Origin of the sequence: Paraburkholderia pallida, from assembly GCF_004524855.1 — a bacterium.
Lineage (GTDB): Bacteria > Pseudomonadota > Gammaproteobacteria > Burkholderiales > Burkholderiaceae > Paraburkholderia > Paraburkholderia oxyphila.
In genome coordinates, this window is sequence record NZ_CP038150.1 from 532,844 (window position 1) to 589,472 (window position 56,629).

The following is a 56,629-nucleotide window of genomic DNA, read 5'->3' on the forward strand; positions in this document are numbered from 1 at the left end:
AGCCTTCGACGTCTTGCAGGCCATGAACACGGGCCACGACGGCTCGATGACGACGATCCACGCGAACAGCCCGCGCGACGCGATCTCGCGCCTCGAAAGCATGGTGATGATGGCCAACGGCAACCTGCCGCTCGTCTCGATCCGCCGGCAGATCGCGAGCGCCGTTCACATGATCGTGCAGGTGGAGCGCATGCGCGACGGCGTGCGGCGCGTGACGCGCATCTCGGAGATCGCGGGCATGGAAGGCGACGTCATCACCACCCAGGACCTGTTCGTGTTCCGCTACGACACGACGACCTACAACGACGAGGTCAAGGGCGTGTTCGAGTGTTTGTCGATCCGCCCGGTCTGCGCAGGCCGCGCGGCCTACTACGGGCTCGAGGAAGCCCTCATGGAAGCGATCCGCCAATGACACCCGCGGATATCGTCACGGCGGGCGCGTTTCTCGGCGCCCTCATTGTCGGCATGATCGTGTCGACGCTGCGCGACGCGCGTCGCGCCCAGCCCGAGGTGCGCATTCGCGCGCGCCTGCGCGAATGGCAGGCGCGCCAGCTGGCGCAAAGGCCGGATGACACCACGGCCGCCGAGCTGTTTCGCCTGGGTTCGCCCGAGGGCCGGCTCGATACGCAATACCGGCGCTACCGGCAACGTCTGAACACGGTGGGCGGCAAGCACGCGACGACGTGGCTCGCGCTCGCGGCGCTCGGGGGCTTCGTGTTCAGCCTCGTGCTCGCGCGGCTGCCGTGGGTCAACGGCGCGCTCGTGCCGTGCGCCTTCGTGGCGTTGCCGGCGCTGGGCGTCGTGATGGCGTACCGCACGCTGAACCGGCGCTTTCGCCAGCGCTTTCTCAAGGCCTTCCCCGATACACTCGACATGGTCCTTCGCGCCGTGCGCGCGGGCGTGCCCGTCACGCATGCGATCGCGAATGCGGCCGAGCAGGCCGACGAGCCGGTGCGCGCCGAATTCCGCATCATGGGCGACGCGCTCAAGCTGGGCATCGACGTCGTGGAGGTGCTGGAGGCCGCGAACGCGCGCATCGAGATCCCCGACTTCGCCTTCTTCTCCGTGTGCCTGCGTCTGCAGCGCGAAACCGGTGGCCAGCTCGGCGAGACGCTCGAGAACCTCGCGATCATCATCCGCGCGCGCCGCGACGTGCAAATGAAGACCCGGGCGCTCACCGCCGAAGGCCGCATGAGCAGCCAGCTCATCGCAGCGGTGCCGTTCTTTATCGCGGCTTCGCTCTACATGCTGAATCCGGCGTACATCGAGACGCTTTTCACGACGGAGCTCGGTCACAAGATGCTCGCCGTCGCCGCTGTGCTGCTGACGTTCGGCCTCACGATCGTGAACCGCATGGCGAGACTGGAGACCAGCCGATGAGCCCGATGTCGGTTGCATCCGGCAATCTCGTGCTGCTCGTGCTGCTGCTCGTGGGCGTCTATGTCTACCTGCGCGCGAGCAACAGTGTGCGCGCCCGCGTGGCCGAGCGCGCACGCGAGCGCGCCGCGTGGGTGCCCAACGCTGCCGCAGGCACGGACGAAGTCACGGCGAAAAGCCTGCGCGGACACATGGGCCGTGCAAGCCGCGTGCTCGCGCTCGTCGGCGAGCATCTGCCGCTCTTCGACGCGAAGCAACGCGCCAAGCTCTCGCTCGTCTGCCGGCGCGCCGGATTCTATGGTCCGCGCGCCGTTTCGGCGCTAGTTGGCGTGAAGTTCACGAGCGGCATCGGCGCGGGCGTCTGCGCCGTGCTGTTCGGCTCGAAGCTGCCGCTGCTCGGCCAGTTTCTGGTGCTGCGCGCCGTGCTCATGCTCGCGGCGTTCATCGTCGGCATGATCCTGCCGGAGTACGCGCTCGCTTTCCGGGCGCGCCGCCGGCAGCGCCAGATCGCGGCCGTGCTGCCCGATGCGCTCGACCTGCTCGTGATCTGCACGAACGCGGGCCATAGTCTCGCGGTTGGCATCCAGCGCGTGTCGAGGGAAATCCGCATGATCTCGGTGCCGCTCGCGGTCGAGCTCGAGATGACCGCATCCGAGCTCCATTTGAGCGGCGACGCCTCGGTCGCGCTGCGCAACCTCGGCGAGCGCGTGGATCTGCCTTCGGTGCGCAGCCTCGTCTCGACGCTGATCCAGTCGCAGCAATACGGTACGCCAATCACGACAGCGCTCAAGACCCTCTCGAAGAGCAGCCGCACGCAGGCGATGCTCGAGCTCGAGGAAAAGGCGGCGAAGCTCGCCCCGAAGATGGTGCTGCCCATGATGCTTTTCATTCTGCCGACCGTGGCGATCATCGCCGCCGGCCCCGCTGTGTTGCGCCTGATGACGATATTCGGAAAATGAACGAAATCCCTACGATGAAGCACCGCGCTCACACGCTGCTCGCGACACTGCTGCTCCCGCTCGGCCTGATCGCGGGCTGCTCGAGCGCGCCGCACTATGCGTCGACGCCCGCGCCCAAACCCCTCACGCGTACGCTCGGGAGTGCAGACGACTTGCGCATCGCCGCCGGGGCGCTCGAATCGGGCGACGTGCAGCTCGCGGGCTCGCTCTATGAAAAAGCGCTCAAGGCGGATCCCAATTCGGTCGAGGCGTACCTCGGTCTCGGTGATTGCCTGTTCCAGACCGGCGACATGGAGCGCGCGCGTCTCGCGTACCAGCGCGCAGCGGCGCTCACGCCCGACGCGCTCGCCCCCAAGCTCGCGCTCGCGCGCGTGGCGCTCAAGCAGCGGCGCTTCGAGCAAGCCTCGCAGCTCTATCGCGAGTTGCTCGCGCGCACGCCCGACGATCCCGCCGCCTCCGCGGGCCTCGGCACCACTCTGGACCTCACCGGCCATCACGACGAGGCGCAGGCCATCTATCGCAGCGCCCTCGCGCATCATCCGGAGAGCCAGGCATTGCGCATCGACCTCGGGCTCTCGCTCACGCTCGCCGGCAGGCCGCGTGAAGGCGTGAACGTGCTGCTGGACGTGGCGAGCATTGGCGATGCGCCGCCGCAAGCGCGCCAGGATCTCGCACTCGCCTATGGCCTGCTCGGCAACGACGCGGCGGCGGAGAAAATCCTGCTCGCCGACCTGCCGAAGAACTCCGTGCAGGACAATCTGCGCTACTACGCGAGCGTGCGTGCCGCCATGAACAGCAAGGCCGCGATAGCGCGATCCACGCAGTCCGCCGAACCGGTTGCTAGCACAACCATATCCACTATACCGCCGGAGCAGGCTCGCGTCGTCGCGGTCGTGCCGGCCGCGCCCGCACCCAAAACCCCGCCGGTAGAGGCATTGGGCAGCAACTTCGCCAGCCAGTCGCGCCTCATCGAGGCGTCGGACAAGTAAGCCGTCACGCAACAGATCGACGTGAAGATGCCAGAACAAAACCAGACGAAAAGCGTGCGGCCACGTGCAACGAAGCTTCTGCCGCGCGAACGCGGTGCGACGACGCTCGAATTCGTGCTGATCCTGCCGTTCTTTCTGTTCGTCGTGTTCATGATCATCGAGTTCGGTCTCGTGTTCGTCGCCCAGGAGCTGCTCGACAACGCCGCACGCGACGGCGCGCGCCAATTGCGCATCGGCACGCTCTCGGGCAGCAGCTATTCGACGGCACTGACCACAGCGGTCTGCAACGACCTGACATTCACGACTTTCTCGTTGCTCCCCTCGTGCACGACGACGATCCAGATTTACGTAGCGGCGGCGCCATCGGGCTCGCCCGCCGGCACCGGCTTCCTTTCGCTCAAGACCGCGGCGGTAACGGGTACGAGCATGGTGCAAACCAAGGCGGCAGTCTCGGCAAACTACGACGTCCTGATGCAGATAGCCTACCCGTATCCGTGGCAGGTGCCGGGACTTTCGCTACTCACCGGCACGACCTTGCTGACATCGACGATCGCCTTCCAGACGGAGCCCTACTGATGCGCGCGCTGCGTTCCCTGCTCGTGAACGATCGCGGCCTTGCATCGCTCGAATTCGCGATCGTCTTGCCCATCATGCTCTCGCTGCTGTTCGCGACCTACGAGCTCTCCCAGCTCGTGCGCGCTCAACTCAAGGTGGACACCGCGACGCAGTCGATCGCCGACATGGTCGCGCAGCAGGCTGCCGGCGTCACGAGCGGGACCTCGGGCTCGCTCGGCAACTTCTGCGCCGCGGCCAAGCTGATGATGACGCCCTTCGCGGCGGGCACCGGCAGCAGCACGTTCGCTGTGTCGATTGCGAGCGTGACGAACTACAGCTCGGGCGGCGTCACGCTCGACTGGGAAAGCGACGCCTCGTGCAGCACGACCGCAACGGCGCTCGGCGCGACGGCAAAGACGCTCGCGACCTCGCCCACCAACCTGGTCCCGACGGCCGGCACGCCCGGCGACAGCGTGATCGTGGCGACAGTGACGTACGCCTACAATTCGCCGCTTCAATACTTCTTACCGGGTCTGCTGAGCCTCACACATACGGCGTTCGCGCGGCCGCGCAGCAACAACGTGGTGGCTTGCGGATCGCCCTGCAAGTGAGGAACGAACCCGTGAAAACTCCGTTGCCGCGCCCAGGCGCTCGCTTCACATCGCGTTCGGGTTGGCGCAAGCCTGCCTCGCGTAAGCGTCAGCGCGGCGTGTCGAGCCTCATGCTGCTGGTGCTGCTGATTCCGCTGCTGCTCGCCGTGGGCGTGGCGGTCGATCTCGCGCGCATGGTGCAGTTCCGCTCCGATCTGCAAAACGCCGTAGACGAGGCGGCGCTCGCGGGCGCCGCCGTGTTCGTCGATCCCACGCAATCGGCGCAGGCCGTCACCGCCGCGACGAACTACTTCAACCGCGCCATCCTGCCCGTCAACCTTTCCGTTTCCGCGCCAACGGTCACGCCCAATGCGAACGGCACGATCAATCCGGCGCTCGGCAGCGCGCTCGCGTATACCATCACGGTGAGCGCCACCGCCACGGTGCCGACGACCTTGATGGCAATCGTCGCGCCCTCGATGGCGACCATCAGTGCGACGGCCACGGCGGCCGATCCGGTTGTCTCGGCGACACCCCAATTTACGAAGCAAGTCTGGACCGCCTGCGACGGCAATACGCTCTACTACTACAAGGTGCCGAAGAACGCGAGCAATACCGGCTACGACTATTCGAGCGTGCCCGCCTTCAACACCCAGAATTACTTCTGGATCTTTTCGACCTATCCGTCCACCTCCGCATACGGCAAGGCGCCTGCGCAGACGGTGCCGACCTTCTCGGCGAATCAGCCGATCGGCATCATGCTGCGCAACGACACGAACGGCAACGTCGGCAATTCGAACTGCCCCGGGACGATAACGGGTGCGAACTCGTACGGTGCGCCAAACGGCGCATCGCAGTCGTTCTATTCGTCGCTGATCATGAACGGGCAGTCGCCGAGCGAGCTCTCGAACTACACGTATACGGCGAGCGTCACCACCACCGGCAGTTCGGTCGCTTCGACCACCACCACCACGGTCACCACCGGCTCGGGAACCAACGCCACGTCGAACACCACCCAAAGCACGAGCAACAGCACCACGAGCAACGGCGTCAGCAACTGGACGATTTCATTGCCGCCCAATGCGCAGAATCCGAACAACCAGACCTTGACGGGCACGGGCCCGTCGGGCTCCAACCAGCTTGCGGAGCTATTCGGCGTCAACGCGCCGGGGACGGCGAATTCGGCGTGTACGACACTCAATACGCAGACGACGAGTGGTAGTCCGGTCACGTCGAACGGCAATCCCGTCACGCAGAAGAACGGCTCGACCAGGACAACCACGCAGACCACGACGGTAACGACACCCACCACGACCGTCACACAGTACAGCTGCAAGACCCAGTACCGCACGAGCCAGCAGGGACAAGGCAATTGCCTGCTCTATGTGCAGACCGGATCGGCCGTGACCTCCGCGTACGTGAAAGGCCTCGTGCCCGGCTCGACACCACCTACCAATTACAACTGCTTCAATGCGACTTCCGGCGGCGCACAGTACTCGGCGCCGAGTTGCGCACAACTCTCGGCGCTCGCGAGCGGATCGGGCACGAGCGCCGTGCAGCCGGCTGCCGTGTTCTGGTGGGACGACGGAGGCGGCGTCGGGCCGAACGAACAGAACTACGGCACGAAAACGCATTGCGCGCCGATGGCGGGCAACCCGGCGCTTCCCGGCTACGGTGAGGACTGCAAATACGGGAACATGATCCTGGCCTTGCAGTGCACGCCCACCGGCGGGAGCGGAACCGGATATACCTCGGTCGTGTTGACGCAATAGCGCAAAGCGTCCGGCACCGGTTGCATGAACCCGAATTTCGTCGCGCCACGCTGCGGGCTGACGAACCTCGATCCTTGAGCTGCCCGCAAGAGTGATTTTCCGAATTCGCGCTGGTGCACGGGCTTGCGTTGGCCGAAGATAGGCCATCGCCATTCAGGAGCGTGCCATGAGATTCGTGCAATTCGGATACGCAATCGGCGTTGCCGCTGCGTTATGGAGTACTTGCAGCATTGCGGCCGAACCGGGTTCGGCCTACCAGACACCGGTCCAGCTATCGAGCGGGAAGAACCTGCTTTGCGGCGTGAATGAGGCGCCGCCCGCCGGCGCAACAGCGGTGCTGACGCGACGCGAGCAGGTGCAGGCTGACGTATTGGCGACGCAACGCCTGCGCCTGGTCAGCGGCCCGACCTCGCCGTACCCGTCGGATTACACGGCGCCGACCGTGGCGTGCGTGAGTGCGGGCTGAAGTCTGCTGAAGCTTGCGCCGCCAATGATGTGAAGAAATAGGGATCCCTCTTCCCCAGACCGATCACACTATCGACCGCCGTTCATCTGGCCGATAGCTGGCCAACACTCCGGTCCCGGCATGGTTCATGCGTTTGCGCCATGACGCCTGCGGGACCGGAGCCTGCAGCACAAAAAGCGCGTCAACTCAGAAGCGCGTGCGTACGCCCGTGGTCACTTCGACCTGGTTGGTCGCGCCATACGTCGTACCGACTGTATAGCCGCCATGCAGCTTCATGTAGTCGCCGGCCAGATACACCTCGGTGCGCTTCGAGAGGTGATAGAAGATCGAGCCGTAGAGCGTTTCCTTGAAGCCGTTGTGCAGGCCGCTGGTCGGATCGTAATCGCCGATGTTGGCGTTCGGAATGTCGCCATCGGCGTTGTACGCGGCATTATGCGTGCGCATCTGCTGATAGCCGATTTCGTAGTCGAGCGCGCCCTTCGGCGCGAGCTTGAGCGACACCGTCCACGCGTTGTCCTGACGCTGGCCCAGCGCCCCCTGGTTGCCCCAGTAGCGGAAATAGCCCGCATTGGCGCGCACGATACCGATCGTATAATTGCCGCCCACCGAGAACGCCTGGTTCGTGTTGCCCTCGCGGTTCACGTGGTTATAGAACGTCGAGGCCGTCCAGGTTGGCGCGTTGTACCCGAGCGCGAACTGGTAGTTCGCGTTGTTGCCGAAGCTCGTGGAGTTGCCGAAGGCATAGCCCGCAGCCGCGAAGATGCCGTTGTCGAACACCTTCTTCCACGCGAGACCGTTGTCATAACGGGTGCCCGTCGCGCTCGCGGCGTAGAAGATCATCTGCTTGAAGTTGTTGGCGTTGGTCCAGCCGCCCTCTTCGGTCGTCAGCTTCGCGTTGCCATAGGGGTCGCCGTAGATCGCCGACGCATCGCGCGCGATGGTGTTCTGGAAGCCGGCCGTGAGCTTGCCGAAGCGGTCGTCTTCCACCCCTACCCATGCGTCGCGGTCGAAGATCTGGCCCGGGTCTTCCATCTGGCCGTCGCTCACGCGGTATTCGCTTTCGAGGCGGAAGATCACCTTGGTGCCGCCGCCGATGTCTTCCGCGCCCTTCAAGCCCCAGCGGCTGCCGCTGAACCACGGCTCGCCGCCAATGCCCATCCCGATCACGTGGTCGCCTTTGGCGTCCGCATGCGATTGATACGTGGGAACGCTCAGGTCGATGAGCCCGTAGAGCTGGACGCTCGACTGCGCATGCGCGCCACTCGCTGCCAGTGTGCCGGCCGCCACGGTGAATGCGAGATGCCTTTTCTTCAAGATTGTCTCCTCAGATAACTGCATTGAAGTTCTGATTGGTCCGTTGCCAACGCCTTTCCGGGTTTGCTCCAACGACTCCCGGCCTGCATGACAATCAACGGATGAGACGAATCGTAGTGGCCTCAATCCTTCGCGCTCCTTTCGCGAATGGTTCGTATCACTAAGTGGAATCACCAATGTTTAAACGGCGCTTTGCTGGCACCGCGCCGCGTCCTTCGCACGCAGGATGTAGCCGAGCCCACGCAGCGTCATGATCTGCGCGCTAGAGTCCGCAAGATGCTTGCGCAACCGGTGGATATAGATGTCGATGGCGTCCGCGCTCGGCTCGTCGTCGAGGCTGTAGACGCGCTCCATGAGCGTGTGCTTCGAGACGGTCTTGCCCTGCTGCAGCATCAGCGCCTCGAGAATCGCATGCTCGCGCCGGCGCAGCGCGAGCGGATCTTCGTTGTGGCGGAACTCGCGCGTGTCGGAGAGGTAATGCAGATCGCCGCAAGTCAGCCAGCCCGACTTGTCGCCCACCTGCCGGCGTATCAGCGCCTTGATACGCGCGACCAGCTCGCGGCTGTCGAAGGGCTTCACCACGTAGTCGTCGGCGCCCGCGCTGAAGCAGGCCACCTTGTCCTCGATCGAGCCGTGCGCCGTGAGCATGAGCACCGGCACGTTGTCGCGCCGCCGTCTCAGGCGGTTCAGCACATCCTTGCCGCTCATGCGCGGCAGGCGCATGTCGAGCAGCACGACGTCGTAGCTCTGCGTCATCAGCACCGAATCCGCGGCCTCGCCGTCGCTCACGCAATCCACCGTGAAATTCTCGGCGCGCAACAGGTTGACGATCCAGTGCGCCAGCTCGGCGTTGTCTTCCACGAGCATCAGCTTCATTGTCTTTCCTTATTCAAGCCATCGATTCATGCAGCTCCTTCAAGCCACCGCTTCGTGCCATCGCCACCTCGCGCCAGACCGGCAAGCGCACGGTCACGACGAGCCCGACACGCCCATCACCGGGCGCCATGCTCACAGAGCCGCCATGCGAGCGCGCCACCTGATGCACGATGGCAAGCCCGAGGCCCGTTCCTTCGGTGTCCGTTGCAATGCGGTAGAAGCGCTCGAACACGTGCTTGCGCGCCTCGGCGGGAATGCCTGGGCCGTTGTCTACCACCTGCAGCACGACCTCGTCGCCCACGCGGCGGCAGAGGGCCGTCACGTTGCCGCCCGGCTGCGTGTAGCGGATCGCGTTGTCGACCAGGTTGGAGGCGAGCGAAGCCAGCAGGCCGGCGTTGCCCGCTGCTTCCACGCCATCGGCCAGATCGGCGCCCAGATCGATCTCGCGTTGCTGCGCCGCCTGGATCAGCTCTTCGAGCACCGAAGACACGACCGCCGCGAGATCCACACGCGTGCCCTTGCGCGCGGGCGCCATCGATTCGGCTTGCGCCAGCAGCAAGAGCTGGTTGGTGAGCTCCGCCATCTTGTGGCTGGTGCGGCGCACCCCGCGCAGCGCGTCGAACAGCGCCGGGTCGTGCGCCTCGCACTGGCTCGCGAACTGGATCTGCGTGGCCAGCAGCGTGAGCGGCGTGCGCAATTGATGGGCCGCGTCGGCGATGAACTGGCGCTGCGTCGACGCATGCACCTTGAGGCGCGCGATGCACTGATTGATCGCATCGACGATCGGTCTTAGTTCGGATGGCAAATGATCCGGACGGATCGGTTCGAGCTGCGTCGGCTCGCGGTCCGCCACGTCGTCCTTGAGCTTCATGAGCGGGCGCAGCTCCAGCGTGAGCCCGAGCGGCACGAGCAGCACGGCGAGCGCGAGCATCAGCCACTGGCGGATCAGTTGCGGCCGCCAGAGCCCGTCGATCATCGCCTGACGCGAAGCCACGGTCTTGCCGACGATCACGGTGACGCGCTCGGCATGGCCCGAGTCGTAGAGCATGCGCTCGTAGGCCACGGCACGAATGGGCGCGCCATCGTAGGTGGTGTCGTAGAACGCCGGCAAGGGCGCGCCGGCGGGCGGCGGCGCGAGATCCGGTGCGCCGCCCAGCAGCCGGCCGTCGCCGACGAGCACCTTGTAGAACACCTGATCCTGGTACGGCGACTCGAAGATCTCCAGCGCGGCCGGTGGAATGTTCGCCGTGAGCGCGCCGTTGTCCCAGTCGACGTCTTCGATGATCGTGCGCGCCGAAGCCAGCAGCGCGTTGTCCTGCAACAGATCGGCCGTCTGCCGCGCGGCGTCGTAAGACATGCCGCCCGAGACGACCACGAACGCCGCCAGCGGCAGCAACAGCCACAACAGCAGGCGCGCACGCAGGCTATGTACCATTTCAAGCACTCCAGTACAAAGCCGTCCCGCGAGGCGGGACGGCGTTCGAACGCTTCGGACCTTTCCCACAGGAAAGGTCACCGGCATGCGACTTCAACGCTCAGAACGCGGCGGGCCGCCATTTGAGCAGGCGCTTTTCCAGCGCGCTCAGCAGGTAGTCGGTTGAGAGCGCAACCACCGCCAGCACGATCATCGCCGCGAACACGCCGCTCGCGTTGAACGCGCCCTGCGCCGTCGAGATCAACAGACCGATGCCCTGCTTCGAGCCGAGGAATTCACCCACCACGGCACCCACCAGCGCAAAGCCAAAGCTCACGTGCAGGCTCGCGAGAATCCACGAGAGCGCAGAGGGAATCACCACCGAGGTCGTCACCTGGCGGCGCGACGCACCGAGAATCTGCGCATTGGCGATCATGTAGCGGTCGGCTTCGCGCACGCCCTGGAAGGCATTGCCGAACACCACGAAGAACACCATCACCACGGCGAGCGCGACCTTCGAGGCCATGCCGAGCCCCAGCGCGATCACGAACACCGAGCCCAGCACCACGCGCGGGATCGAGTTGGCAATCTTGATGTAGAGGCTGAACACGTCGGAGAGCAGCTTGTTGCGGCCGAGCAGCACGCCGCACACCACGCCGCCCACGGCGCCGATCAGGAAGCCCAGCACCGTCTCCTCGAGCGTGACCCATACCTGCAGCAGCAGCGGCCCCTGAGACGTGCCGTTCACGAACCAGTCGACGATCTGCTGAAAGATCAGCGAGGGCATCGAGAAGAAGAACGGGTCGATCCACTTGTTGCGTCCCGCGAGTTCCCAGCCGCCCAGCACGACGACGAGCACGAGCACGCGCAGGCCGATCACGAGGGCGTGGCGCTGCCGGATGCGGCGCTGCGCCATGCGCTCGACCTGGGCGAGCGCGTCGCGGTCGAGAGCGGCCGCGTTCGAAGCAGTGGCAGATGCGGGAGCAGTCATGGGCGGTTTCCGGAGTTCGAGCGTGTCAGGCAATTTGCACCTCCTCGCGCAGGTCATGCCAGATGTCGCGGGAGATTTCGATAAAGCGCGGTTCGTAGCGGATTTCCGAGGTGATGCGCGGGCGCGGCAGATCGATCTCGTAGACCTTCTTGAGCGTCGCGGGCCGGGCCGTGAGCACGAACACGCGGTCGGCGAGCGCGATGGCTTCCTCGAGGTCGTGCGTGACGAACACGACCGAGCCCGTGCCGCCCCACAACTGCAGCAGCTCGTCCTGCATCAGCGTGCGCGTCTGCATGTCGAGCGCCGAGAACGGCTCGTCCATCAGCAGGATCTCGGGCTTGTTGATAAAGGTCTGCGCAAGCGCGACGCGCTTGCGCATGCCCCCGGAGAGCTGATGCGGATAATGCTTGCCGAACTTGTCGAGGCCGACACGGCGCAGCCATTCATTCGCCTCGGCGTAGGCCACGTCTTTCGAGCGGCCGCGAAACAGCGGGCCGGCCGCCACGTTGTCGAGCACCGAGCGCCATGGAAACACCGCATCGGCCTGAAACACGAAGCCGATGCGCGGGTCGATGCCGTTCACGGGCGCACCCATCACGCGCACCTCGCCGGTGGTGGGCTTGAGCAGGCCCGTGATCATGCTGAGCGTAGTGGACTTGCCGCAGCCGGTGGGGCCGACGATGGCGACGAATTCGCCCTGCGCGACGGCCATGCTGAAATCGCGCAGCGCCACGGTCGCCTTGCCGTCCGGCGCGATAAAGCGGCACGAGACAGAACGAAACTCGATGGCCGGTGTAGCGGCTTGCGCAGGGGTTCGCGCAGTTGCTTGAACTGGAGCTTGCTTCATCAAGGACATCTCACGATTGTTCCGGCGCCGCCAAAGAAAAGCCGGCGCCGAAGCCTCAAAACACAAGGAAGCGGCGGCGGGCCCGCGAGGGCCGCCCTGCCGCTACGGCGTCATTTCGCGGTAACGAAGTCGTTCGTATAGGTCCGCGCCAGATCGACGTGCTTGCCCTTGACCGACGGATTGAACGCCGAGAGCACCTTCAGCACGGTGGCGGGGCCATCGGCCGGCATCTTGCCGTCCGCCGTGTACATGGGCAGCGACGCCTTGAGCGCCGTCACGTAGAGCGCCTTGTCCTTCTGATAGTCGTCCGGCATCTTCGCGGCGATTTCCTCGGCGCTATGCGTGTGGATGAACTGCATCGTGCGCGCGAACGCATGCGCGAGCTTGGCCGCCTCGGCCTTGTGCGAGGCCGCCCAGGCGTCCTGCACGTAGAGGCTCGCCGCGGGATAGGTGCCGCCGAGCGCGGCGCGCGTGCCGTCCACGGTGCGCATATCCACCAGCACCTTGGCGTCGCCGGTCTGCAGCAGGCGCGAAACAGTAGGCTCGGTGGTCATGCCCGCGTCGATGCGGTTCTGCTTGACCGCTGCGATGAAGCTCGCGTCGGCGCCGACCGGCAGCATCGTGTACTCGGTCGATGCAATGCCGTGCTGGCCCGCGAGATATTGCGTGAGAAAGCTCGTGGAAGAGCCGAGGCCCGTCACGCCGAGCGTCTTGCCCTTGACGTCGCCCATGGACTTGAGCGTCTCGGCGGACTTCGAGGACACCATCTCCACTTCACCCGGCACCTGGCCGAACACGGCGATCGCCTTGACGTCCTTGCCCTTCGTCTGCAGGTCGATGGTGTGGTCGTAGAAGCCCACCACGCCCTGCACGGCGCCGGCCAGCAGCTCGTTTTCGGCATCTACGCCAGCGGGCTGCGAGAGCAGCTCCACGTCGAGGCCTTCGTCCTTGAAGTAGCCGAGCTGCTCCGTGAGCTTCGCGGGCAGATAGATGAGCTTCGTGATCCCGCCCACCATGATGGTGATCTTGCCGGGCTCGTCGGCGGCGTGCGCGCTTTGAAGCGACGCGCCGAACAGCAGGCCGCAAGCGATCGCCACGGCGGGCACACGACGGCGCAATGCGCGAGAAGTGGGTTGCATCGACTGTCTCCATTATTTTCGGCCGGCGGCACGATACCGCTTGCCTCGATGAATGGCGGCATTCTAGCTAGTGGAACCCTTCTCGATGCTTTCACGCCGGGCGGCGAAATATGCGGGATTTCCATGAAACGCGAGCGCGACAGGTCGTTGTTTTTCAACAAGAATCACTTTTATTCAATGATTCATCGCGCCGCGTTCTGCAACGGACACTGGAGCTATCGCTCCAAATGGAATAATTTAGTAACTTTTTTAACCCCCCCTGGAATATGCGAAGCGCACACTGGCGTCATTCGTATCCATAGGCGCGAAGGGCTGCTTCATTGTCTGCCCAGCCACTTTTCACCTTGACGAATGTCTCCAGATACACGGGACCGTCAAACAGTTTTTCCATGTCGATCCGCGCGTCGGTATTGATCTGTTTGAGTTTCGATCCATCCTTGCCGATCACCATGCCCTTTTGCGAATCGCGCTCGACAAGGATCGTCGCGAAGATGCGCTTGAGGCGCCCCTCTTCCTCGAACTTGTCGATGAGCACCGTGCTCGTGTACGGCAGTTCGTCCCCGGTCCAGCGGAACACCTTCTCACGCAGAATCTCTGCGGCAAGGAACCGCGAACTCCGGTCGGTCAGGTCGTCTTCGTCATAGATGGGTTTGCCTTCCGGCAGATACGGCTTGATCGTCTCCAGCAGACGTTCGACGTCTTTCGGATGTGTAGCGGAAAGCGGCACCAACTCGACAAATTCTCGCAGCTGGCTCATCTGCTGCATGAACGGGAACAGTGTCTCCTTGTCCTTTACGCGGTCGAGTTTGTTCGCGATAAGCAGCGTGGGCATGCCACGCGGAATCAAGTCCAGCACCTTCTGGTCATCCGGACCGAACCGTCCAGCCTCGATCACGAACAGGATCACATCGACGGAAGTGAGCGTCGACGTGACCGCCCGATTCAGTGACCGGTTCAGCGCGGCGTCGTGGCGGGTCTGAAAGCCAGGCGTGTCGACGAAGATGAACTGCGCGTCTTTCGTCGTATTGATGCCGGTGATGCGGTGACGAGTGGTCTGCGCTTTGCTTGAAGTGATGCTGATTTTCTGGCCAACCAGCGCGTTCATCAGCGTCGACTTGCCGACGTTCGGACGGCCGACGATAGCAATCAGGCCGCAACGGTAACCCGGGAGAGAAATGTCAACGGCAGGCTCGTTCATGGTCCATACCTCAGTGACGACAGCGAGTTAGAAAGACGGCGCCGAACGCGGATAGTGGTTCAGTTAATTATAGCGAAGCGAATCTCCACAGATAGCATTCGATATGTCGAGTTGATTATCAAAATGACCGATACTTAGTATCGTTTAATTGACTGCATACTGCTTTCTTTGGCGTCGATGCCCCGATATGAAAAATCGGAATAAATTGGTCGCCATGACGCATACGCAGAGATCGAAAGATGTATCCTGTGTAATGTGCCAGTCTGCAAACGCAGCATTGGCATTGATCGAGGATAGCGTTCGGCACAACGCCTTCAGGAGCGAAAATGAGCAACGCAACATGGATTGTGGTAGCTGGGGAAGGTCGCGCACGTATCTTCGCATCAGAAGAGGGTTCGTTCGCATTGCAGCAAGTCGAAGACGTCTCCAACGCGCATCACGCTGCGACAATGCTCACGGAAAAGCAGGCGGCTTCGTATTCCGAGAGTGAACGCAAAGAGAAAGAGAGAGACAAATTTGCGTCCCAAATTGCAAGTTATATTGAAGATGCCAGATTGCATGGACGGTTTGAGCAGATCCGGCTCATTGCAGAACCAAAATTTCTTGGCATGCTGCTTGACTATCTAAATGAACAGACCAAAAAAACCGTGGTCGACAAGGTTAGTAAAGACTATTCGAGTTTAAGCACGAAGGATATTGAGCAAATTTTGCTGGGTGGCCGAACGCGTTCTGAATAAATAAAGTCTGAGCTAACGAGTGTTGAGTGACGCACGCGAGACACCGTGAACCTCGCTGTGCTGAAGGTTTTTGCCAACCTTCTCCGTCTCGCGCGCGCTCACCCTCGCCTCATATTCCTCGTCGCACAGCGCGGGACCCGGCTGCCTGCCGGTCTTGACGAGCGCGGTCGAGAACGTGCCGGTGCCGGCCCATGTCCAGTCGTCCCCTTCCATCGTCAGGCTCTGGTAGTTCACGAACGCGTTCGACGCCGTGCCGCTGCCCTGCAGCCGCACGATATTGGTGCCGCCGCCGCCAACCGCCGTGCCCACAATCTGCGATCCCGTTTGCAGGATCAGCGTGGCATTGCCGTTGCCGTTCTTGATGGCCGTACCGCCGCCGCCCTGGATCAGGCCCGCGTTCGTGATCGTCGTGTTGCCGTTGATCGAGCGCACGCCTATGCCGTTGTTGCTGATGATCTTGCCCCCGGCCGCGTTCGTGATCGTCGCCGTGAACGAGCTGCCGAGCGTGTTCGATACGACCGCGTCCACGCTGCCGCTGCTCGAGGCCGTGCCGGTGGTCTGAATCGTGCCGCTATTGATGAGCGTATCGTTGTTGCCCTGCATTTAGACGGCCGGACTGTCGCGGCCTCCCGCCGTCAGCGTGCCGCTGTTTTCGACCGTGCCGTTGCCGCCCAGAATCGAGGCCGCGCGCGCATTGCTGCCCGATGTCGATACCGTGCCCGTGTTGACGAGCAGGTTGCCCGACGCGCCAAGATTGCTTTGCCCCCACGCCGCGGTCATGCCATAAGAATTCGCACCCGTCGTCGTGATCTTGCCGTTATTGACGAGCGTATTGTTGTTGCCATTCGCGGCGAGGCCGTCGTTGTACGCGCCCGTGGTCGAAATAATGCCGGTCGTGCCGTTGGTGATCGTGCTGCCGTTGTTCACGCCGAGCAGCATCGCGCCGCGATTCGCGACGCCCGTGCCGTTGCCCGACAAGGCGAGGCTGCCGTTATTGGTGATCGCGCTCGAGGTATCGACGGAAAACGGCGTAGGTGTGCTCGCAAGTGCATAGCTGCCCGTTGCGGTGCTGTCGAGATTGATCGTGACGTTGCTGCTGCCCGCCACCGCCACGACCGATGGAACGCCGGTGCCGCTGCAGGTGACCGTGGTATTGCTCGCGGGCGCGGTGGCCGAACAGGCGGCATACACGCCCGATGGCACGGCGCCGGCGAGTATGACCACACCTCCAAGACTCAAATTCCACGCATTTATTTTCATTGTTCTCATCCACGTAATTGAACGTTACGGCGGCAATCTGGGCGTGATCCGGTTTATAGCACCGGCTCTTCAATTATCGCAAGACGGAGTTAAATGATATTGTCGATATGAGTCGACGAATTAAAGGCGATGTTTCTGACAATGCGATTGGGGAATTTAAAGGAAATTTTGACCGGATTATTGGCGGATAATCGGACAAAACTGCCGGCTGGCGTCCGGCATGGATGTCAAGGCGGACGGGCCGATCATTCAGCCAGTCCGCACCCGACCTTATGATCGGGTTATTGGGTAAAAAGTTTGCAAACCATCGTTACGCGCGTCACGTTCAGCCGGCGCTGATTTCATTCGTCAGCGCTTGCCCCGTCTCGAACTCCGTGATGCTTCGCAAAGTCGTTTCACAAATCGTCGACACGGCCTCACGCGTCAAAAACGCCTGATGCCCGGTCACGATCACGTTCGGAAAAGTCATCAGTCGCTGCAACACATCGTCGTTGACGATCGTGCCGGATAAATCGCGGAAAAAAACGTCCGCCTCCTGTTCGTAGACGTCGATTGCCAGCCCGCCCAGTTGGCCGCTCTTGAGCGCCTCGATCGCCGCTTCCGTATCCACCAGTCCGCCGCGGCTCGTGTTGATCAACAGCGCGCCGCGCTTCGCGCGTGCCAGCATGTCGGTGCCGATGATGTGGTAGGTTTGCGGCGTCAAGGGGCAATGCAGCGAGACGATGTCCGCGTTCGCACCGACTTCCTCCACCGGCGCGTAGCGGCCTCCCAGCGCCTCGAACTCCGCTGACGGGTACGCGTCGTAGCCGATCACATTGCAGCCGAAGCCCGCCATGATGCGCGCGAACACCCGGCCGATCTTGCCCGTGCCGATCACGGCAACGGTCTTGCCGCACAGATCGAAACCCATCAAGCCGTCGAGCGCGAAATTGAAATCGCGCGTGCGGTTATAGGCCCGGTGCACCTTGCGATTGATGGCCATCAGCAAGGCGACCGCATGCTCGGCGACGGAATTGGGCGAGTAGTCGACCACGCGCACGACCTTGATGCCGCGCGCCGCGGCGGCCTTCAGATCGACGTTGTTGTAGCCCGTGCAGCGCAACGCAATCAATTGCGTGCCGCCGCGCGCCAGCACGTCGAGCACCGCCTCGTTGGCCTCGTCGTTGACGAAGATGCACACGCCGCGATGCCCCGCGGCGAGCCCCGCGGTATCCGTGTTGAGCGGGTCATCCAGATACCGGATCCGATGGCCATGATCCGCGTTCGCCGCGTCGAGAAACTGACGATCGTAGGGCTTTGCGCTGAATACGACGATGTCCATCAAGACTCTCCGGGACGTAGGTTCGCACAGCGGCGGCAGTGGGACCGCGCTGGGCCCGTTGCCGCTTATCCGCCGATCAATACGACGGCGATCTGCACGAACAGAATTTTCACAATGGTCATTGAGGGGAAGATCATCGCATAACCGACGTCCGGACGATCCGTCGGTGCGAGGCGATTGGCAAACGCGAGTATCGCCGGGTTGCCGGTCGCTCCGCTGATCACGCCCACTGCCAGGTCGAACGGCATGCGGAAAATCCACAGGCAGAACGCTGCCGTGATGATCAGCAACGCGAGGGCGATCACCACCCCATAGAGCAAAAAGGATGCACCCGTCACGCCCACCGTCGCGAAGAATTTCGGCCCGGAGGCAATGCCCACCTGCGCGAGAAAAATCGTCAGGCCGAAATTGCGCAACACCAGATTCGCGGTGAGCGGCATGGTCCAGACGAACGGCCCGAAGCGGCGCACCCGGCCGAGGCAAAGCGCGACCAGCAGTAGCGCGGCCAGCCCGAACGTCATTTTGCCGACACCGGGAATCGCGATCGGAATCGCACCGACGAGTAACCCCAGCGCCGCGCCCACGCCTATCGAAATGAAGCTCAGCTCAGCGGTACCCTTGATCGAGTCGCCGAAGAACGCACGCATCGTCTTGTGGTGGGCACCGTTGACCAGAAGCCCGACCCGGTCGCCGAATTCCAGGATCAGATCCTGGCTGGGCATCATGTCGGCATCGCCGCGGCGCACATGCGCGATCGAGCAGTCGACCCCGTCGGGAAAACGCAGGTCGCGCAGCGCGTGCCCGACCACGAGCTTGCTCGACGCGAAGACGCGCAGATAGTCGAGGTCCTCTCGATGGCTTGTCATACGCCCCGGCTGCAACTCGCCGAACATCGACGTCGTTTCGCGCAGCAAGGCCGGATCGGTCGCGGTCGCGAGCAGCACGTCGTCCGGCTCCAGCACGAGATCGTGAGCGGGCTGCTGGTTGTGGTGGGCGCGGCGCACGGCGGCGATAGCGACCTCATCGGGCAGACGCTTGATGAGATCGGACAGCTTCAGGCCGATCAGCGCCGGGTTGCGCAGCGCGATCTCCGCGGTTTCCATCACCTTTTGCGGCGGCCGCTCGATCTTCGGCTTGATCAGCGCGCTGAGCGCATACAGAAAGAGAATGGGCCCGGCCACTCCGAATGGATAGGAGACGCTATAGCCGACCGTCGCCCCATCGCCTTTCAACATGGCCATCGCCGCTTGCAGGCTCGCGGTGCTGGTGCCGGAGCCGGCGAACATGCCCAGCGCTTGATCGAGCCCCACGCCGAACAGATGAACGAGCGCGACCGAAACGAAGCCCGCACCGATCACCCCCAATGCCGCCGCGATATTCGCCTTCAGTCCTTCGGCACTGCTCAAGCCCTTGAAGAACTGCTCGCCATACTGAATGCCGATTCCATAGAGAAACAGCAGCAAGCCGAGCGTGCCGAGCAATGCGGGCGGCGCGGACTTGGGCGCCCACCCGCCTATCGCGAGGCCGACGAACAACACCGCGCCCGACCCGAGCGACACGCCCTTGATATTGATTTCGCCAACCACATAGCCCAGCGCCACCGTGACAAAGAGCGTGAGCAACGGCTGGGTTTCAAGCAACGTCTTGAGCATGTCCATGCCAGTAGTCCCTTTTTACCAGCCTGATTCAGTTCACCTGCTTGCGTGCGCCTGGTTGTGGCCAGGCGGGCCGCGTCGCCGTCGTTCATACCATCTGAAAATATCAAATTCACTGATTCCGTGCGTTATTCGTGCACCATTCAACGACTCTCCACTCGGCGCTCTATGGCCAGCAAGCCCGGCGGTATTGGCTCATGATAAACAGGATTGCTAACATCATGAAAGGTGATATGGCACGGCGATGCTGCGAGCCATGTTAGGGTCATAGCGACTATCGGCCACTTTCTGCCATTGCATTTGTGCAATACGATTGATTCGATTACCTCAGAAAGTGAAGCATCGTTGCCTGATTGGCAAAGGAGAAATTGGCAAATGAACGAATCGATGGTTGAAGCTTTTCTTTGTATGCGCGATGAAGATGAAGACCGCCAATACATGATTGACGCTGCCTATTGCCTTGACGCCAACGCCGCCCTGCCCGCTGGATCGACCATAAAAGAGCAGCAGCCCCGCAGCCTCATCGAACGCGGACAGCCTCACTGGTACACGACTACGAGCGCGGCCACGCGCCATTGAAAACGAATCGCGGCTGAAGCGTCCCAACTTCCCCGGCTCCCGTGCAATGCGTCGAGCCGTCATGCTGTGCCACCGTAACGCGAAGTGCGACCCAGGCGGCCTCTAACGCCGCGTTGTCTCCTCGCCGGCGCGCCACTTCGATTTCATGCATCGAACACGAGCGGCCCTGGCCCGCTCGATCATCCGCGCATTCCCGCATGCCGGCACTGCACGAACGCGCGCCCGCACGCGTTAAAATGTCGGCGTTACCGTCAACCGCCCATCACGATGTCCAGCTACAAAGAATTGATCGCCCAGCGCGAACAGCTCGAAGCGCAGCTTCAGGAAGCGTTCAAGGAAGAACGCATGACCGTGCTCGACGAGATCGCCCGGAAAATGAAGCTGCACCGGATCACGCTCGATGAAATCCGCGGCCCCGCGCCGGCGGTTAAGGCCAGCAAGGTGCCGCCCAAGTATCGCGACCCGGCGACGGGCAGCGAATGGTCGGGGCGGGGCAAGCCGCCGAACTGGATCAAGGACGAGCCGGACCGCAGCAAGTTTCTGATCGGCGACTGAGCTGCATTGACCTGAGTTGACGTGCAGCCGGCGCGCGCGCCCGCGTGCGATGACCGCTGCGCGCGCGGAGCCCGGCGCGCACGCCGTTTCGGCACCCGCCCGGAACCGTGCCCCGCGCCGTACTCAGGGCCGCAGCCAGCCGAGTCGGATGGGGGCCGCGAGCAGCGCGCGGTACAGTGTGACGGCGAACCGCGTAAGCGCCGAGCCGCACGCCTTCCAGACCGGCGCGGCCACGGCGTAGACGAGGCAAGACACCCCCACTGCGCCGATCATGTCGAGCGGATAGTGCACGCCCAGGAAGATTCGGGCCCACGCGACCGCGACGCCCACGGCGAGCGCAAGCAAGCCGGTCCGCAGCATCCCGCCCAGCAGCAGCGTCAGCACGAACGTCGAGAACACGGTCCCGTGATCGCTCGGAAACGACGGGTCGGGCGCATGCTCGAGGAACGTGTGCCCGAGCCCGATCACGAATGGGCGTGGATGCGGATAGACGTAGCCGATCGCCTGATTGACGCCCAGCGTCAGCAGCGTGACCGCGCACACCCGAATGGCGGTGGCGCGCTGCCGGGCATCGCCGGAAAGCCACATCAGCACCAGCGTGAGCGGCACCAGCAAGATCAGGTAGTTCGCGATGAAGAGCGCCGTATCGATGAGCCAGGGCGGCGTGGCCGGCGTGGCGTTGATCGAGAGAAAGAGCGAACGGTTCAATGCTTCGAGTGTTTCCATTGCAAAGTCGGATAAGTCAGGTTGAAGTACCGCCGCCCGGCCCTACGCCTGGGCGCGCGAGCGGCTCTCGTGCCGGAAAGCGCACGCGGACCGTCAAGCCGCGGCCGTCGGGCCCGGTGTCGAGCGTGACGCTCGCCTGATGCTGCTCGGCAATGCGCCGCACGATCGACAGCCCCAGCCCACTGCCTGAAGCGGCGTGGCCGCTGCCGCGATAGAAGCGCTCCCACACGCGCACGCGATCGGCCTCGGGAATCCCCGGGCCCGTGTCGCTGACTTCGAGCACCGCGCACGCCCCTTCTTGCCGCACGACGACGTCGACGCGCGCGTGCGCGCCGGCATAGCGGATCGCGTTGTCGACGAGGTTGTTGAGCAGAACGCGCAGATTCTCCCCGTAACCGCCAACGCTGACCGCAGGCTTGCCCGCCAGCCCGAGGTCGATCTGGCTCGCCTCGGCAAGCCGCACACGGTCGGCAACCACGGAGCGCGCGAGCGCGCTCAGGTCCACCTCCTGCCTCGCTTCGCGGCCGGTATCGGGATCGAGCCGGGCCAGCGTGAGCAACTGGGCGGCGAGATGCGCGAGCCGCTGCGTGCCCGAGCGGATCTGCATGACGATCTCGTCGTGCTCCTGCGCGCTCTCCGCCTTCGGCAATAGTTCGGCCTGCAAACCAAGCCCCATGATCGGCGTGCGCAGTTCATGCGCGGCGTCCGCGATGAAATGCTTCTGCAGCGTAAAGGCGTGATCGAGGCGCACCAGCAGGTCGTTGAGGGCATCGACGAGCGGCTTGACTTCGTTGGGCAGTTGGGACGTCTCGATCGTCTGCATGTTGTTCGCGTCGCGGCGCTTGAGCCCCGAGGCGACCTGGCGTAGCGGCCTCAAGCCGTAGCCGATCCCGAACCACAGCAGGAGCGCGACCACCGGCACGAGCGAGAGCACCGGCCAGAACAGGTGCATCGAGACCTCGGCCAGCGCCTCCCAGCGCGCGTAGCGCGCCTGGGCGACGCGCACCAGCGTGGCGCCGCTCGTGTTCGCGTAGGTGTGCCAGACCTGGCCGTCGACGTTGACATCGGCGTAGCCCGGACCCTGCGGCGGCGGCAATGCCGCGTCCGGGTCGCTGCTGAACACGAGCTTGCGGTTCTCCCACACCTGCAGCAGCACGCCGTGCGATTTCCGGCCGGAGAGCCGGCCCCTGGCGTCCGTGCCCGTGAGCGAGAGCCGGCCGTCGGCGTCCACCACGACATGGCGCGCAATTGTCTTCATCTGGTCGTTGAGGATCTCGTCGATCTCAGCGAGCGTGCCCCACCAGGTTGCCGCGCTCGCCAGCACGCCGGCGAGCAGCGTGGCCGGCAGCAGCCACAGCAGCAGGCGTCGGCGCAGCGACGACATGAACCAGCGCGCGGACCGCGAGCGCAGCGTACTCATTCGATGGTTCCGATCCCGTAGCCCACGCCGCGCACGTTGCGGATGGCCTCGGCGCCGAGCTTGCGGCGCAGGTTGTAGACGTGCACCTGGATGGCGTTGCTCTCGATTTCCTCGTTCCAGCCATAGAGGCGCTCTTCGAGCTGCTCGCGCGTCACGATGGCGCCCGGGTCGCGCATCAGTTCCTCGAGCAGCGCGAATTCGCGCGCCGTGATGGGGATCTCGGTGTCGTGCACCCAGCAGCGATGCCGGGCCGGGTCCAGCCGCAACGCACCTGCCGTCAGCATCGCCTGGACACGCCCCGCCTGGCGGCGGTTCACGACGCGAATACGCGCGAGCAGTTCTTCGAGTGCGAACGGCTTGACGAGATAGTCGTCGGCGCCGCCGTCGAGACCGGCGACCCGGTCCGGCACACTGTCGCGCGCGGTGATGACGATCACAGGCGTGGCATCGTCGCGCCGGCGCAATGCGGCGAGCAGCGTCATGCCGTCCTGGTTCGGCAAGCCCAGATCGAGCAGCACGAGCCCGTAGGCCGTGGTGCGCAGCGCCAGCGCGCCGGCGTTGCCGTCCTGCACCCAGTCCACGGCAAAGCCTTCCCGGCGCAGCCCGAGCCGCAGCCCATTGCCGATTAGTGGATCGTCCTCAACCAGCAGTATTCGCATCCCGTTGTCATCTCCTGTTCTGGCCGGTTCCCCCGACAAGGCGCCACGAGCTTACCTTCGCGCAGGTTAACGCAGCATTAACGCGACGGCCCGCGTTCCCGCCCCGGCTTCACGCAGGCTTCAGCCTCGTCTCCATAAACTGCTTCCTGTCGCGGCCACCGGGCCGCACGATTGCACAAGGAAAATCGATGAAAAAGCTCATTATCGCCGGCCTGATCGCCACCTTCGCCGCCGCTGCGCATGCCGACTACACGGGCCCGGGCGCGCAACCCGCGGCCACGACGGTCCAGCAGTTGACCAGTGCGGGCAAAGACGATCAGCGCGTCGTGCTGCGCGGGCACGTGTTGAAGGCGATGGGCGACGAAAAATACACGTTCAGCGACGGCACCGGCGAGATCGCGGTCAAGATCGACTCCAGGCGCTGGCCGGCGGGACAACCGGTGAGCGAGACGACGACGGTCGAGCTAACGGGCAAATACGACAAGGAATTCTTCGGCATGCCCAAGGTCAAGGTCCACGAGGTGCGGGTCGTGCAGTGAAGGGGCGTGGCGCGCTGCATGCGCGTTGAGGCGCGCGCGTGTTTCCGGGTGTTCCCGGAGGATGCCGTCATTGCGCATTTCATCAGGATTGCAGATTGATCGGGATGGATCGCACGATCGCCTGTCGTGCCCGGGGCACCGGCTTCAGCGTCTCTCTGCAATGAACCAGGCTGGGGCCACGCTCCTGCCTTGAACAACGGGCCAGACACGGCCAAGGTGGGCGAAGCCGCGCGCCTTCATTGGCGTGCGGCTTCGGCCGTGCATCGTGATCAGACCTCGTGGCCGAGGGCCAGGTGTTCGCCGTGCTCACCGTGCCTGGCGTGCTCATGCCCGGCGTGCTTGTTGGGATGCGATACCGCGTGCATGCTCGCACGATCGCTGGCGCGCTCATGGCCCTTGTCGCGGTCCGCCGCGTGGTGGCCATTCGTGTTGGTCATGCCCATGCTGCTCATATGGCCGCCCGACATGCCGCCCGCGTGGCCGTTACCCATGCCGCCGCCCACGCCGCCATTGCCGCCGCCCATGCCACCACCCGCGCCGCCATTACCTCCACCGCCGCCGTGCGCGAATGCCGGCGCACTGGCGCAAGCCACCAGAAACGCGGACACCGCAACGATCGATCGTATTTTTGCCATCGTCTTCTCCACGAGAACCTGTTCGATGGCTGGATTGTATGAGCGCCGTTATCGCCCGGATGCGTCAGAGATGTAATCGTCTGTAAAACCTGTTTCGAGTCGGCTTGCGTGCCTGCGCAAGCACAGCGCGATCAGCTTCGCCGCGCGCGGGAACGGGCTTGCTGACCGTGGCGTGCGCCGTCTTGTCCGCCGTCTTGTCCATGCTGCGCGCCGGTCGCGTCGAGCAAATGGCGCCGGCCCTCATCGAGTATTTCGTCGGCCAGCGCCGGGGCCACGTCCACCACGGCGCGTGACAGCACCAGCGTGCCCACCAACTGGCTGAGCAGCGCGATCGCTTCCCCGCGGTTGCCTTCGCCTCGCGCTGCCGCATGGGTCGCTGCCTGAGTCCCCGACTGGCTACCTTCGCGCTCTTCGATCACCGCGGCGAGCCGCTCGAGATAGATCGCGAGACCCTGGGCGTAGGCGGCGCGCGCCTCGTCGTCGAGCCGGCGCGCGTCGCCCGCGAAACCGGACAAAGGGCAACCCGCCTCGATATCGGCGCGATGCTCGGGGGACAGATACGTGCGTATGTGCTGCTCGATCGCGTCGGCGCCGGCCTGCCTCGCGTGATCGATGACGCCGGCAATCGTTTCGCGGCCCTCTTCCAGCGCCTTGTCCATCACAGCGGCCACCAGCGCGTCCTTCGATTTGAAGTGGTTGTAGAAACCGCCCTGCGTAAAGCCCGCCGCCTTCATCAGTTCGGCGAGCCCGACCGCATCCACGCCGCGCTCGCGAAACAGCTTTTCCGCGGCCGCCACGATCGCGCGCCGGTTCTCTGCCGCCTGTTCCCTCGAAACACCCATATCGCCCTCTTTTCGGCCTGCCCCGGCCCAATCTATGTCATCGAAAAATACAATGTTGATCACCATTGACATCGCCAAAGCAGACGACCACAATGCCCTGCAATGACGATGTCAACCACCATTGTCTTGAGTATAGCCGGCTTTTGCCCCTGTGGTCAGGCAAAAGCCGGTTCGGTCACCATCGGACGCGCGTGCGCGCCCTTGCGAAAACCTTTCAAGAGAGATTGAAGATGACGAAAACCACGGCGGAACAAAACAAGGCACTCGTGCTGGAGGCCTTCGATACGTTGTTCAACAAGCGCGACTACGCCGCCGCGCAGCGCTTCTGGTCCGATCGCTACATTCAGCACAGCGCGCATATCGCACCGGGACGCGACGGCCTGTTCGATCTGGTCCGCACGCTGCCCGCCAGCTTGCGCTACGAGAACCAGTTGATCCTGGCCGAGGGCGATTACGTGATCGCGCATGGCCGCTTCTCGGGGCACGGCCGGCCCGCCGCGTGGATCGCCGCCGACGTCGTGCGCTTCGAAAACGGCAAGCTCGCCGAGCATTGGGACGTGCTCCAGGACGAGGCGACGCAGGCCGAATCGGCGAGCGGCTTGCCGATGTTCGGCGAAAGCTTCCCCGCTTGATCTCCGCTTGATTGAACCACCCGCATCCCTACCATTTATTCAGGAGTACGATCATGAAACTCAGCGGCAACACGATCTTCATCACGGGCGGCACCTCGGGCATCGGCCGCGCACTCGCCGAAGCGCTCCACCAGCGCGGCAACAAGGTCATCATCGGCGGACGCCGGCGCAGCCATCTCGACGAGGTGGTGGCCGCCAATCCCGGCATGGCCGCCGTCGAGCTCGACATCACCGATCCGGCCAGCATCGAGCGCGTCGCGGCGCAACTGATCGCGGCCCACCCCGATCTGAACGTGCTGATCAACAACGCGGGCGTGATGCAGCCCGACGACGCGGCCGGCCACATCGACGACGCGCTGCTGGTCTCCACCATCGACACCAATCTGCTTGGGCCGATCCGCATGACGTCGGCGCTGATCGACCATCTCAAGACGCGCAACGACGCCGTCGTGGCCTATACGAGCTCGGTGCTGGCCTTCGTCCCGCTGGCCCTGACGGCGGTGTATTCGTCGACCAAGGCGGCCGTGCATTCGTACGTGCTCTCGCAGCGCTTCATGCTGCGCGACACGGGCGTGCGCGTGCTGGAGATCGCGCCGCCCTGGGTCCGCACGGACCTCATGAACAGCCGCGAGGCCGAGCAGGCCATGCCGCTCGACGCGTTCATCGAAGAAACGATGGCGGTGCTCGGCACGGATACGGACGAGGTGCTGGTCGAAGCAGCGAAGGCGTTCCGCGCGAATCCGGGTCCGGGCGAGCATGACTTCGTCAACGGCTTCAACGCGGGAGCCATGGAGATATTTGGCCGGTAAGCGAAAAGGAGTCCGGCATCGTCCTTCAACCCGCCGCCGGGCCGCACCATCCAGGGCGAGAGCGTCTCGCCCGGCGGCGTGAACGTCAACGCGAATGATGCGCTGCCGAACACGCGCGGCACGTTCAAGGCCGCCGGACTCCCGAACGCCGACACCGGACCGCTGCGCGGCGGATTCACAGGCGCAAGCCTCGAAGCCGGTAAGGTCCGGGCGGGTCGCGGCAATTCGCGCGCGCCCCGTGGCTAACCCGTGCGAGCGCCTTTCCTGATCCCACGACGGCGATTTGCCCCGTGTATGCCGGCCTTGCCACGGCGCCGGACGGCACCTGCAACGTCGACTTCCCCCTCAGCAGCCCCTCCCACCGACCCGAATCCGGGCAAAGACCGGGATTCGTTCGACATGAGCGAGCGATCGCATTGCCCCTTCGGGCAATATCGTTGCCTCATTCCCTAATGGCGTTCGCGCTGGAACCAGGCAAAGCTTTAAGAGGTGCAACGTGGCAACGGGTCCGATCGAGCATTGCATCTGCTCGCCGCCACCGGACGAGCCCCACCTCGACCCAAAGCTTTCAATCAACAAACTGTGACATTCAGCGTTTCCTTGCAATTCTGGTAACTAGCCCGCGGACGATTACATAGGGAACAAGAGCAAGAATTAGCGCAACCAGCACGACTCCACCTGGGTAAATCCTGTGAAATGCAAAGATCTGAAATACAAGATCGAGCACCATCGCGAGAATGAAGATCTTGCCCACATTTCGCCAGCCGCTGCGAATCAGTTCGGCCTCACTGCGCGCGCCCGTGACAATCGCCTCGAAATAGGGTGTCCTGTGAAGTTTTGCATCGCGAAGGCCCGAACGAATGGCGAAAAAAGTTGCCATCGCGGGCTGAAAGATGACTCTCAGATGAAGCGGTCCGGTGACGCGATCCTGCATGTTGGAAACGACCCGCATCAAAAATTCGCTCACTCCCTTCTCCTTTCCACGGATATGCAAGGCGGCACCCAACCGAGTACGGATATCGCGCGGCTACATGATCCGTTCAACGACGCTGACAAAGAGAAAGGCTCCCGAAACCGCAAGAATCAACGCAATGACAAACGTCGGACGCCAGACGCTCCCGGCCCGGTAATCGCGCAGATCCGCAAGGGTACGCCAATATTCGATCGCACCCAGCACGAGCGAGCCGGTGCCCATGCCAATGAGAAAAAGACCCACGGTGCGGGCGCTATGCGGGTGAGAAAGCTGCCCGCCAGCCGCTTCGAAGCTCTGCAATACCTTGTAAATCGTGAAGCCGAAACTGATCATGGAAAGCGCAGTGCGCACCCATGCCATGAGTGTCCGGTCAGCGGCCATCAAGGTCCGTTTGGCCGCAAGGTCGGTGCGGTCGACTGCCAGTTCATTCGTCGAGCGCGGTGTGCCATTTTCCGTCACGTCATGCTCCTCATGTGTCGTCCCGCATTTGAATCGCGATTCAATGTGCATGCAGATCTGTTCATGTGCACCCCGGGAAAGATACCGGTGTTGGTGAAAAATTCAATATCCGATTCACAAAAATTTTTCGACGAAAGATATCGTTATTGCATTAAAAAATGACAGCAACCTTTCCAATTGAAATGAATGTCGAATCAGGAACGTATTGAGTGTTGCGAATACCCGCATCGTGATAGCCTTGCATCGCACACGGTGCAGGGGCAGCGAATTCACCAGTCGTACAGGCGTGGGGAGAGTGTCTTGAAGGATTCCAAAGCATTGCACGGTATCGCAGAGCAAAACAGCGCCGGTTTCATGCCCGCTGCTGTCCCAGCCGATAACGCACCTCCGGGATTTCATCTGCTGGCCAAGCCGAGTGGCTCGACCTGCAATATCGATTGCCAGTATTGCTTCTTCCTCTCCAAGGAAGCGCTCTATCCGAACGACCGTCACCGGATGTCCGAGGCGACGCTCGACGCCTATATCCGCCAGCTCCTCGAATCCCATCGCACCCCGCAGGTCACGGTCGCGTGGCAAGGCGGCGAGCCGACGCTGATGCGGGTGGACTTCTTTCGCCAGGCCGTCGCGCTCGTGGAAAAGTACCGCAAACCCGGCCAGATTGTGAAGCACACGTTTCAGACCAATGGGCTGCTGCTCGACGACGAATGGTGCGCCTTTTTCAAGGAGCACGATTTTCTCGTCGGACTGAGCGTCGACGGGCCCCGCGAGCTGCACGACACCTATCGCGTCGACCGGCAGGGCAACGGCACGTTCGATCTCGTGATGCGAGGCTGGCGGCTATTGCGCGAGCACGGCGTCGAATTCAATATTCTGTGCACCGTCAACGCGGCGAACCAGGCCCACGGCCGCGCCGTCTATCAATTCTTCCGCGACGAGCTGGGCGCGCGCTGGATCCAGTTCATTCCCATCATCGAGCGGGCCACGGAGCAGACGATACAACTCGCCAACCTCGGCTGGCGGGAACGTCCCGGGCACCAGCGCGTGCTCTACACGCAGTCCGGCAATATCGTGACGCAACGCTCGGTCGGGCCGCGCCAGTACGGCCAGTTCCTCGTCGATATCTTCGAGGAATGGGTGCGCCACGACGTCGGCAGCGTTTATGTGCAGCTATTCGACGTGACGCTGGAAGCCATGTTCGGCCGTCATCTGCTGTGCATTCACGCGCCTGTCTGCGGCCAGGGCCCGGCGCTCGAATACAACGGCGACCTCTATTCATGCGATCACTTTGTCGAGCCCGGCTACAAGCTCGGCAACATTCATGAAACGCACATGAGCACCCTGATGGCCTTGCCCGCACAGCGTGAGTTCGGCGAAGCCAAGCGCGATTCGCTCACGCAGCAGTGCCAGCGCTGCGAGGTCAGGCCGCTATGCAATGGTGGCTGCCCCAAGGACCGCTTTGCGCTCTCGCGCGAGGGCGAACCCGGGCAAAACTATCTTTGCGCCGGGCTCGAACTGTTCTTCACCCACACGCGCCCCGCCATGCAGAAGATGGCCCGGCTATTCAGTGCGGGCCGGCCGCCTGCCGACGTCATGCCGCTGATGAAAGCCGACGACAAGCGCCGCGACCCGTACAGCCCCTGTTCGTGCGGCAGCGGCCGCAAGTTCCGCTTCTGCCATGGCAGCACGGTTCGCGGGGCGGCCGCCGTGGCCGGTTGAAATCGGCTGAAAGCGATGGCGCAAGTCCTGATGCAGCGCTTCGAGCCACGGGCGTTACGCCAAAACGCATTTGAGTAGCAGCGGGGCCGCTTTGGAAGTCGTCTGTACGTATCGGCCAGTTTGTCGGGAATCCTCCCGATCAATGAAACAGTACCGAGCGAAGGAGAAATAGCATGGCCAGCAAGTTGCCGAATATCCTGATCCTGTGGGGTGACGATATCGGGTGGTGGAACATCAGTTACAACAGCCGTGGACAGATGGGCTACCGCACACCCAATATCGATCGCATTGCTAACGAAGGCGCGGCGTTCACCGACTACTACGCGCAACAGAGCTGCACGGCGGGCCGCGCAGCCTTCATCACCGGCCAGAATCCGATCCGCACGGGTCTCACGAAGGTCGGCATGCCGGGCGCCGACATTGGCCTGATGGCCGAAGATCCCACCATCGCGGAGTTGCTCAAACCGCTCGGTTACGCCACCGGGCAGTTCGGCAAGAACCACCTCGGAGACAAGGACGAGTTCCTGCCGACGATGCACGGCTTCGACGAGTTCTTCGGCAATCTTTATCACCTGAACGCCGAGGAGGAACCAGAAGATCCGGACTACCCGAAGAACCCCGAGTTCAAGAAGCGCTTCGGGCCGCGGGGCGTGCTGCACTGCTGGGCCGACGGCAAGGGCGGGCAGAAGGTCACGGACACCGGTCCGCTCACGAAAAAACGCATGGAGACGATCGACGAGGAGACCACCGCTCACGCGCTCACGTTCATCGACAAGGCGCACAGCGAGGACAAGCCGTTCTTCATGTGGTACAACACCACGGCCATGCACTTCCGGACGCACTGCGCCGAGAAGCACAAGGGCAAGAGCGGCCAGGGCGACTATAACGACGTGATGGTCGCGCACGACGAGAACATCGGCAAAATGCTGGCGAAACTCGACGAGCTGGGCATTGCCGACAACACCTTCGTCATGTACTCGACCGACAATGGTCCGCACTACAACAGCTGGCCCGACGCGGGCATCACGCCGTTCCGTTCCGAGAAGAACACCAACTGGGAAGGCGGCTGGCGCGTGCCCGCCTTCGTGCGCTGGCCCGGCAAGATCAAGGCGGGCTCGGTGTTCAACGGCATCGTTGCGCACCAGGACTGGCTGCCCACGATACTGGCCGTGGCCGGGGTGCCCGACATCAAGGAGAAGCTGGTCCAGGGCTATCAGGCCGGCGAGAAGACGTTCAAGGTGCATATTGACGGCCACAACCTCGCGCCTTATCTGAGCGGGCAGACCGACAAGAGTCCGCGCGAGAGCTTCTTCTACATCAGCGACGACGGCGACATACTTGGCATCCGCATGAAGGACTGGAAGATGGTCCTGCGAGAGCAGCGCGCAACACGGCTTCAGTGCTGGTCGGAGCCGTTCATCCCGCTGCGCATACCCAAGATGTTCAATCTGCGCCGGGACCCGTTCGAGCGTGCGGATGAAAACTCCAACACGTACTATGACTGGATGATTTCCCACGCCTATCTGATCTACGCCATGCAGGCCGTTGTGGCGAGCGAAATCGACGAGTTCAAGCACTTCCCGCCTCGCCACAAGGCGGCGTCGTTCAACCTCGATGCCGTCATGCGGCAACTGGAAGACGTCGGCGGTAGCGCAGGCCACTGATTCTCCTGCGAAGCCGCAGCGATGCCGCGCATTTCCGGCGCGGCATCGCGCCTTGGTGTCTGCTCATCGAACCTGTTTCGTCACGATGCAATCTATCGCCCCTTCCCTGCTCCACCGCTTGCGCGCACGCCTGTGCGTATCGCCATCGCTGTGGCGCGCTTTGGTCCGCGCGGCACGATCGACCGCGTTGTGGGGACCCGGCATCCTCGTGATGCTCGCCGACTGCGATGCGGGCAACGTCGTCACGGCGGCGCAAAGCGGTGCGCGCTGGGGCGTGCGCCTCATGCCGCTGCTGCTCGCGCTAATTCCGCTGCTCTACATGATTCAGGACCTCAGCGTGCGGCTGGGGATCTTTACCGGCGAGGGACACGGCGAACTGATCCGCAAGCGCCTTGGGCCCGTGTGGGCATGGCTCGCCGCGTTCGGGCTGCTGGTGGCCGTGCTCGGCTCGCTCGTCACCGAGTTCACCGGCGTCGCCGGTGTCGGCGAGATGTATGGGGTCTCGCGCAATCTCACGCTGCCCCTCGCCGTGTGCGTTCTGCTCGGCGTCGTGCTCACGGGGTCGCACAAGCGCGTCGACCGCATCGCGATGCTGATCGGCGCACTCGAGCTCTCGTTTTTCGCGGTGGCCTGGCATGCTCACCCCGATGCCAGCACGCTCACACAGCAGTTACGCGACTTGCCGCTCACGCACCCGGAGTTTCTCTGGCTCGCGGCAGCGCTGATTGGCGCGACCTTCAACCCCTGGATGGTGTTCTATCAGCAGGCCGCCGTGGCGGACCGAAAGCTGAGCGCGCGCGACTATCCGGCTGCCAGGCTCGAAACGGCCGTGGGCGCGGTGCTAACGCAATTGCTGACCGCCGCCATCCTCGTGGCGGCGGCCGCCACGCTTGGGCATCAGGCCGGTACGCAAGGCGTGCAAAGCGTGGGCGACATCAGCACGGCGCTGTCCGCCGCGTTCGGCTCGCGACTCGGACGGCTGCTGTTTGGCGCCGGCGTGCTGGGCGCGTCGCTGGTCGCCGCCATCGTCTGCTCGCTGGCGCTCGCGTGGGGACTCGGCGAGGTCGCGGGCTACAAGCGCTCGCTCGAGCAGCGCCCGGCCAGCGCACCGTGGTTCTACGGCATCTACGCAGCCGCGGTGGCAAGCAGCGCTTTCATCGTCTGGCTGGCACCGAACCTCGTTTCGCTGAACGTCGGGGTGCAGGTCGTCAACGCGGTGATGCTGCCGCTCGTGGCCGGCCTGCTGGTCGCGCTCTCGTTCGTGGCGCTGCCTGATGCGCATCGGCCGAGCAACGCCTATCTGTGGCTCGTGTGCGCCTGCGTGGCCGTCGTGAGCATCGCGGGACTGGCGGGAGCCGTGGCGGGCATCTAGCCGTGCCACAACGGCGGCGCCTGCAAGCCGACCCGCCACGCGAGGTTCTCTCTCGCGCGCGCTTCGCAGCGCGCATAAAAATAATCGGTCTGATAGATGCGCGGCCGCGCAAGCCAGCCGCCCAGAATCCGCCGTTCCTGCTGGTCGTACGCGAGATCGTCGAGATCCGGGCGCTCGGCACGCAAGCGCGCGCCGTTCTCGCGGAACCGGCTGCGCGGCGCCCCCAGCGTCGCAAGGTCGATGTCGCACGCGTAGCGCTCGTCTAGCTCGTCCGGCACGCCGGTATGGCGGGTCGTGAGGATGATCGCGCCAATGCGCTCGCGCGCCGCGATCCCGTCGCCGGCCCAGTGCCGGAACCAGTCCGCGCTGCGTTGCTCGTTGTCCCGCGCGCCCGGCACGTAAATGACATCGTGGCACCACAGCGCAAGCTCCACGACATCGGGATGGGGAATCGCGTCGCGCGCCAGATCGAAATCGCGCAGGCAGCGGCGTACGTGACGCAACGTGTGATAGTGGCGTACCGGCTCGCCATAGCATTGCGCAAGATCCGCATAGACCGCCTCGGCGCGCGTGCCGCCGTTGCGCGACCACAGCGAGACGAAACGTGCCTGCGTCCCGTTCATCCCTGCTCCTTTCCGCGCGGGCCGGCCACGAGGGCCGCCACCGCCGCGATGCTCAGAGAAACTCCCTGCGGATGTCGATGCTCGAACGCTGGCCGATATTCGCGTAGTGCTGCATCAGCCACGCATCGGCTTCGCGCCGCCCGTTGTCACGCAGTTCGCAAAGGAAGCTCCAGTCGGCGTTGTACTTGCTCGACACGCTGAGCGCGCACATCGCGGCGTCCGAGCGGATCGAGTGAATCAGCATCTCCTTCATCTCGTCGCGGTCGACCTTGCCTTGCTGGATCAACTCGGTGACGAACGCGATCGCGCGCATTTCGCGCATCAGCGAGGAATTGAAACTGATCTCGCTGATGCGGTTGAGAATCTCGGCGGCCGTGACCGGCACGCCGCGGCGCACGAGCGGGTTGATATGGACGATGATCACATCGCGCGTCGTGCCATGGTAAATCAGCGGATAGATAGCGGGATTGCCCATGTAGCCGCCGTCCCAGTAGTGCTCGCCGTCGATCATGACCGCCTGGAACAGCGTCGGCACGCATGCGGACGCAAGCACGGCGTCGGCGCAGACATCCTCGCCCGTGAACAGCCGGATCTTGCCGGTCTCCACGTTGGTCGCGCACACGTAGAGCGGGATCGGGCACGCCTTGCGCAGCGCGGCAAAGTCGACCTGGCTTTCGAGCACTTCGCGCAAGGGATTGAGGTTGTGCGGATTGAACTGGTACGGCGAGAACACGCGCAGCATCATGTCCGCGAACGCATAGAGCGGCGAATGGTCGAGCCCGAAGCTGTGCGTGCCCTTGAGCCAGGGCACCCAGCGCAGCGGGTTATAGCGCTCGGCCGACTGCGAGATCGCGTGCCAGAAGTCGTGCAGCGCCTGCCGCGCGCCCTCCTCGCCGCCCTTGAGCAGCCCGTACGCGAGCACGGCGCCGTTCATGGCCCCGGCGCTGGTCGCACTGACGCCCTGGATCGAGAGCCTGCCGTCTTCGAGCAGCCGGTCGAGCACGCCCCACGTGAACGCGCCGTGCATCCCGCCGCCCTGCAAAGCCAGCGCGATCGGCTTGGGCGCCGCCTGCTCGTGGCTTCTTGTTTGCTTCGTCGCCATATGCCCTCTCCTCGGCCCGTGCGGATCGGCGCACTACCCCGCGTCGAGGCGCTCCCTCGCCTCGCGCAAGCGGACTGAAAAGAAAGCGGTGGCCGCCAGCGCTTCGGTGAGCAAAGCCCTGTGCCATTATGCGCTGCATTTCGCGATCGGCCGACGACTCGCGCCACGCTTTCGCTCAGCCGGCCGCGGGCCGTTGCGCGGCGGCCCGCTGGGCCGCCGCCGCACTCGCGCTCGCGCGCGGCCAGTACGGATGAACCGGCGCGTCCGTGGCGCGCCACGCGTAGAGGCGCAACAGCTCGCGGTAGCCGCCACGAATCACGAAATGTCCACTTTTGACCGCATAGGCGTCGCGGCGCAGCCGGTACGCGCCGGGCAGGCAATACCAGGCGAGCGAGGGCAAGTCGTGGTGCACGAGGTGATAGTTGTTGTTGAGGAACAGGAGCCGCATGACGAAGCCCGCCTCGTTGATGACGATGCGCGCCTTCGGATCGGGCGCCGCGCGATGCTCGTAGAGCGAGCGGATGGTCGCGAGCGACAGCGCGGGCCAGCTCACGGCGAGCAGGTAGTACCACCACGGCACGCCGGCCCACCGGTCGAGCGCCGCGAGCAATGCGGCAACGCACAGCAGATGCGCCAGCCACATCGGCGCGTAGCGGCGGTCGCGCTCGCGCAGCGCGCGCCACGCCGCCGCGAGCACGGCGGCGGCGCTCATGGGCGGCCCCACCACCATCCTGCCGACGAAGCGCTTGCGCGCGTGCCACAAGGCGCGGCGCCATGCGGGCCAGCGGCGCCAGCGCGCGGCGGGCACGTAGTTGCTCTCCGGATCGAGCCCGGGCAGCGTGAGCGCCTCGTCGCGATGATGTTCGAGATGGGTGTCGCGATAGAGCGTGTAGGGGAACCAGATGGCCAGCGGCGGGTAGCCCAGCAATTTATTCAGGGCTGCGAAGCGCGTGGGATGGCCATGCAGCAGCTCGTGCTGCATCGACATGTGCAAGGTGCACAGCACGACGAGGAGCGGCGTGGCGGCACCCAGCGAGAGCGTATGGGCGCGCACGAGCAGCACGGTGGCGGCCCAGCCGCCATAGACGGCGGCGATCAGCAGCCAGGTCGGCCATTCGGTGCGAGCGGTCAGGCTCGCCTCGAGCGCGGCGACCTCCCGCGCATGCTCCGCGTCGAAATATTCAGCCATGGTTTGCCTGATTCAATTCATTAGCCGGCACAGTGGCCCGCAATTGCCTACACTTGCACGATGAGCCACTGGATCGCCGCCCTGCCGATGTACAACGTGACGCCGCACCACGGCGCGCTCTGGCGCGCCCTGCTGCAGGACGCCCTCGAAATCTTTGCGCAGGCCGGCGGCCCGCGCGACGTGGCCGTGCTCGATGCGCCCGGCGACGACCTGCTCGCGCTTTGGCGCCGCCCCGATCTGCTGCTCTCGCAGACTTGCGGCTTCCCGTATCGCGTGCTCGGCCTCGCGGACGCCGTGCAACTGCTCGCGACGCCGGCCTTCGACGCCGAAGGCTGCGAAGGCGCGCATTACCGCAGCACGCTCGTGGTCTCGGCGCACGCCGCATCGCAGGGCGCCGTCACGCTCGCCGACTGCCGCGGCTTGCGCGCCGCCTGTAACGGCCGCGATTCGCACAGCGGCATGAATGCGCTGCGCCACGCCGTGGCGCCGTATGCGCGCGAGGGCCGCTTCTTCTCCTCGGTCGCGTGGGTGGGCTCGCATCTGAACGCCTTGCGCGCGCTCGGCGCGGGCGAGGCCGACGTGGCCGCGATCGACTGCGTGACGCTCGCCTACGTGCGCGACGCCCTGCCCGAGCTGCTGCGCGACGTGCGCATGATCGGCGCAACGGCGCTCGCGCCCGGCCTGCCCTTCGTCGCTTCGCGTGCGCTGCCCGCCGGGGACGCAACACGCCTGCGCGACGCGCTCGACCTTGCCTGCGCCGCCGATGCGGCGCGCGCGAAGGCGCTGCGCCTGCGCGGCTTCGTGCGCCTTGCGAGCGCCGATTACGCCGCCATCCAGCTATGCGCCGACGAGGCCCGCGCGCTCGGCTATCCGGAGCTCGCATGAGCGCGACTCAGCCTGCAATCTAACAACGAACGCCACGCAGGCAAAACGAGCGTTTGACACATCGATATTCCCCGGCGTGGCAAACCGGCATGCGAGCCCCGAATGTGTCGAAATGAGCGAATTTCACGCGATTTTCGCGATTTCCAGTCGCTCAAAACAGCATCGGGGAATATCCGTAAAGACAAGGCGCCACTGAGGCAGTGCACTATGCAAAGGGAATGCGCGCATTCGGCATGGCACGGGAGAGCGAAACGGAATGGTGGATACAGAGAAAAGAGCACACGCGCAGGGCGATCCGATGAAGCTGGTCACGCCCAAGGGCGCGCGCGTGGATAGCGTGCGTTACCCCGATATCGCGGACCTGATGTCGCGGCTGCGTTTTTCGCCCGGTGACGGACGCATCTGGCTCGACGACCAGCGCATGGTGCTGCTGCACACGGAGTCGATCGGCACGCTGCGGCGTGAGCTGATTGAAAGCCTCGGCATCGACACCGCGCGGGGCCTGCTCACGCGCATGGGCTACAACTCCGGCGCGCGCGACGCGGAGCTCGCGCGACGCGTGCGCCCCGACAACAGCATCATGGACATGTTCTCGGTGGGCCCGCAGCTGCACATGCTCGAGGGACTCACGGCGGTCGAGCCCGTGCATGTCGAAATCGACGTGGAAAAAGGCCTCTATCACGGCGAGTTCATCTGGAAGAACTGCTCCGAGGACGAAGAGCACGTGCGCATTTACGGCATCGGCGTGGAGCCGGTCTGCTGGACGCAGATCGGCTACGCGTGCGGCTACACGAGCGTCTTCATGGGGCGGCCGATTCTCTACCGCGAGGTCGAGTGCCGGGGCCTCGGGCAGCCGCACTGCCGCATCATCGGCAAGCCGATCGAGGAATGGGGCGACGAAGCTGCCAACGACCTGCGCTTCCTGCAGGCACAGTCGTTCACCCAGGGGCTTTCCGCCGGCAGCGCGCGGCGCGGCGGCGTGGCCGATCTCGGCCAGCGCCCGACGCCCACGGCGTTCGGCGACAGCAACATGGTGGGCGCGTCGCCCGGCTTCAACGCGGTCTGCCACATGATCCGCCGCGTGGCCGACACCAAGGCCACGGTGCTCTTTCTCGGCGAGAGCGGCGTGGGCAAGGAAGTGTGCGCACGCACACTGCACCGGATCAGCCGCCGCAACGATGGGCCTTTCGTGGCCGTGAACTGTGCGGCGATACCCGAGGCGTTGGTCGAGTCGGAGCTGTTCGGCGTGGAGAAAGGCGGCTTCACGGACGCCACGCAGAGCCGCCCGGGCCGCTTCGAGCGGGCGCATGGCGGCACGCTCTTTCTCGACGAGATCGGCATCCTGAGCCCGACCGCCCAGGGCAAGCTGCTGCGCGCGCTACAGGAAGGCGAGATCGAGCGCGTGGGCGACACGCAAACGCGCCGTGTCGACGTGCGCGTGGTGGCCGCGACCAATCTCGATCTCAAGGACGAAATACGCGCCGGGCGCTTTCGCGAAGACCTCTATTTCCGCCTCAATGTGTTCCCGATTCGCGTGCCTTCGCTGCGCGAGCGGCGCGAGGATCTGCCCGTCCTGCTCAATCACATGCTGCACAAGTACCGCGAATTGCACGGACGGCCCGTCACGGGCTTCACGAGCCGCGCGATCGATGCGCTGCTGAGCTACGGCTGGCCGGGCAATATTCGCGAGATGGAGAACATCGTCGAGCGGGGCGTGATCCTCGCGCCCGAAGGCGGCGCGATCGACGTCGGGCATCTGTTCATTAGCGGGGAGACCCTCGAGTCCTCGCTGTTCGGCCTCGATACGAGCGGTGCGCTCTCGCCTTCCGGCTCGCTGCTCGCGCAGATGGAAAGCCAGGCCGGCACCGAGGTGGACCGCGTGAGCCGCAAGGTCAACAGCCTGCTCATGGGGCTCGGCGGCGACGTGGAGCCGACTTCGCTCGACGACATCGAGTCCGCGCTGCTCAAGAGCGCCGTGCGTCAGGCCGACGGCAATCTCTCCGCGGCGGCTCGCACGCTGGGGATCACGCGCGCCCAGCTCGTGTACCGGTTGAAGAGCCGCGGATTGCGGGTTTGAATGCGGCGATGCACATGGGTGCGGGGCGAAACCCGGCGGCGCCGGGATCAGGCCGCCTCGCCAAAAATCCGCACTACAGGGCTCACGTCGCTCGGCGGGAAGATGTACCACGCGCCGTCGTCATGGCGAAAGAAGAAGAGCCCCACCTCGCTCGCCATGCCAAGGGCGCGAATATAGACGCAGCGCCGCTTGTTTCCGCGCCCATTCGCGTGTTCACCTTGGCGCCCATGCGCGTAGCGCGTCACCTCGACCAGCGTGTCCGGCCGCAGGGCGAGCCATTTGTCGGCTATGGCCCGCAGCGACTGCCTTGTCCCGTCCATCTTCGTCTCCTTCGCGCCTGCCACAGTGCTTGATGATTTGCACTGAACCTCGCCGGCACACCCCATGACGCAATCACCGTGCCAATTGCGGCCCGCTAGCGGCAACGGCCGGACAGCGCCGTGCGATCCGCGCCAGACGCCCGCCCGGCAAGGCGCTGCGCAAGCTTGCGCTCAAGTCAGACGAAATCCCGCCGGCGTCACGTCGCTGACGCAATGGCTCAAATGAGCAACACCCTGCCTCGGCGATGCGCCGCGAATGGATCAATTCGTCACGTGCAGCGGCATCCGCGCGCGCTGCGTCGTGCTCGAGCGTCCGGGTTATTCCCGATGCTCGTTTGATCGACAGAATTGCTCCCTGCTTCCGCCGGTTTTGATCACTTGATCGAATCGCGAATCGCGGCTCGCTCACGCGTCGCATTGGCGTTCGCGCGCCTGCTCGCGCCAGAGCCTTGAAGCAAAAGCGTTTTTCAGAGATCGCGCGACTCCGCGCGGCACTCGCGCAGCGCGCTGGCCCGCACATTGCGTATAGAGAGCCACACGCGGCCCGCCAGACGAAAAGATGCAGCGCAGCCACACACCCACTCAAGGAGACAAGCCGTGAGCGAAACGCAAACACCACTGGGGCGGCCGTTCGACGTCTCGCAGCGCTACGTGCGCTTGCGGGAGCACCGTGCGGATGGCTTCGTGGCGTTCGACTTTTCGATCGGCGACCCGCGCATCTGCGTGGAGCTCGTCATGCGCGAAGCCGACTATCGCGCTTTCTGCCACACACACGAAGTGGAACATCTGAGCGGAGAAGACGGCGTCGCGCTCGATGCGGAAGAACTCAAGTGGCGCTACGGACTGCCTGGCATTTCACAGTGAGCGCAATGAGCGCACCGGTCAGACGCTGAGCCCGATACCCAACTACACGGAGGAGCACACGATGCAAATCGATATCAAGACCACGGCGGTGCAGCCGATACGCCAGACGTTCTCGCACGTCGCGCGCCGCCTGGGCGCCGACAAGCCCGCGTCGCGCTATCAGGAGGCCACGCTGGATCTGCAGCCCGAGGCGAACTTCCACTATCGTCCGCTCTGGCAGCCCGAGTACGAGCTCTACGACACGCGCCGCACGGCAATCCGCATGAGCGACTGGTACGCGTTCAAGGACCCGCGCCAGTACTACTATGGCGCCTACACGATCGCGCGCTCGCGCCAGCAGGAGATGATGGAGAAGAACATCGAGTTCGTCACGCGCCGCGCGTTGCTGAGCGGATTGCCCGACGAACAGAAACAGGCGATTGCCGCGCTGATGGTGCCGCTGCGCCATGTCGAGTGGGCTGCGAACACGAACAACTGCTATGTCACGGCCTACGGCTGGGGCACGGCCATCACCCAGGCCACCATGTATCACAGCATGGACCGTCTCGGCCTCGCGCAATACCTCTCGCGCGTGGGCCTGCTGCTCGACGGCAACCAGGGCACCTCGCTGGAGCAAGGCAAGGCAAGCTGGCTAAACGATCCGGTGTGGCAGCCGCTGCGCCGGCTCGTGGAGGACCTCATGGTCGTGCGGGACTGGTTCGAGACCTTCGTTGCACAAAACGCCGTGCTTGACGGCTTGCTCTATCCGCTCGTCTACCGTCACGCCGACGCGCATCTCTCGGCGCAATGCGGCGCCGGCCTCGGCATGCTCAACGAGTTCGCCATCGGCTGGTTCGACGAAACGCTCCGCTGGGTGGACGCCACGCTCAAGACCGCCGCCGCGGAGTCGCCCGACAACGCCCAGCGACTCGCGCAATGGGTCGTGCGCTGGCGCGAGCGCACGCTCGAAGCGTTGCGGCCGATTGCGCGCGAAACACTGGGGGCTACACAAGGCGATGCGGCTCTCGCCGAAGTCGATGCCGCTTTCGCGGCGCGCATGACGAAGCTCGGCATCGACACCGCGGCTCAGGCCGACACGGCCCGCACCGAAGCCCTTGCCAAGGAGGCCAGCCATGTCTGATACCGTCTTTATCGCCTTCCAGACCAACGACGATTCGCGCCCGATCATCGAGGCCATCGCCGAAGACAACCCGCATGCCGTCGTGAACGCCATGCCCGCCATGGTGAAGATCGATGCGCAAGGACGGCTCGTGATCCGGCGCGAGTCCATCGAGGCGCGCATCGGCCGCGCGTTCGACCTGCGCGAGCTGCAGCTGAACCTGATCTCGCTCTCCGGCAACATCGACGAAACCGACGACGAATTCATCCTCGCGTGGAATAACTGAGAGAAGGAAAGAGGAGCACGAACATGACTAACGCCACCAATACAGTAAGCATGCCTAAGAAGCTCAGCATCAAGGAAAACTATGCGCTGCTCACGCGCGGCCTTGCCTGGGAAACCACCTATCAGCCCATGGACGCGATCTTCCCCTACGACCGCTTCGAAGGCATCAAGGTGCACGACTGGGACCGCTGGGAAGACCCGTTCCGCCTCACGATGGACGCCTACTGGAAGTATCAGGGCGAAAAGGAGCGCAAGCTCTACGCGATCATCGACGCGTTCCAGCAGAACAACGGCCAGTTCAACGTGACTGACGCGCGCTATATCAACGCGCTCAAGCTGTTCCTGACGGGCGTGAGCCCGCTCGAGTACGCGGCGCACCGTGGCTTCGCCCTGGCGGGCCGCAACTTCCGAGGCGCGGGCGCGCGCATTGCCTGCCAGATGCAGGCGATCGACGAGCTGCGCCACGCGCAGACCCAGGTGCACACCATCAGCCAGTACAACAAGTACTTCAACGGCTTTCACGACTTCAAGCACATGCACGACCGCGTGTGGTACCTCTCGGTGCCGAAGTCGTACTTCGAAGACGCCATGAGCGCCGGGCCGTTCGAGTTCGTCACCGCCATCTCGTTCTCTTTCGAATATGTGCTCACCAATCTGCTCTTCATGCCGTTCATGTCGGGGGCGGCGTTCAATGGCGACATGGCGACGGTCACGTTTGGCTTCTCGGCGCAATCGGACGAATCGCGGCACATGACGCTCGGCCTCGAAGTGGTGAAGTTCCTGCTCGAACAGGACCCCGGCAATGTGCCCATCATCCAGAAGTGGATCGACAAGTGGTTCTGGCGCGGCTATCGCCTGCTCACGCTCGTGGCGATGATGATGGACTATATGCTGCCCAAGCGCATCATGTCCTGGCAGGAGGCGTGGGAAACCTATTTCGAGCAGAACGGCGGCGCGCTGTTTCATGACCTCGAACGCTACGGCATCCGCCTGCCGAAGTATCACGACGTGGCCGCCAAGGAGAAGGACCGCCTCTCGCACCAGGCGTGGGGCATCTTCTACAACTACACGCACGCAGCGGCCATCCATACGTGGATTCCCTCCGACGACGAAATGGACTGGCTCGCCCAGAAGTATCCGCGCACGTTCAACCAGCTTTACCGGCCGCGTTACGAACACTGGCGCCGCGAGCAGCAGGAAGGCAGGCGCTTCTACAACAACTCGCTGCCGATGCTGTGCCAGATCTGCCAGATTCCGATGGCCTTCACCGAGCCCGACGATCCGACGAAGACCTGCTACCGCGAGAGCGACTACCTGGGCAACAAGTTCCACTTCTGCTCGGACGGCTGCAAGGACATCTTCGACAACGAGCCGCAGAAGTACGTGCAGGCGTGGCTGCCCGTGCACCAGATCCACCAGGGCAACTGCTTCGAGCCCGACGTGGACCCCACGGCCAGCGACTTCGACCCGATGCGCGAAGTGCTGCGCTACTACCACATCACCCCGGGCGCGGACGGTCACGAGTTCGACGACTCGCCCGACTGCGCGAACTGGCGGCGCTGGACCGGCAAGCCCGCACACGGCGGCGAGACCGCGACGGACGAGGCCACGCCATCCGCACGGGCTGCCTGAAGGCATTCAAAGTCAGTCCAAGCCGCATCGAGCCGCGCAAAAGCGGCGACTATCGAAGGAGACAGATCATGGCCGTAATCGCATTGCACGAAGACTACGCGGGGCCCATGCGCGACCGCGTCGAGAATTTCCACGGCAACCAATTGCTGTATGTGGGCTGGGACGATCACCTGGTGTTCTGCGCGCCGCACTGCATCGCCGTGCAGCCGTCGATGACCTTCGACGCGCTCGCGCGCGACGTCATTCCCGCGATGTATAGCGCGCATCCCGACTGGCCCTCGGTGCGCGCCGAGTCGATCGAGTGGTATCGCGGCAGCGAGCGTTTCGCGCCGGACTTCGACGCGAGCCTTGCTGAGAACGGGCTCGGCCACAAGGCCGTGCTGCGCCTGCGCACGCCGGGCCTCACGGGCATCGGCGGCTCGTGCAGCTAGCCGCCGGCCAAGCAGAAGGAGCTGAGCATCATGAGCTATCAATTGACCATCGAGCCCATCGGCCAGACTATCGAGATCGAAGAGGATCAGACGATGCTCGACGCCTGCCTGCGAGCGGGCGTCTGGCTGCCGCACGCGTGCTGCCACGGTCTGTGCGCGACCTGCAAAGTCCAGGTCGTGGACGGCGATGTGGAGCACGGCGAGGCCTCGCCGTTCGCGCTGATGGACTTCGAGCGCGACGAGGGCAAGTGCCTCGCGTGCTGCGCGCGCGTGCAGTCCGATGTAACGATCGAGGCCGACATCGACGAGGACCCCGACGCGCGCCACTTCCCGGTGCGCGACCACGTGGGGCGCGTTGCTGAAGTGGTCGATCTCACCCCGACCATCAAGGGCATCTTCGTGGAGCTCGAAGGCGCCGGCATCGAGTTCCAGGCGGGCCAGTACGTGAACGTGCAGATTCCGGGGGAAAGCGTGCCACGCGCGTTCTCGCTTGCGGGGGAACCCGGCGAGCAAGGCGCGAGCGCGCGCATCGAGCTCAACGTGCGCATCGTGCCGGGCGGCAAAGGCACGACGTATCTGCACGAGCAACTGAAGCCCGGCGACGCGCTGCGCTTCGCCGGCCCGTTCGGCCGCTTCTTCGTGCGCCGCTCCGACCCGCAGCCCATCATCCTCATCGCGGGCGGCTCGGGGCTCTCGAGCCCCAAGTCGATGCTGCTCGACCTGCTCGCGCAAGGCGAGTCGCGCCCGATCACGCTGCTCTACGGCGCGCGCAGCCGCGCCGAGCTCTACTACCACGACCTCTTTCGCGAGCTCGAGCAAGCCCACCGGAACTTCAGCTACGTGCCCGCGCTTTCCGACGAGCCCGCCGATTCGTCTTGGGACGGCTTTCGCGGCTACGTGCACGACGCGGCGCGAACGCATTTCTCGGGCGATTTTCGCGGCCACAAGGCGTATTTGTGCGGGCCGCCTCCGATGATCGAAGCCGCCATCCGCACGCTCATGCAGGGCCAGCTTTTCGAACGCGACATCTATACCGAGAAGTTCCTCACGCATGCGGACGGCGAGCAGGCCGCCGCGCGAAGCCCGCTTTTCAAATCGATCTGATCACAGAACCCGCCCCCCACTATCAGGAGACGACATCATGAATCATCAGGCCATCGACGCCCTGCTCGCCAAAATCAGCGCGCCCACCACGGGCGAGCCACAGGCACGGACCAAATCGATCGTTGATCGCATCGTGCGCGACCTGTTCTACACGATCGAAGACTTCGACGTGACGCCCGACGAATTCTGGACCGCCCTCAACTATCTCGCCGCGGCGGGGCCGGAGCTGGGCCTCATTGCGGCGGGACTCGGCTTCGAGCATTTTCTCGACGTGCGCCTCGACGAAGCGGAGGCGAAGCTCGGGCTCGAAGGCGGCACGCCGCGCACGATCGAAGGGCCGCTCTATGTGGCGGGCGCACCAGAGTCGGCTGGGCATGCGCGCATCGACAACGGCACGAGCCCCGGCGAAACGCTGCTCATGCGCGGCCGCGTGCTGGGCGAGGATGGCGCGCCGGTTGCCGGCGCGCTCGTCGAGGTGTGGCACGCGAATCATCTCGGCAACTACTCGCACTTCGACGCGACGCAGCCGCCCTTCCATCTGCGCGCGTCGATCCGCACCGGGGCCGACGGAAGCTACAGCTTCCGGAGCATCGTGCCCGTGGGCTACAGCGTGCCGCCCGCCGGCAAGACCGAGCAGTTGCTGGACGCGCTCGGGCGCCACGGTCACCGCCCCGCGCATATCCATTTCTTCGTTCGCGCGCCGGGTCATCGCACGCTCACCACGCAGATCAACATCGACGGCGACCCGCATCTGTGGGACGACTTCGCTTTCGCCACGCGCGACGGCCTCGTGCCCGAAGTGAAGCGCCACGGCCCGGGCGACGGCAAGGCCGTGGGCATCGACGGCCAGTTCGCGCTGATCGACTTCGACTTCAAGCTCTCTCGCGAGCGCGCCGAAGCGCCCGCCAGCGAAGTCGCACGCGCTCGCGCAGCGGCCTGACAAGCCGGATAAACGCATCAGCAAGGCGGACCGCATGACGCTGAACTCCGTGTGGTCCGCCTGACGTTCGCCGCAATTTATTAAGGATTCCAATTTAAATCAGATTCGGAGGAGACAGATGGTCCGTATTGTCAATCTGCGTAACACCGCCGCGCTTGCGACCGGGCTGCTGCTGGCCGGCGCCGCGCACGCGCAAGGCAGCGTCACGTTATACGGCGTGCTGGACGCCAGCCTGCTGTACCTGAGCAAGACCGAGAACCCCACCACGGGCGCCAACGGCGGCAAGTTCATCGGCTTCGGCGACAGCGGCTATTCGCCCTCGCTTTTCGGGCTCAAGGGCACCGAAGACCTCGGCGGCGGCCTGAAGGCCAACTTCACGCTGGAAAGCGGCATCAACATGGGCACCGGCGGCTTCAACGATTCGAACGGCAACCTGTTCGGCCGCCAGGCGTGGGTGGGCCTCAGCGGGGGATTCGGCGACGTCAAGCTCGGCCTGCAATACTCGCCGCTCTTTCTGGCGCTCTACGACCTCGATCCCCGCCTTTCGCTCACGGGCAGCTCGCTATTGCCGTGGCTGAACAATGTGGCGGCCACCGGCATTTTCACGCGCAACGCCGTTTCTTATAGCAGCCCGCAGTTCTACGGGTTCCAGGGCAGCGTGCTGTACGCGTTCGGCAACGTGGCCGGAAATTTCCAGGCCGGCAAGCAGGTTTCCGCGAGCCTCAAATACCAATGGCAGGACCTGATGGTGGAGGCCGCGTATTTCGACAGCAACGCGAGCCCAGCCGCCGATACCGTGCCGCCCACCGACGTGCCCTTCGAAGGCCGCCTGATTGGCGCCTCGTACAAGATCGGCAGTCTCACCGCCAAGGCATCGTTCACGAGCTTTCGCGTGAGCGGCGGCCCGAGCAACAACCTCTACGGCGGCGGACTCGACTACATGCTCACGCCGAGTGTCGACCTGAACGGCGGCGCGTGGTACATGACGGACCGCAACGAGAGTTCGAGCCATGCGGTCCTTGGCTCGCTTGGAGCTTCGTATCTGCTCTCGAAACGTACGACGCTCTACGCTCAGGTTGGCGTCGTGCACAACGACGGCAATGCGCGCCTCGGGCTCGTGACGGGCGAAGGGCTCTCTTCGTCCAACACGATCTTCGCGCCGTCCGGCACGACCACCGCCGTGGATCTCGGCATCCGGCAGACGTTCTGAGCGCTGACGGCTGACGCAGTCGTGCGTTCAAGCGCCGTCTCCTGCACGCCCCTTCACGGGGCGTGCCGCCCTCGCCCCCCCGTGCGCGATCTTGCCTGCCCTGCGTTTCACAGACGCATGTGTTCATGTTCACCTCGCCCGATTCGCCAGCGTCGAGCCGGGTTGGCAGTTAGTTGCATTACCAGGACGGGAGAAACGCACACAACAAACTGCGTGAATGGACGAAGGTTCGCGCACGCCCTCCGCCATTCACGCACCATCAGAAATTACGCGTTGTTGAAAAGTCCTTTTAAAAGCGCATCTCAGTTTGTCTGCTGCAAGGTCAACTGGTTCTCCACTGATTTGACTCCCGGCACCGCCCTCACCACGGACTCCACTCGCGATCTCTGCTCGGAACTTTCCAGTCTGCCTCGCAGGAGCACGGCACCATCCTTCACGCCCACCATCACTTCGGACGCGTCAATCCCTTTGGTGTGTACAAGTTGCTTGCGTATTTGTTTCGCCAATGCCTTGTCATCCGCACTTGGATGGGCATATTGGCGTCGCGTGGAAACGCTCGCCTGCGACGATCCCTGATCGGGCATCGTCTGCGCTGCGGCGAAACAGGACCAGACAGCGGCCACACAAACTATCGACTGAAGCGTGATATTTTTAATCATTTCCATTCCCCATTTCGAGGAGCCTGAAAGCTCCACGGCTATTGGTTCAGATTCGCGCCCGAATACCTCTCACACGCTTTTAAAAATAATGCCTGATCCCGATACCCACGCCTGTTGCGGTTCCCGCCGACAGGCCGCTCACGCCCGAGGTGATCGACAGACCGGTCCCCATGTTCCCCTTGTTGTTGACCACCGCGACCTGACCGTACAACGTCGTTCGAATCGAGAGGTTGTACTCGACCCCGGCGCCAAACAGCAAGGACTTATTGGCCGTTACGTTCCGGTCGAATAATGCATACACGCCTGCGCTGACCACCCAGAATGGGCTCAGATTCGCACGGCCGCCAATGCTGTAGACGCTCACGTTAGACAGCGCGGAATCGATCGACGGGTTCCTGAAGTTACTGAATGCGGCACGCAATGTCGTGGACCCGAGCGTGTAACCCACGCCAGCCGTCCAGGCTCTTGTCGTGACTTCGCTGAGCACCGGATCTCGTGCCTCGTAGTATGCGAGGTCCGCCGATACGCCATAGTGGTTGTAGTTGAGCGCCGCGGACAGACGTCGACCCGCGTTGAAACTGCCCGCCACGCCTCCTGGGGCGTATTCGAACTGGGCGTCCAGACCTGCAATGGTCGGCGTGAGGTAGGTAATGGCGTTGCTATCGAACAGCCCATTGATCCTGATGAGCTGAATATACGGAACAGCCATACTTCCCGTAAAGGACGTTTCATAAGGCGACGAGGACCGCGGATCAGACCGGATCTCGGCAATCACAAATGGCGAGAATTGCAGGCCTGCGCGGAGGCGTCCATAGTCGTCGTTTTGAACCTCGACGAACGCGCGGCGGCCAAATAGATTGCCGTTCGAATTCGAAAACTTTCCGGAGGTCACGCTGAAACCGTCTTCTAGCGCAAATCCAACGTGCGTGCCGCCACCTATATCCTCTTCTCCCTTGATCCCGAAGCGCGACGGCGACAAGCCACTATCCATCAGTTGCAGATCTTGCCCCTTTCCGCCCGGCGACTTCGTCGTAAAGAAGAGTCCTACGTCTAGCGCCCCGTACAAGGTCACAGAGCTCTGCGCCCACGCTTCACCCGCCATCAGCGACGAAATCAATCCAGCAGCGCATAAAGTTGCCATTCTCATTTCACGTCTCCATCGATTTTGTCTATTTATTCAATAAAAAACCACTACTCACGCATCGCCTTAGTCTTGTTATTTATTCGCATGCCTAATTATTAATAGCAGTCAATGCCATCCCGGACGACCTTGTCGTTAACCTTCCGTGCTCCCGCGTCTGTGCGGCCGAAGCGTCAGACCAGGCGTTCCAGAATCTTTTCCGGCGACAAAGGCAAGTCGCGCACGCGGGCACCCGTTGCATTCGCCACGGCATTAGCCAGCGCAGCGCCCGTCGGACCGATGGAGCACTCGCCAGCGCCAAGCGACGCTTCCTCGGTCCGCTCGAGCAGCGCGATTTCGATCGGCGGCACCTCCGCAAAGGACAGGATCGGATAGTCCTGCCACCGGCGCGTCGTAATCTCGGATCGGCTGAACGTGACGCGTTCCTTGAGCGTCCAGCTCAGTGACTGAATGATTCCCCCCTCGATCTGATTCTTCACGCCGTCGGGATTGATCACGCGGCCCACATCAATCGCTGCGGTCACGTTCGTGACGTTGACAATGCCCGTGGTGCGCTCCACCTGGACATCGACGACGATCGCGGCGTACGCCCCGATGTTCTTGTACCGTGCATAGGCGAAGCCGCGTCCACGCCGCCCGTCGCCTTTCGCGCCGGTCTGCCATCCGGAGCGGCTCGCTGCTTCGCGAATGACGGCGATGGCACGCGGATCGCTGAGGTGCGACAAGCGGAATTCGACGGGGTCGGCGTTTGCCGCGAGCGCCAGCTCGTTCATGAACGACTCGATCGCGAACACATTGCCGTATGCGCCCAGCGAGCGCAGCGAGCTGTTGCGGATGGGTGCGTCCAGCAGCAGATGGTTGGTCACTCTCCTGCGCGGCAAATCATAGAGCGGCACTGCATTGCGATCGCCGTTGCCATAGGGCTGCGGAATCTCCGGTGGTGGCGAAGGCTGGAACGGCGTGGCGAGATGCCAGGCGGCCAGCAGATTCACGCCGCCGGGTTGGCCCGGCCGCTGCGCGTGCGAGTTGCTCCACACGTCATAGTTCCAGTCTGCTATCCGGCCATCGCTGGACAAGGCCGCATTCACGCGCATGACCATGGCGGGGCTGATCGGCGCCCACGCGAATTCGTCGTCGCGCATCCATTGGACTTTGACGGGACGCCCCGCTGCTGCACGCGCCAGCAGCGCCGCGTCGAGCGCGACATCGTCTGCGCCGTTATGCCCGTAACAGCCCGAGCCGGGAACGTGCACGACATCGACAGTGTTCGCGGGCATGCCGAGCACGGTGGCAAGATCGCCGCGCAGCGGAAACGCACCCTGCGTGTGGGACCAGACCGTCATGTGTCCGTTCTGGAGCAACGCGACGGAGCACGAGGGGCCAATCGATGCGTGTGACAGGTAGGGGCGCGAGTAGGTCGCCTCCAGGTGCCGCGCGGAATCGGGCGTCGGCGTATCCTGCCCGCCCTCGCTGATGACTTTATCTTTGCTGCGCCATTGAGGCAGCGCTGTTTGAAGCTGATCGACCTCCGGCAGCGCGACGAAGTCGGCGCTCCACTGCGCCCCGTCGATCAACGCACGCCGCGCGGCGATTGCCTGCTCTTCCCGCTCGGCGATCACACCGAGGAAGTCGCCATTGCGAACCACGGAGACAACGCCCGGCAAACGCATGACGGCGCCTTCATTCACGGAAACGAGCTTTGCACCATAGCGCGGGGGCCGCACGATACGGCCGAACAGCATGTTGGGCAGGCGCATGTCCTGGACGAACGCCGCCCCGCCTGTGAACTTCGCGGGCAGATCGATACGCGGCACCGATTGACCAACGAGCTTGTACGCCGCCGGGCGTTTCGCTGTGAAGCCTGCCGTCACCTCGCGCGTCAGCAGGTCCGGATTGTCCTTCACGATGTCCGCATACGTCATGCGCCGGCCGTCGGCGACCTGAATGACACCGCTTTCGACACGAAGGTCCGACTCCGCCACGCCGAGCCGCCGCGCGGCCGCTTCGAGCAGCACGGCCCGCGCCTCGGCGGCAGCGGCACGCAGCGCCGCGCCGCCTTGCTCGATCGATTGGCTGCCGTAGGTGTAAGTCTCGTTCGGGCTGCGGGACGTATCCGCCGATATCATGTGGATGCGCGCCATATCCACGTCGAGTTCGTCGGCAGCGATCTGCGCGAGCGCCGTGAGAATGCCTTGCCCCAGCTCGGCCTTGCCCGTGAAAATCGTCACCGTGCCTTCGACATCGACGCGAATCCAGCCGTCCAGCTTGCGATTGGCGCGAAGATCGGCGGGCAGGTCCGTAACCGCCTGAGCAAACGCGGACAGCGGCGCAAGCGAAAACGTCACGAGCACGGCCCCAGCCAATTTGCCGAACGCGCGCCGGGAAAGTCGAACCGTATTCATGCGCGCCACTCCTTCGCGGCGCGCTGGATTGCGCGGACAATCCGATTGTGCGTACCGCACCGGCACTTCTGGCCGGCCAGCTCGCGCCGTATCGTCTCCTGGTCGGGATTGGCATCGCGCTCCAGCAGGGCTTGCGCGGCGATCAACATCCCACTCGAGCAATAGCCGCACTGCGCGGCCTGCTCCGCCAGAAAGGCCTCCTGCAACAGGTGAAGCTGCTTGCCCTGACCCAAGCCTTCGACCGTTGTCACCCGAGCCGCCCCCACTGCGCCAACGGGAAATACACAGGAGTACGTTGCATCGTGGCCGACCAGTACCCTGCAGGCCCCGCACTGCGCCTCGCCACAGCCAAACTTTGGGCCGTTCAACTGGAGGTCGTTACGCAGCACGTAGAGCAGCGGCGTATCTGAAGCCACATTCAGAACGTGATGTTTGCCATTCACCGTGATCGAAACGCTCATGTCGAATCCCTATGCCTGAGAGACAGAAATTGTCAGGGTGCCGGGTGCGGCGACCCGATCCGTCCGAATGACTAGTGCAGAACGGCTGAACGCGCGGTCAAGGCCGCCCGTCCAAAGCGCGCATCCAGACTGAACGCGCCCGCGCCAAAATAGGTGATCTGCAGCAGGCCGCCAGCCATCGTCACGTTCTTGAGAAAATGAAACAGCTGATTCTGGTCCGCGAAGTGGCGGTGGAAGATCACCGCCGTAACCACGCAAAAGACGGCCATCACGAGCGAGACGAAGCGCACGCGATACCCCGACAGCAGCAGCAGGCCCCCGCCCAGTTCGACGATCACAGCGAAGGCGAACGCAAGCGGCGGCACCGGCAGACCGATGGCCTTGATAAGCCCGACGGTCGCGGCATACGATCCCAGCTTGCCCAGCCCGGTCATGACAAATGGCGCTCCAATCAAGATGCGCCCCAACAGCGGAAGAAACGTGTAACGCTCCATGATGATCTCCTTGATCTTGCAGGGTTATGCCGTACCGGCGCTCGCGCTGGTGTCCCCGGGCAAACCGTAGGAATAGGGACCCACGGCCAGGATGCAAACGCTGGCAATGGCGAGCGCCAGGCCGCATCCTGCAAAACCGGTGTCGTAGCTATGGAAGCGCGTAAACATCACCCCCAACAGCCATGGACCCAGGCCGGCACCGACGGTAAAGATGGAAAAGAACACGCCATACATCTGCCCGAAGCGCTTCAGGCCGAAATAGCGCGAAACGAAAAAGCCCACCATGTCGACTTCCGCACCGGCGGCGAGTCCGATCGCCACGATGCCCAGCACCGGATTGGAATGGCTTCCGAGCAGATAGAGACCGGCAATGGCGAGCGCGAAGAAGGTCGAGGCGACATAGGCTGCGAACACCCGATCCATCAGGTAGCCGGCCAGCAATCGTCCGGCCAGCCCCGCGGCGCCGGCGGCCGCCAGGACGCGCGCCGCCGAGCCCGGCGTCCAGCCCGAATCGACGAGCAACGGGACCACATGCACGAGGGCGCCGTTGACAGCCGTCGAGACCAGCAGCACGGCGATAGCGATGCACCAGAATGAGCGCAGCGCAACCGCCTCGCGAAGACCCAGACCGGGCCCGAGCGAACCCGGGCCGCGTTGCTGACTGACGCGCGGTTCCCGCACCAGCCACGCCACGGCCGGCAACGCTACCACCACGATCGCCGCGCCGAGGCCCAGATACGCGGCACGCCAGCCGAAGGTGCCGATGAGCCACTGAACATACTGCGGAATCAGCGCCGTACCCAGGCCGATGCCGCTCATCGCGACGCCGATGGCCAATCCGCGGCGGCGCTCGAAGTAGCTGGCGATCGACTTGACGTAGCCGATCGGGCTCTGGGCGGCGCCCGTCGCGCCTGTCAAAGCCGTGAGCGCGATGAACCACGGCAGCGTGGTGGTCCGGCCGATCAGCGCGACGTTGAGGCCGAACAGGCAAATCGCCAGCGCCTGGATGCGCCGCACGCCGAACTTGTCCATCAGCAAGCCAACGAAGGGAAGAGCCAGTGCCGACAGCAGCGCGCACAGCGCCGACGCGAAACCCAGCGACGCGCGGTTCCAGCCGAACGCCATCTGCAGCGGGCCCATGAAAACACCAAACGCAAACACGCTGATCGGCCCGTTTCCGACGATCAACCCGAGCGTACCGCCCACAGGTATCAACCAGTTCTCCCCGAAGCTGTCGGTCGCGCTCGACCAACCGTGTTCCGTTTGTTTCACCTGTCTCTCCCTACTTGATTACCGATGCCGGATCGGATCGAACGCTGCTTTCTCTCAGGTATCCTGACGATTTTGAGGTCAATGCGCGCCGGCGCGTGGACCCTGCCCGTGAGACGCTGCGACCTGGATCGTGGTCTTGGTCTCCTGGAATTCCGCGAGGCTTGCGGAGCCGCGGGCCCGGCCCAGGCCGCTCTGCTTGAACCCGCCTTCCTCGTAGCTGTCGGACAAGGTGGCCCAACCGTTCACCCATATCGTGCCTGCCTTGATGGCGCGCACCACGCGCTGTGCACGATCGAGATCGCGGGTGAAGACCGACGCTGCAAGGCCATAGTTCGTGGCGTTGGCGAGACGCACGGCATCGGCCTCGTCCGCGAAGGTCTCGAAGCTCAGCACCGGCCCAAAAATCTCCTGCTGAACCAGCGGAACGTCGACATCAGACGGCTCGATCATCGCCGGTCGAAAGAACGCGCCCTCGGCCAGGGTCCCCTCGAGCACCGGACCGCCGCGGACCAGCACGCGGCCATACCCGGCCGCATCGCGCACGAACGCGTCCACGCGCGCTACGTTGGCCTTGTCGATCAGAGGTCCCATCTGGCTGGAAGGATCGTCAGCGGGTCCCAGCACGACGGCCTCGAGCATGGCCGCGAGCCGGGTACGCCATGCATCGGCGACGCTGCGCTGAACCAGCACACGCGATCCCGCCATGCAGAACTGCCCCGAGAACATCGTGATGGCAGCAACCACTACCGGCGCCACCGTCTCGATGTCCGCGTCTTCGAAGACCACGAGCGGCGTTTTCCCCCCTAGCTCGAGGCTCACGCGCTTCAGACTCTCGGCGGCCTTGGCGGCGATCAGCTTGCCCGTCCTGGTGCTGCCCGTGAAGTTGATGGCGTCGACAAGCGTCGACTCGACGAGGAGCGTCGCACAATCGCTGCCGCTCTCCGTGATCAGATTCACCACGCCTCGGGGGAGACTCGTCGTCGAGGCCAGGGCTTCGGCGATCAAGGCGTTGGTGAGAGCGGTCTGGGCCGGCATCTTGATGACGACCGTGCATCCCGCCGCGAGAGCCGGCCCCAGCGCACGCACGCATAGCGCCAAGGGCGCGTTCCACGGGATGATCAATCCCGCCACCCCGATCGGCTCGTGGGTCGAAATGCCGAAGACGCCCGGCAGGATCTCCGATGCACCGCCCCGCTGCGCGAGCGCGAGACCTGCGTTGTGCCGCAATGTCCCGGGAGCGGTATGCGCTTCGAGCGAGGCCCCGCGGATCGTCTTGCCGGTCTCGCGCGCATTCATGCTGATCAGCGCTTCGGTTCTTGCCTCGAGCTGGTCGGCCAGCTCCATCAAGGCACGCGCGCGCAACTGGCGGTCATGCGCCCATTGCGTGTGGTCGAACGCCCGGCGCGCAGCGGCGATCGCCAACTCAGCTTCAGCGCGCTGCCCGTCGTAGAACTCACCGAGCACCATGCCAGTCGAGGGATTGATCGATACGCCCACCGTGCCCGATTGAGCCCATGCGCCATCGATCCAGAGACGCGTCGTTGTCATTGCTGCACCTCGCGATTCATGACGTCCGCACACTTCAGAATCGCGCTTCGGCATTCCGACACCATGCGTTCGATCAGTTCGGCGCAAGTCGGCACATCGTCGATAAGACCGATCGATTGACTCGCCCAGACGAGCCCATCGTCGACCGCGCCGCTCTCGAGTGCAGCTCGACCTCGCGCCCCGGCAACGAGAGGCTGCAACTCCGGAAACGCGGCACCCTGTGGCCGTCGTTCCAGCGCGACGACCGCTTCCGAGACGGTATTGCGCAACACTCTGCCCGTGTTCCTCAGCGTCCGGAAAATCAGCGTCGTGTCGCGCTCCGACGCAGCGAGCAAAGCTTGTTTGATGTTCGGATGCAGCGGCGCCTCGCGCGTGGCGCAGAAACGCGTCCCCATGTTGACGCCATCGGCACCGAGTACCAGCGCGGCGGCCATACCCGCGCCGTCGGCGACGCCGCCCGAGGCGAGAATGGGCACATCGAGCTTGCGTGCCGCCGCGCGGATCAGCACGAAAGCGCCGATGTCGTCTTCTCCGGGATGCCCGGCCGCCTCGAATCCGTCGATCGAGACCGCGTCGACACCCTGCCTCTGGGCCGACAGCGCGTGCCGAACCGACGTGCACTTGTGTATGACCGTAGTCCCATGTGCTTTCGCCCTGGCAATCACCGCGCCCAGTTCGCTACCTGCCGTCTCGAGCACGGGCACATCGCGACCGAGGATGACATCGAGGTACTCGTCGTATCGGGGCGGATTGCTGGTAGGCAGCACGGTGAGGTTCACCCCGAACGGCCGCGACGTCATCCGCCTGCAGCGATCGATCTCCTCCCCCAGGGCTTCTGGCGTGGGCTGGGTCAATGCGGTCAGCACGCCCAGGCCACCGGCATTGGACACGGCGGAGGCAAGCTCCGCGCGCCCCACCCACTGCATCCCGCCTTGCACGATGGGATATTGAATCTTGAGCAACTCTGTCAACCGGGTTCGCACAACGTCATCCTCCTTTTCAATTACCGTTCCCGCGTCGCCCCGCTAGCGCGCGGCAGCTTCGACCACGGTGTTGCTCAAGCCACCGAGCATGCGGCCCTCGCCGGTCTCGACCAGCGTCGCCGTGACGACATCGCCGGCACGCAGGAACGGGCGCCCCCTGGTCATCTCCACGCGCAGTTCGTCCCGTCGGATTTCATCGTGAAGAAGGTGGGTCTGGATGATCTCGACCATGCGCGCCGTGACTGGCGTCGTCACCCCACCGGGCGTGCCGGTCAGCAGCAGATCGCCTGGGTGCATGTCGAGGACGGTGCCCACGAAGTTGAGCGTCTCCACGGGCTTCCAGATCAACTGTTGCGAGCTCGCATGCTGCCGCAGCTCGCCATTGACATGCAGACGGATCTCGAGCCGTTCGAGGGCCGCCGCTACCTCGTCGGGTTCGAGGAGCCACATGACGGGTCCGACTGGACAGAAAGTGCGATAGCTCTTGCCCCGGAACCACTGCAGCAATGACTCGCCGAACTGGACATCGCGCGCGGATACATCGTTGCAAAGCACGACACCCGCAACGTACTCGCCGATGTTTTCCTCAGTGATGCGATCCTGGGCGCCAATCGGCTTGCGGATCACCAGCGCAAACTCGACCTCGTAGTCGAGCAGTTCGACCTCCGGCGGACGAACGATATCGTCATAGGGGCCCGTGATCGACGATCCGGCCTTGCCGAAGATGAGATTGCTCTTGCGCTCGGCGTGCTTCGCTTCCTGCGCATGCGACACGTAGTTGAGGCCCTGGCAGATCAGCGCGGCCCCCGATGTCACCGGTGACAGCAGTGTTGCGGCCTTGATCGTCACGGCCTGGCGTTCATCGGCC

General features: G+C 64.0%; 58 protein-coding genes (2 of these 58 cut by a window edge). 27 read left to right on the forward strand and 31 right to left on the reverse strand.

The features are described 5' to 3' along the window. The 8 genes from E1956_RS29015 to E1956_RS29050 all read left to right on the forward strand — a co-directional run. Positions 1-412, forward strand: the end of a protein-coding gene (locus E1956_RS29015; RefSeq protein WP_134755704.1) for a CpaF family protein. The gene continues 1,001 nt to the left of window position 1, outside the view; only the last 412 of its 1,413 coding nucleotides appear in the window; the start codon falls outside the window, past its left edge; its stop codon occupies positions 410-412. Beyond that, positions 409-1,380: a type II secretion system F family protein gene (locus tag E1956_RS29020; RefSeq protein ID WP_134755706.1), complete on the forward strand. Its 972-nt coding sequence runs from the start codon at positions 409-411 to the stop codon at positions 1,378-1,380. The genes E1956_RS29015 and E1956_RS29020 overlap by 4 nt, the downstream gene beginning before the upstream one ends. Then, the gene (locus tag E1956_RS29025; protein WP_134755708.1) at positions 1,377-2,336 is read left to right on the forward strand and encodes a type II secretion system F family protein; all 960 of its coding nucleotides are present in this window, start codon (positions 1,377-1,379) and stop codon (positions 2,334-2,336) included. The genes E1956_RS29020 and E1956_RS29025 overlap by 4 nt, the downstream gene beginning before the upstream one ends. After that, positions 2,333-3,325, forward strand: a complete 993-nt coding sequence (locus E1956_RS29030; protein WP_134755710.1) for a tetratricopeptide repeat protein — start codon at positions 2,333-2,335, stop codon at positions 3,323-3,325. The genes E1956_RS29025 and E1956_RS29030 overlap by 4 nt, the downstream gene beginning before the upstream one ends. A gap of 27 nt (positions 3,326-3,352) precedes the next feature. After that, positions 3,353-3,901, forward strand: coding sequence for a TadE/TadG family type IV pilus assembly protein (locus E1956_RS29035; protein WP_134755712.1), 549 nt, complete (start codon positions 3,353-3,355; stop codon positions 3,899-3,901). Then, positions 3,901-4,491 (forward strand): TadE/TadG family type IV pilus assembly protein, encoded by a 591-nt coding sequence (locus E1956_RS29040; protein WP_134755714.1) that lies wholly within the window; start codon positions 3,901-3,903, stop codon positions 4,489-4,491. The genes E1956_RS29035 and E1956_RS29040 overlap by 1 nt, the downstream gene beginning before the upstream one ends. An 11-nt stretch (positions 4,492-4,502) precedes the next feature. Then, positions 4,503-6,242, forward strand: coding sequence for a pilus assembly protein TadG-related protein (locus E1956_RS29045; RefSeq protein WP_134755716.1), 1,740 nt, complete (start codon positions 4,503-4,505; stop codon positions 6,240-6,242). 166 nt (positions 6,243-6,408) lie between these two features. Continuing rightward, the gene (locus E1956_RS29050; RefSeq protein ID WP_134755718.1) at positions 6,409-6,708 is read left to right on the forward strand and encodes a hypothetical protein; all 300 of its coding nucleotides are present in this window, start codon (positions 6,409-6,411) and stop codon (positions 6,706-6,708) included. Positions 6,709-6,894: 186 nt separating this feature from the next. On the opposite strand, the gene E1956_RS29055 is transcribed toward E1956_RS29050, so the two are convergent. From E1956_RS29055 to era, 7 genes are all read right to left on the reverse strand, one after another. Continuing rightward, on the reverse strand, positions 6,895-8,046 hold the full coding sequence (locus E1956_RS29055; protein WP_197732957.1) for a porin: 1,152 nt from the start codon (positions 8,044-8,046) through the stop codon (positions 6,895-6,897). Positions 8,047-8,202: 156 nt separating this feature from the next. Further along, positions 8,203-8,898: a response regulator gene (locus E1956_RS29060; RefSeq protein ID WP_134755722.1), complete on the reverse strand. Its 696-nt coding sequence runs from the start codon at positions 8,896-8,898 to the stop codon at positions 8,203-8,205. A 13-nt stretch (positions 8,899-8,911) separates the two neighbouring features. Continuing rightward, positions 8,912-10,333 (reverse strand): sensor histidine kinase, encoded by a 1,422-nt coding sequence (locus E1956_RS29065; RefSeq protein ID WP_134755724.1) that lies wholly within the window; start codon positions 10,331-10,333, stop codon positions 8,912-8,914. Between the two features lie 100 nt (positions 10,334-10,433). Further along, entirely contained in the window at positions 10,434-11,303 is an 870-nt protein-coding gene (locus tag E1956_RS29070; RefSeq protein WP_134755726.1) for an ABC transporter permease, read from the reverse strand. A 25-nt stretch (positions 11,304-11,328) separates the two neighbouring features. Continuing rightward, on the reverse strand, positions 11,329-12,150 hold the full coding sequence (locus E1956_RS29075; protein WP_134755728.1) for an ABC transporter ATP-binding protein: 822 nt from the start codon (positions 12,148-12,150) through the stop codon (positions 11,329-11,331). Positions 12,151-12,260: 110 nt separating this feature from the next. Then, positions 12,261-13,289, reverse strand: a complete 1,029-nt coding sequence (locus tag E1956_RS29080) for an ABC transporter substrate-binding protein (protein ID WP_134755731.1) — start codon at positions 13,287-13,289, stop codon at positions 12,261-12,263. 286 nt (positions 13,290-13,575) lie between these two features. Next, on the reverse strand, positions 13,576-14,487 hold the full coding sequence (gene era / locus E1956_RS29085; protein WP_134755733.1) for a GTPase Era: 912 nt from the start codon (positions 14,485-14,487) through the stop codon (positions 13,576-13,578). Between the two features lie 326 nt (positions 14,488-14,813). On the opposite strand from era, the gene E1956_RS29090 reads away from it, so the two are divergent. Then, entirely contained in the window at positions 14,814-15,224 is a 411-nt protein-coding gene (locus E1956_RS29090; protein WP_134755735.1) for a host attachment protein, read from the forward strand. Positions 15,225-15,236: 12 nt separating this feature from the next. On the opposite strand, the gene E1956_RS47020 is transcribed toward E1956_RS29090, so the two are convergent. The 4 genes from E1956_RS47020 to E1956_RS29105 form a co-directional block, all read right to left on the reverse strand. Continuing rightward, complete coding sequence (locus tag E1956_RS47020; protein ID WP_232072071.1) at positions 15,237-15,827, reverse strand: hypothetical protein; 591 nt, start codon at positions 15,825-15,827, stop codon at positions 15,237-15,239. Next, on the reverse strand, positions 15,828-16,484 hold the full coding sequence (locus E1956_RS47025; RefSeq protein WP_232072073.1) for a hypothetical protein: 657 nt from the start codon (positions 16,482-16,484) through the stop codon (positions 15,828-15,830). Between the two features lie 325 nt (positions 16,485-16,809). Then, positions 16,810-17,805 (reverse strand): 2-hydroxyacid dehydrogenase, encoded by a 996-nt coding sequence (locus tag E1956_RS29100; protein ID WP_134755737.1) that lies wholly within the window; start codon positions 17,803-17,805, stop codon positions 16,810-16,812. A gap of 65 nt (positions 17,806-17,870) precedes the next feature. After that, positions 17,871-19,463 (reverse strand): aspartate:alanine exchanger family transporter, encoded by a 1,593-nt coding sequence (locus E1956_RS29105; protein WP_134755739.1) that lies wholly within the window; start codon positions 19,461-19,463, stop codon positions 17,871-17,873. A gap of 372 nt (positions 19,464-19,835) precedes the next feature. Here E1956_RS29105 and E1956_RS29110 point away from each other — a divergent pair, with 372 nt between their 5' ends. Both E1956_RS29110 and E1956_RS29115 read left to right on the forward strand, forming a co-directional pair. Continuing rightward, positions 19,836-20,039 carry a hypothetical protein gene (locus tag E1956_RS29110; protein ID WP_134755741.1) on the forward strand — a complete coding sequence of 68 codons (204 nt, stop codon included), beginning with the start codon at positions 19,836-19,838 and terminating at the stop codon, positions 20,037-20,039. Between the two features lie 267 nt (positions 20,040-20,306). Continuing rightward, positions 20,307-20,594: an H-NS histone family protein gene (locus E1956_RS29115; protein ID WP_134755743.1), complete on the forward strand. Its 288-nt coding sequence runs from the start codon at positions 20,307-20,309 to the stop codon at positions 20,592-20,594. Positions 20,595-20,717: 123 nt separating this feature from the next. Here E1956_RS29115 and E1956_RS29120 read toward each other — a convergent pair whose 3' ends face one another. From E1956_RS29120 to E1956_RS29130, 3 genes are read right to left on the reverse strand one after another with little or no spacing between them, the layout of a single operon-like run. Next, entirely contained in the window at positions 20,718-21,320 is a 603-nt protein-coding gene (locus E1956_RS29120) for a phosphatase PAP2 family protein (RefSeq protein WP_134755745.1), read from the reverse strand. A 16-nt stretch (positions 21,321-21,336) separates the two neighbouring features. After that, a complete protein-coding gene (locus E1956_RS29125) occupies positions 21,337-22,740 on the reverse strand; it encodes an ATP-binding protein (RefSeq protein ID WP_134755747.1) in 1,404 nt (467 codons plus the stop codon). Continuing rightward, the gene (locus tag E1956_RS29130) at positions 22,737-23,399 is read right to left on the reverse strand and encodes a response regulator (protein ID WP_134755750.1); all 663 of its coding nucleotides are present in this window, start codon (positions 23,397-23,399) and stop codon (positions 22,737-22,739) included. The genes E1956_RS29125 and E1956_RS29130 overlap by 4 nt, the downstream gene beginning before the upstream one ends. Before the next feature lie 188 nt (positions 23,400-23,587). Here E1956_RS29130 and E1956_RS29135 point away from each other — a divergent pair, with 188 nt between their 5' ends. Then, the gene (locus E1956_RS29135; protein ID WP_134755752.1) at positions 23,588-23,938 is read left to right on the forward strand and encodes a YgiW/YdeI family stress tolerance OB fold protein; all 351 of its coding nucleotides are present in this window, start codon (positions 23,588-23,590) and stop codon (positions 23,936-23,938) included. 269 nt (positions 23,939-24,207) lie between these two features. Here the strand turns inward: E1956_RS29135 and E1956_RS29140 are convergent, their stop codons facing one another. Together E1956_RS29140 and E1956_RS29145 are read right to left on the reverse strand one after the other, a co-directional pair. After that, a complete protein-coding gene (locus E1956_RS29140; RefSeq protein WP_232072132.1) occupies positions 24,208-24,462 on the reverse strand; it encodes a hypothetical protein in 255 nt (84 codons plus the stop codon). Between the two features lie 242 nt (positions 24,463-24,704). Further along, positions 24,705-25,415 (reverse strand): TetR/AcrR family transcriptional regulator, encoded by a 711-nt coding sequence (locus E1956_RS29145; RefSeq protein ID WP_134755754.1) that lies wholly within the window; start codon positions 25,413-25,415, stop codon positions 24,705-24,707. Positions 25,416-25,645: 230 nt separating this feature from the next. Between E1956_RS29145 and E1956_RS29150 the strand changes: the two genes are divergently transcribed. Together E1956_RS29150 and E1956_RS29155 are read left to right on the forward strand one after the other, a co-directional pair. Then, positions 25,646-26,047, forward strand: coding sequence for a nuclear transport factor 2 family protein (locus E1956_RS29150; protein ID WP_134755757.1), 402 nt, complete (start codon positions 25,646-25,648; stop codon positions 26,045-26,047). A 53-nt stretch (positions 26,048-26,100) separates the two neighbouring features. Then, entirely contained in the window at positions 26,101-26,856 is a 756-nt protein-coding gene (locus E1956_RS29155) for an SDR family oxidoreductase (RefSeq protein ID WP_134755759.1), read from the forward strand. Between the two features lie 589 nt (positions 26,857-27,445). Here the strand turns inward: E1956_RS29155 and E1956_RS29160 are convergent. Next, complete coding sequence (locus tag E1956_RS29160; protein WP_134755761.1) at positions 27,446-27,823, reverse strand: hypothetical protein; 378 nt, start codon at positions 27,821-27,823, stop codon at positions 27,446-27,448. Between the two features lie 60 nt (positions 27,824-27,883). Further along, positions 27,884-28,288, reverse strand: a complete 405-nt coding sequence (locus E1956_RS29165; protein ID WP_197732958.1) for a YidH family protein — start codon at positions 28,286-28,288, stop codon at positions 27,884-27,886. A gap of 300 nt (positions 28,289-28,588) precedes the next feature. Here E1956_RS29165 and E1956_RS29170 point away from each other — a divergent pair, with 300 nt between their 5' ends. The 3 genes from E1956_RS29170 to E1956_RS29180 all read left to right on the forward strand — a co-directional run bounded on the left by E1956_RS29170 (position 28,589) and on the right by E1956_RS29180 (position 33,040). After that, on the forward strand, positions 28,589-30,004 hold the full coding sequence (locus E1956_RS29170; protein WP_232072075.1) for an anaerobic sulfatase maturase: 1,416 nt from the start codon (positions 28,589-28,591) through the stop codon (positions 30,002-30,004). A 173-nt stretch (positions 30,005-30,177) separates the two neighbouring features. Then, positions 30,178-31,668 (forward strand): arylsulfatase, encoded by a 1,491-nt coding sequence (locus E1956_RS29175; protein WP_134755765.1) that lies wholly within the window; start codon positions 30,178-30,180, stop codon positions 31,666-31,668. A 187-nt stretch (positions 31,669-31,855) separates the two neighbouring features. Then, the gene (locus E1956_RS29180) at positions 31,856-33,040 is read left to right on the forward strand and encodes an NRAMP family divalent metal transporter (RefSeq protein ID WP_232072077.1); all 1,185 of its coding nucleotides are present in this window, start codon (positions 31,856-31,858) and stop codon (positions 33,038-33,040) included. On the opposite strand, the gene E1956_RS29185 is transcribed toward E1956_RS29180, so the two are convergent. The 3 genes from E1956_RS29185 to E1956_RS29195 form a co-directional block, all read right to left on the reverse strand. Then, positions 33,037-33,663, reverse strand: a complete 627-nt coding sequence (locus tag E1956_RS29185) for an HD domain-containing protein (protein WP_134755769.1) — start codon at positions 33,661-33,663, stop codon at positions 33,037-33,039. The two genes, E1956_RS29180 and E1956_RS29185, sit on opposite strands and share 4 nt — an antisense overlap. Before the next feature lie 52 nt (positions 33,664-33,715). Continuing rightward, a complete protein-coding gene (locus tag E1956_RS29190) occupies positions 33,716-34,765 on the reverse strand; it encodes a patatin-like phospholipase family protein (protein WP_134755771.1) in 1,050 nt (349 codons plus the stop codon). Positions 34,766-34,940: 175 nt separating this feature from the next. Then, a complete protein-coding gene (locus E1956_RS29195; protein WP_134755773.1) occupies positions 34,941-35,954 on the reverse strand; it encodes a fatty acid desaturase in 1,014 nt (337 codons plus the stop codon). A 60-nt stretch (positions 35,955-36,014) separates the two neighbouring features. Here E1956_RS29195 and E1956_RS29200 point away from each other — a divergent pair, with 60 nt between their 5' ends. Both E1956_RS29200 and E1956_RS29205 read left to right on the forward strand, forming a co-directional pair. Beyond that, complete coding sequence (locus E1956_RS29200) at positions 36,015-36,839, forward strand: phosphate/phosphite/phosphonate ABC transporter substrate-binding protein (protein WP_134755776.1); 825 nt, start codon at positions 36,015-36,017, stop codon at positions 36,837-36,839. A 256-nt stretch (positions 36,840-37,095) separates the two neighbouring features. Further along, on the forward strand, positions 37,096-38,916 hold the full coding sequence (locus tag E1956_RS29205) for a sigma-54-dependent Fis family transcriptional regulator (protein WP_084688219.1): 1,821 nt from the start codon (positions 37,096-37,098) through the stop codon (positions 38,914-38,916). 47 nt (positions 38,917-38,963) lie between these two features. Here E1956_RS29205 and E1956_RS29210 read toward each other — a convergent pair whose 3' ends face one another. Continuing rightward, the gene (locus tag E1956_RS29210; protein ID WP_134755778.1) at positions 38,964-39,236 is read right to left on the reverse strand and encodes a hypothetical protein; all 273 of its coding nucleotides are present in this window, start codon (positions 39,234-39,236) and stop codon (positions 38,964-38,966) included. A 597-nt stretch (positions 39,237-39,833) separates the two neighbouring features. Here E1956_RS29210 and E1956_RS29215 point away from each other — a divergent pair. From E1956_RS29215 to E1956_RS29250, 8 genes are all read left to right on the forward strand, one after another. After that, the gene (locus E1956_RS29215; RefSeq protein ID WP_134755780.1) at positions 39,834-40,100 is read left to right on the forward strand and encodes a phenol hydroxylase subunit; all 267 of its coding nucleotides are present in this window, start codon (positions 39,834-39,836) and stop codon (positions 40,098-40,100) included. 61 nt (positions 40,101-40,161) lie between these two features. After that, a complete protein-coding gene (locus tag E1956_RS29220) occupies positions 40,162-41,220 on the forward strand; it encodes an aromatic/alkene monooxygenase hydroxylase subunit beta (RefSeq protein ID WP_134755782.1) in 1,059 nt (352 codons plus the stop codon). Further along, a complete protein-coding gene (locus E1956_RS29225; protein WP_028220305.1) occupies positions 41,213-41,485 on the forward strand; it encodes an MmoB/DmpM family protein in 273 nt (90 codons plus the stop codon). Before E1956_RS29220 ends, E1956_RS29225 begins: the two co-directional genes overlap by 8 nt. A 23-nt stretch (positions 41,486-41,508) precedes the next feature. Then, positions 41,509-43,116 carry an aromatic/alkene/methane monooxygenase hydroxylase/oxygenase subunit alpha gene (locus E1956_RS29230; protein WP_134755784.1) on the forward strand — a complete coding sequence of 536 codons (1,608 nt, stop codon included), beginning with the start codon at positions 41,509-41,511 and terminating at the stop codon, positions 43,114-43,116. Between the two features lie 68 nt (positions 43,117-43,184). Next, positions 43,185-43,547 carry a phenol hydroxylase subunit P4 gene (locus E1956_RS29235; RefSeq protein WP_134755786.1) on the forward strand — a complete coding sequence of 121 codons (363 nt, stop codon included), beginning with the start codon at positions 43,185-43,187 and terminating at the stop codon, positions 43,545-43,547. A gap of 30 nt (positions 43,548-43,577) precedes the next feature. Then, the gene (locus tag E1956_RS29240; protein ID WP_134755788.1) at positions 43,578-44,651 is read left to right on the forward strand and encodes an NADH:ubiquinone reductase (Na(+)-transporting) subunit F; all 1,074 of its coding nucleotides are present in this window, start codon (positions 43,578-43,580) and stop codon (positions 44,649-44,651) included. 37 nt (positions 44,652-44,688) lie between these two features. Continuing rightward, the gene (catA, locus tag E1956_RS29245) at positions 44,689-45,591 is read left to right on the forward strand and encodes a catechol 1,2-dioxygenase (RefSeq protein WP_134755790.1); all 903 of its coding nucleotides are present in this window, start codon (positions 44,689-44,691) and stop codon (positions 45,589-45,591) included. Positions 45,592-45,709: 118 nt separating this feature from the next. After that, on the forward strand, positions 45,710-46,801 hold the full coding sequence (locus tag E1956_RS29250; RefSeq protein WP_134755792.1) for a porin: 1,092 nt from the start codon (positions 45,710-45,712) through the stop codon (positions 46,799-46,801). Between the two features lie 302 nt (positions 46,802-47,103). Here the strand turns inward: E1956_RS29250 and E1956_RS29255 are convergent, their stop codons facing one another. The 9 genes from E1956_RS29255 to E1956_RS29295 form a co-directional block, all read right to left on the reverse strand. Then, a complete protein-coding gene (locus E1956_RS29255; RefSeq protein ID WP_134755794.1) occupies positions 47,104-47,466 on the reverse strand; it encodes a BON domain-containing protein in 363 nt (120 codons plus the stop codon). Between the two features lie 73 nt (positions 47,467-47,539). Further along, positions 47,540-48,607, reverse strand: a complete 1,068-nt coding sequence (locus tag E1956_RS29260; protein ID WP_232072079.1) for a porin — start codon at positions 48,605-48,607, stop codon at positions 47,540-47,542. Positions 48,608-48,774: 167 nt separating this feature from the next. Then, positions 48,775-51,003, reverse strand: a complete 2,229-nt coding sequence (locus E1956_RS29265; RefSeq protein WP_134755796.1) for a xanthine dehydrogenase family protein molybdopterin-binding subunit — start codon at positions 51,001-51,003, stop codon at positions 48,775-48,777. Next, positions 51,000-51,464 carry a (2Fe-2S)-binding protein gene (locus E1956_RS29270; protein WP_134755798.1) on the reverse strand — a complete coding sequence of 155 codons (465 nt, stop codon included), beginning with the start codon at positions 51,462-51,464 and terminating at the stop codon, positions 51,000-51,002. The genes E1956_RS29265 and E1956_RS29270 overlap by 4 nt, the downstream gene beginning before the upstream one ends. A gap of 71 nt (positions 51,465-51,535) precedes the next feature. Then, positions 51,536-51,958, reverse strand: a complete 423-nt coding sequence (locus E1956_RS29275; RefSeq protein WP_134755800.1) for a DoxX family protein — start codon at positions 51,956-51,958, stop codon at positions 51,536-51,538. A gap of 24 nt (positions 51,959-51,982) precedes the next feature. Next, positions 51,983-53,230, reverse strand: coding sequence for an MFS transporter (locus E1956_RS29280; protein ID WP_134755802.1), 1,248 nt, complete (start codon positions 53,228-53,230; stop codon positions 51,983-51,985). A gap of 78 nt (positions 53,231-53,308) precedes the next feature. Next, positions 53,309-54,778, reverse strand: a complete 1,470-nt coding sequence (locus E1956_RS29285) for an aldehyde dehydrogenase family protein (protein ID WP_134755804.1) — start codon at positions 54,776-54,778, stop codon at positions 53,309-53,311. After that, positions 54,775-55,761: an NAD(P)H-dependent flavin oxidoreductase gene (locus E1956_RS29290; protein WP_134755806.1), complete on the reverse strand. Its 987-nt coding sequence runs from the start codon at positions 55,759-55,761 to the stop codon at positions 54,775-54,777. The genes E1956_RS29285 and E1956_RS29290 overlap by 4 nt, the downstream gene beginning before the upstream one ends. 42 nt (positions 55,762-55,803) lie before the next feature. Beyond that, positions 55,804-56,629, reverse strand: partial view of a fumarylacetoacetate hydrolase family protein gene (locus E1956_RS29295; RefSeq protein WP_134755808.1) — the 3' portion only. It continues 164 nt past the right edge of the window; 826 of the gene's 990 nt are visible here — the last part of the coding sequence; its start codon lies beyond the right edge, outside the window — the gene reads right to left on this strand; the stop codon is at positions 55,804-55,806.

Coding starts and splice junctions, on each gene's coding strand:
- E1956_RS29055 (WP_197732957.1), bottom strand. CDS start 8,046: ATGCAGTTATCTGAGGAGACAATCTTGAAGAAAAGGCATCTCGCATTC.
- E1956_RS29155 (WP_134755759.1), top strand. CDS start 26,101: ATGAAACTCAGCGGCAACACGATCTTCATCACGGGCGGCACCTCGGGC.
- E1956_RS29140 (WP_232072132.1), bottom strand. CDS start 24,462: ATGGGCGGCGGCAATGGCGGCGTGGGCGGCGGCATGGGTAACGGCCAC.
- E1956_RS29070 (WP_134755726.1), bottom strand. CDS start 11,303: ATGACTGCTCCCGCATCTGCCACTGCTTCGAACGCGGCCGCTCTCGAC.
- E1956_RS29250 (WP_134755792.1), top strand. CDS start 45,710: ATGGTCCGTATTGTCAATCTGCGTAACACCGCCGCGCTTGCGACCGGG.
- E1956_RS29090 (WP_134755735.1), top strand. CDS start 14,814: ATGAGCAACGCAACATGGATTGTGGTAGCTGGGGAAGGTCGCGCACGT.
- era (WP_134755733.1), bottom strand. CDS start 14,487: ATGAACGAGCCTGCCGTTGACATTTCTCTCCCGGGTTACCGTTGCGGC.
- E1956_RS29220 (WP_134755782.1), top strand. CDS start 40,162: ATGCAAATCGATATCAAGACCACGGCGGTGCAGCCGATACGCCAGACG.
- E1956_RS29065 (WP_134755724.1), bottom strand. CDS start 10,333: ATGGTACATAGCCTGCGTGCGCGCCTGCTGTTGTGGCTGTTGCTGCCG.
- E1956_RS29275 (WP_134755800.1), bottom strand. CDS start 51,958: ATGGAGCGTTACACGTTTCTTCCGCTGTTGGGGCGCATCTTGATTGGA.
- E1956_RS29110 (WP_134755741.1), top strand. CDS start 19,836: ATGAACGAATCGATGGTTGAAGCTTTTCTTTGTATGCGCGATGAAGAT.
- E1956_RS29135 (WP_134755752.1), top strand. CDS start 23,588: ATGAAAAAGCTCATTATCGCCGGCCTGATCGCCACCTTCGCCGCCGCT.
- E1956_RS29030 (WP_134755710.1), top strand. CDS start 2,333: ATGAACGAAATCCCTACGATGAAGCACCGCGCTCACACGCTGCTCGCG.
- E1956_RS29270 (WP_134755798.1), bottom strand. CDS start 51,464: ATGAGCGTTTCGATCACGGTGAATGGCAAACATCACGTTCTGAATGTG.
- E1956_RS47025 (WP_232072073.1), bottom strand. CDS start 16,484: ATGAAAATAAATGCGTGGAATTTGAGTCTTGGAGGTGTGGTCATACTC.
- E1956_RS29125 (WP_134755747.1), bottom strand. CDS start 22,740: ATGAGTACGCTGCGCTCGCGGTCCGCGCGCTGGTTCATGTCGTCGCTG.
- E1956_RS29035 (WP_134755712.1), top strand. CDS start 3,353: ATGCCAGAACAAAACCAGACGAAAAGCGTGCGGCCACGTGCAACGAAG.
- E1956_RS29050 (WP_134755718.1), top strand. CDS start 6,409: ATGAGATTCGTGCAATTCGGATACGCAATCGGCGTTGCCGCTGCGTTA.
- E1956_RS29060 (WP_134755722.1), bottom strand. CDS start 8,898: ATGAAGCTGATGCTCGTGGAAGACAACGCCGAGCTGGCGCACTGGATC.
- E1956_RS29185 (WP_134755769.1), bottom strand. CDS start 33,663: ATGAACGGGACGCAGGCACGTTTCGTCTCGCTGTGGTCGCGCAACGGC.
- E1956_RS29235 (WP_134755786.1), top strand. CDS start 43,185: ATGGCCGTAATCGCATTGCACGAAGACTACGCGGGGCCCATGCGCGAC.
- E1956_RS29210 (WP_134755778.1), bottom strand. CDS start 39,236: ATGGACGGGACAAGGCAGTCGCTGCGGGCCATAGCCGACAAATGGCTC.
- E1956_RS29025 (WP_134755708.1), top strand. CDS start 1,377: ATGAGCCCGATGTCGGTTGCATCCGGCAATCTCGTGCTGCTCGTGCTG.
- E1956_RS29080 (WP_134755731.1), bottom strand. CDS start 13,289: ATGCAACCCACTTCTCGCGCATTGCGCCGTCGTGTGCCCGCCGTGGCG.
- E1956_RS29205 (WP_084688219.1), top strand. CDS start 37,096: ATGGTGGATACAGAGAAAAGAGCACACGCGCAGGGCGATCCGATGAAG.
- E1956_RS29255 (WP_134755794.1), bottom strand. CDS start 47,466: ATGGAAATGATTAAAAATATCACGCTTCAGTCGATAGTTTGTGTGGCC.
- E1956_RS29145 (WP_134755754.1), bottom strand. CDS start 25,415: ATGGGTGTTTCGAGGGAACAGGCGGCAGAGAACCGGCGCGCGATCGTG.
- E1956_RS29265 (WP_134755796.1), bottom strand. CDS start 51,003: ATGAATACGGTTCGACTTTCCCGGCGCGCGTTCGGCAAATTGGCTGGG.
- E1956_RS29100 (WP_134755737.1), bottom strand. CDS start 17,805: ATGGACATCGTCGTATTCAGCGCAAAGCCCTACGATCGTCAGTTTCTC.
- E1956_RS47020 (WP_232072071.1), bottom strand. CDS start 15,827: ATGCAGGGCAACAACGATACGCTCATCAATAGCGGCACGATTCAGACC.
- E1956_RS29130 (WP_134755750.1), bottom strand. CDS start 23,399: ATGCGAATACTGCTGGTTGAGGACGATCCACTAATCGGCAATGGGCTG.
- E1956_RS29020 (WP_134755706.1), top strand. CDS start 409: ATGACACCCGCGGATATCGTCACGGCGGGCGCGTTTCTCGGCGCCCTC.
- E1956_RS29120 (WP_134755745.1), bottom strand. CDS start 21,320: ATGGAAACACTCGAAGCATTGAACCGTTCGCTCTTTCTCTCGATCAAC.
- E1956_RS29200 (WP_134755776.1), top strand. CDS start 36,015: ATGAGCCACTGGATCGCCGCCCTGCCGATGTACAACGTGACGCCGCAC.
- E1956_RS29260 (WP_232072079.1), bottom strand. CDS start 48,607: ATGAGAATGGCAACTTTATGCGCTGCTGGATTGATTTCGTCGCTGATG.
- E1956_RS29225 (WP_028220305.1), top strand. CDS start 41,213: ATGTCTGATACCGTCTTTATCGCCTTCCAGACCAACGACGATTCGCGC.
- E1956_RS29230 (WP_134755784.1), top strand. CDS start 41,509: ATGACTAACGCCACCAATACAGTAAGCATGCCTAAGAAGCTCAGCATC.
- E1956_RS29285 (WP_134755804.1), bottom strand. CDS start 54,778: ATGACAACGACGCGTCTCTGGATCGATGGCGCATGGGCTCAATCGGGC.
- E1956_RS29240 (WP_134755788.1), top strand. CDS start 43,578: ATGAGCTATCAATTGACCATCGAGCCCATCGGCCAGACTATCGAGATC.
- E1956_RS29195 (WP_134755773.1), bottom strand. CDS start 35,954: ATGGCTGAATATTTCGACGCGGAGCATGCGCGGGAGGTCGCCGCGCTC.
- catA (WP_134755790.1), top strand. CDS start 44,689: ATGAATCATCAGGCCATCGACGCCCTGCTCGCCAAAATCAGCGCGCCC.
- E1956_RS29190 (WP_134755771.1), bottom strand. CDS start 34,765: ATGGCGACGAAGCAAACAAGAAGCCACGAGCAGGCGGCGCCCAAGCCG.
- E1956_RS29175 (WP_134755765.1), top strand. CDS start 30,178: ATGGCCAGCAAGTTGCCGAATATCCTGATCCTGTGGGGTGACGATATC.
- E1956_RS29040 (WP_134755714.1), top strand. CDS start 3,901: ATGCGCGCGCTGCGTTCCCTGCTCGTGAACGATCGCGGCCTTGCATCG.
- E1956_RS29105 (WP_134755739.1), bottom strand. CDS start 19,463: ATGGACATGCTCAAGACGTTGCTTGAAACCCAGCCGTTGCTCACGCTC.
- E1956_RS29075 (WP_134755728.1), bottom strand. CDS start 12,150: ATGAAGCAAGCTCCAGTTCAAGCAACTGCGCGAACCCCTGCGCAAGCC.
- E1956_RS29150 (WP_134755757.1), top strand. CDS start 25,646: ATGACGAAAACCACGGCGGAACAAAACAAGGCACTCGTGCTGGAGGCC.
- E1956_RS29115 (WP_134755743.1), top strand. CDS start 20,307: ATGTCCAGCTACAAAGAATTGATCGCCCAGCGCGAACAGCTCGAAGCG.